Origin of the sequence: Bradyrhizobium sp. A11 (genome assembly GCF_042077125.1) — a bacterium.
Lineage (GTDB): Bacteria > Pseudomonadota > Alphaproteobacteria > Rhizobiales > Xanthobacteraceae > Bradyrhizobium > Bradyrhizobium japonicum_B.
Genome location: NZ_CP149509.1, coordinates 3,750,055 through 3,805,463, shown reverse-complemented (window position 1 = coordinate 3,805,463; position 55,409 = coordinate 3,750,055). Strand labels below are relative to the sequence as shown.

57 protein-coding genes (2 of these 57 only partly in view) are annotated in these 55,409 nt (G+C 65.7%); 21 read left to right on the top strand and 36 right to left on the bottom strand.

Annotation, left to right across the window (positions count from 1 at the left end):
- The 3 genes from WI560_RS17735 to WI560_RS17725 form a co-directional block, all read right to left on the bottom strand.
- Positions 1-53 carry the 5' portion of a hypothetical protein gene (locus tag WI560_RS17735; RefSeq protein WP_375304226.1) on the bottom strand. 442 nt of this gene lie to the left of the window's left edge, so 53 of the gene's 495 nt are visible here — the first part of the coding sequence; the start codon lies at positions 51-53; its stop codon lies off the left edge, out of view.
- A 27-nt stretch (positions 54-80) separates the two neighbouring features.
- Positions 81-1,421, bottom strand: coding sequence for a caspase family protein (locus WI560_RS17730; protein ID WP_375304225.1), 1,341 nt, complete (start codon positions 1,419-1,421; stop codon positions 81-83).
- Between the two features lie 1,077 nt (positions 1,422-2,498).
- Positions 2,499-3,380 (bottom strand): GyrI-like domain-containing protein, encoded by an 882-nt coding sequence (locus WI560_RS17725; RefSeq protein WP_375308864.1) that lies wholly within the window; start codon positions 3,378-3,380, stop codon positions 2,499-2,501.
- A 160-nt stretch (positions 3,381-3,540) separates the two neighbouring features.
- Here WI560_RS17725 and WI560_RS17720 point away from each other — a divergent pair, with 160 nt between their 5' ends.
- Entirely contained in the window at positions 3,541-4,167 is a 627-nt protein-coding gene (locus WI560_RS17720) for a cupin (protein ID WP_375304224.1), read from the top strand.
- A gap of 16 nt (positions 4,168-4,183) precedes the next feature.
- Here WI560_RS17720 and WI560_RS17715 read toward each other — a convergent pair whose 3' ends face one another.
- Positions 4,184-4,885 carry a Crp/Fnr family transcriptional regulator gene (locus tag WI560_RS17715; RefSeq protein ID WP_375304223.1) on the bottom strand — a complete coding sequence of 234 codons (702 nt, stop codon included), beginning with the start codon at positions 4,883-4,885 and terminating at the stop codon, positions 4,184-4,186.
- Positions 4,886-4,902: 17 nt separating this feature from the next.
- Positions 4,903-5,142, bottom strand: a complete 240-nt coding sequence (locus WI560_RS17710; protein WP_375304222.1) for a hypothetical protein — start codon at positions 5,140-5,142, stop codon at positions 4,903-4,905.
- A 157-nt stretch (positions 5,143-5,299) separates the two neighbouring features.
- Here WI560_RS17710 and WI560_RS17705 point away from each other — a divergent pair, with 157 nt between their 5' ends.
- A complete protein-coding gene (locus WI560_RS17705) occupies positions 5,300-6,037 on the top strand; it encodes a Crp/Fnr family transcriptional regulator (RefSeq protein ID WP_375304221.1) in 738 nt (245 codons plus the stop codon).
- Between the two features lie 8 nt (positions 6,038-6,045).
- Here the strand turns inward: WI560_RS17705 and WI560_RS17700 are convergent, their stop codons facing one another.
- From WI560_RS17700 to lptF, 9 genes are all read right to left on the bottom strand, one after another.
- On the bottom strand, positions 6,046-6,762 hold the full coding sequence (locus WI560_RS17700) for a Crp/Fnr family transcriptional regulator (protein ID WP_375304220.1): 717 nt from the start codon (positions 6,760-6,762) through the stop codon (positions 6,046-6,048).
- Between the two features lie 156 nt (positions 6,763-6,918).
- Positions 6,919-7,155: a hypothetical protein gene (locus tag WI560_RS17695; RefSeq protein WP_257180376.1), complete on the bottom strand. Its 237-nt coding sequence runs from the start codon at positions 7,153-7,155 to the stop codon at positions 6,919-6,921.
- Positions 7,156-7,232: 77 nt separating this feature from the next.
- Positions 7,233-8,291 carry an alcohol dehydrogenase gene (locus tag WI560_RS17690; protein ID WP_375304219.1) on the bottom strand — a complete coding sequence of 353 codons (1,059 nt, stop codon included), beginning with the start codon at positions 8,289-8,291 and terminating at the stop codon, positions 7,233-7,235.
- A gap of 23 nt (positions 8,292-8,314) precedes the next feature.
- Positions 8,315-9,172: a 16S rRNA (adenine(1518)-N(6)/adenine(1519)-N(6))-dimethyltransferase RsmA gene (rsmA, locus tag WI560_RS17685; protein ID WP_375304218.1), complete on the bottom strand. Its 858-nt coding sequence runs from the start codon at positions 9,170-9,172 to the stop codon at positions 8,315-8,317.
- Entirely contained in the window at positions 9,169-10,218 is a 1,050-nt protein-coding gene (pdxA, locus tag WI560_RS17680; RefSeq protein ID WP_375304217.1) for a 4-hydroxythreonine-4-phosphate dehydrogenase PdxA, read from the bottom strand. The genes rsmA and pdxA overlap by 4 nt, the downstream gene beginning before the upstream one ends.
- Positions 10,218-11,153 (bottom strand): SurA N-terminal domain-containing protein, encoded by a 936-nt coding sequence (locus tag WI560_RS17675; protein ID WP_375304216.1) that lies wholly within the window; start codon positions 11,151-11,153, stop codon positions 10,218-10,220. The genes pdxA and WI560_RS17675 overlap by 1 nt, the downstream gene beginning before the upstream one ends.
- A gap of 69 nt (positions 11,154-11,222) precedes the next feature.
- On the bottom strand, positions 11,223-13,703 hold the full coding sequence (locus WI560_RS17670) for an LPS-assembly protein LptD (RefSeq protein WP_375304215.1): 2,481 nt from the start codon (positions 13,701-13,703) through the stop codon (positions 11,223-11,225).
- A complete protein-coding gene (gene lptG / locus WI560_RS17665; protein ID WP_028136825.1) occupies positions 13,703-14,800 on the bottom strand; it encodes an LPS export ABC transporter permease LptG in 1,098 nt (365 codons plus the stop codon). Before lptG ends, WI560_RS17670 begins: the two co-directional genes overlap by 1 nt.
- Entirely contained in the window at positions 14,797-15,966 is a 1,170-nt protein-coding gene (lptF, locus tag WI560_RS17660; RefSeq protein WP_375304214.1) for an LPS export ABC transporter permease LptF, read from the bottom strand. The genes lptG and lptF overlap by 4 nt, the downstream gene beginning before the upstream one ends.
- A 339-nt stretch (positions 15,967-16,305) precedes the next feature.
- Between lptF and WI560_RS17655 the strand changes: the two genes are divergently transcribed.
- The 3 genes from WI560_RS17655 to WI560_RS17645 all read left to right on the top strand — a co-directional run bounded on the left by WI560_RS17655 (position 16,306) and on the right by WI560_RS17645 (position 18,913).
- Complete coding sequence (locus WI560_RS17655) at positions 16,306-17,805, top strand: leucyl aminopeptidase (RefSeq protein WP_375304213.1); 1,500 nt, start codon at positions 16,306-16,308, stop codon at positions 17,803-17,805.
- A gap of 6 nt (positions 17,806-17,811) precedes the next feature.
- Complete coding sequence (locus tag WI560_RS17650; protein ID WP_375304212.1) at positions 17,812-18,264, top strand: DNA polymerase III subunit chi; 453 nt, start codon at positions 17,812-17,814, stop codon at positions 18,262-18,264.
- A 166-nt stretch (positions 18,265-18,430) separates the two neighbouring features.
- Positions 18,431-18,913, top strand: coding sequence for a hypothetical protein (locus WI560_RS17645; RefSeq protein WP_375308863.1), 483 nt, complete (start codon positions 18,431-18,433; stop codon positions 18,911-18,913).
- A 91-nt stretch (positions 18,914-19,004) separates the two neighbouring features.
- Here the strand turns inward: WI560_RS17645 and WI560_RS17640 are convergent, their stop codons facing one another.
- Together WI560_RS17640 and WI560_RS17635 are read right to left on the bottom strand one after the other, a co-directional pair.
- Entirely contained in the window at positions 19,005-19,478 is a 474-nt protein-coding gene (locus tag WI560_RS17640; RefSeq protein WP_375304211.1) for a hypothetical protein, read from the bottom strand.
- A 24-nt stretch (positions 19,479-19,502) separates the two neighbouring features.
- Positions 19,503-19,871, bottom strand: coding sequence for an antibiotic biosynthesis monooxygenase family protein (locus WI560_RS17635; RefSeq protein ID WP_375304210.1), 369 nt, complete (start codon positions 19,869-19,871; stop codon positions 19,503-19,505).
- A 97-nt stretch (positions 19,872-19,968) separates the two neighbouring features.
- On the opposite strand from WI560_RS17635, the gene WI560_RS17630 reads away from it, so the two are divergent.
- Both WI560_RS17630 and WI560_RS17625 read left to right on the top strand, forming a co-directional pair.
- Positions 19,969-20,439 carry a MarR family winged helix-turn-helix transcriptional regulator gene (locus WI560_RS17630; RefSeq protein WP_375304209.1) on the top strand — a complete coding sequence of 157 codons (471 nt, stop codon included), beginning with the start codon at positions 19,969-19,971 and terminating at the stop codon, positions 20,437-20,439.
- A 163-nt stretch (positions 20,440-20,602) separates the two neighbouring features.
- Complete coding sequence (locus WI560_RS17625; RefSeq protein ID WP_375304208.1) at positions 20,603-21,568, top strand: tripartite tricarboxylate transporter substrate binding protein BugD; 966 nt, start codon at positions 20,603-20,605, stop codon at positions 21,566-21,568.
- A 97-nt stretch (positions 21,569-21,665) separates the two neighbouring features.
- Here the strand turns inward: WI560_RS17625 and WI560_RS17620 are convergent, their stop codons facing one another.
- The 3 genes from WI560_RS17620 to WI560_RS17610 form a co-directional block, all read right to left on the bottom strand.
- Positions 21,666-23,528, bottom strand: coding sequence for an ABC-F family ATP-binding cassette domain-containing protein (locus WI560_RS17620; protein ID WP_375304207.1), 1,863 nt, complete (start codon positions 23,526-23,528; stop codon positions 21,666-21,668).
- 63 nt (positions 23,529-23,591) lie between these two features.
- Entirely contained in the window at positions 23,592-23,765 is a 174-nt protein-coding gene (locus WI560_RS17615; RefSeq protein WP_257180361.1) for a hypothetical protein, read from the bottom strand.
- A gap of 224 nt (positions 23,766-23,989) precedes the next feature.
- Positions 23,990-24,244: a sulfur globule protein precursor gene (locus WI560_RS17610; protein ID WP_257180360.1), complete on the bottom strand. Its 255-nt coding sequence runs from the start codon at positions 24,242-24,244 to the stop codon at positions 23,990-23,992.
- 312 nt (positions 24,245-24,556) lie between these two features.
- On the opposite strand from WI560_RS17610, the gene ndk reads away from it, so the two are divergent.
- Both ndk and WI560_RS17600 read left to right on the top strand, forming a co-directional pair.
- A complete protein-coding gene (gene ndk / locus WI560_RS17605; RefSeq protein WP_028136818.1) occupies positions 24,557-24,979 on the top strand; it encodes a nucleoside-diphosphate kinase in 423 nt (140 codons plus the stop codon).
- A gap of 57 nt (positions 24,980-25,036) precedes the next feature.
- Complete coding sequence (locus WI560_RS17600; RefSeq protein ID WP_257180359.1) at positions 25,037-25,897, top strand: TerC family protein; 861 nt, start codon at positions 25,037-25,039, stop codon at positions 25,895-25,897.
- 9 nt (positions 25,898-25,906) lie between these two features.
- On the opposite strand, the gene WI560_RS17595 is transcribed toward WI560_RS17600, so the two are convergent.
- The 5 genes from WI560_RS17595 to WI560_RS17575 all read right to left on the bottom strand — a co-directional run bounded on the left by WI560_RS17595 (position 25,907) and on the right by WI560_RS17575 (position 31,999).
- Positions 25,907-26,218 (bottom strand): DUF3240 family protein, encoded by a 312-nt coding sequence (locus WI560_RS17595; protein ID WP_375304206.1) that lies wholly within the window; start codon positions 26,216-26,218, stop codon positions 25,907-25,909.
- Positions 26,215-29,289, bottom strand: a complete 3,075-nt coding sequence (locus WI560_RS17590) for an efflux RND transporter permease subunit (RefSeq protein ID WP_375304205.1) — start codon at positions 29,287-29,289, stop codon at positions 26,215-26,217. The genes WI560_RS17595 and WI560_RS17590 overlap by 4 nt, the downstream gene beginning before the upstream one ends.
- The gene (locus tag WI560_RS17585) at positions 29,290-30,324 is read right to left on the bottom strand and encodes an efflux RND transporter periplasmic adaptor subunit (RefSeq protein WP_375304204.1); all 1,035 of its coding nucleotides are present in this window, start codon (positions 30,322-30,324) and stop codon (positions 29,290-29,292) included.
- A gap of 824 nt (positions 30,325-31,148) precedes the next feature.
- Positions 31,149-31,712, bottom strand: a complete 564-nt coding sequence (locus WI560_RS17580) for a cytochrome b/b6 domain-containing protein (protein ID WP_375304203.1) — start codon at positions 31,710-31,712, stop codon at positions 31,149-31,151.
- Between the two features lie 11 nt (positions 31,713-31,723).
- Positions 31,724-31,999 carry a PepSY domain-containing protein gene (locus WI560_RS17575; protein ID WP_375304202.1) on the bottom strand — a complete coding sequence of 92 codons (276 nt, stop codon included), beginning with the start codon at positions 31,997-31,999 and terminating at the stop codon, positions 31,724-31,726.
- Positions 32,000-32,131: 132 nt separating this feature from the next.
- Between WI560_RS17575 and WI560_RS17570 the strand changes: the two genes are divergently transcribed.
- Genes WI560_RS17570 through WI560_RS17560 form a run of 3 tightly spaced genes read left to right on the top strand, consistent with a single transcriptional unit; the run spans position 32,132 to position 34,472 of the window.
- The gene (locus WI560_RS17570; protein ID WP_375304201.1) at positions 32,132-32,458 is read left to right on the top strand and encodes a PepSY domain-containing protein; all 327 of its coding nucleotides are present in this window, start codon (positions 32,132-32,134) and stop codon (positions 32,456-32,458) included.
- A complete protein-coding gene (locus tag WI560_RS17565) occupies positions 32,458-33,123 on the top strand; it encodes a response regulator transcription factor (RefSeq protein ID WP_028136810.1) in 666 nt (221 codons plus the stop codon). Before WI560_RS17570 ends, WI560_RS17565 begins: the two co-directional genes overlap by 1 nt.
- Positions 33,120-34,472 (top strand): sensor histidine kinase, encoded by a 1,353-nt coding sequence (locus WI560_RS17560; RefSeq protein ID WP_375304200.1) that lies wholly within the window; start codon positions 33,120-33,122, stop codon positions 34,470-34,472. The genes WI560_RS17565 and WI560_RS17560 overlap by 4 nt, the downstream gene beginning before the upstream one ends.
- A gap of 66 nt (positions 34,473-34,538) precedes the next feature.
- Here the strand turns inward: WI560_RS17560 and ppx are convergent, their stop codons facing one another.
- From ppx to WI560_RS17540, 4 genes are all read right to left on the bottom strand, one after another.
- Positions 34,539-36,041: an exopolyphosphatase gene (gene ppx / locus WI560_RS17555; protein WP_375304199.1), complete on the bottom strand. Its 1,503-nt coding sequence runs from the start codon at positions 36,039-36,041 to the stop codon at positions 34,539-34,541.
- A gap of 15 nt (positions 36,042-36,056) precedes the next feature.
- Entirely contained in the window at positions 36,057-38,249 is a 2,193-nt protein-coding gene (locus WI560_RS17550; protein ID WP_375308862.1) for an RNA degradosome polyphosphate kinase, read from the bottom strand.
- A 150-nt stretch (positions 38,250-38,399) separates the two neighbouring features.
- Positions 38,400-39,077 carry a chromosomal replication initiator DnaA gene (locus WI560_RS17545; protein WP_375304198.1) on the bottom strand — a complete coding sequence of 226 codons (678 nt, stop codon included), beginning with the start codon at positions 39,075-39,077 and terminating at the stop codon, positions 38,400-38,402.
- 124 nt (positions 39,078-39,201) lie between these two features.
- Entirely contained in the window at positions 39,202-39,744 is a 543-nt protein-coding gene (locus WI560_RS17540; protein ID WP_257180347.1) for a CDP-alcohol phosphatidyltransferase family protein, read from the bottom strand.
- Between the two features lie 157 nt (positions 39,745-39,901).
- Between WI560_RS17540 and purM the strand changes: the two genes are divergently transcribed.
- Together purM and purN are read left to right on the top strand one after the other, a co-directional pair.
- Positions 39,902-40,975: a phosphoribosylformylglycinamidine cyclo-ligase gene (gene purM, locus WI560_RS17535; RefSeq protein ID WP_375304197.1), complete on the top strand. Its 1,074-nt coding sequence runs from the start codon at positions 39,902-39,904 to the stop codon at positions 40,973-40,975.
- A complete protein-coding gene (gene purN / locus WI560_RS17530; protein WP_375304196.1) occupies positions 40,975-41,628 on the top strand; it encodes a phosphoribosylglycinamide formyltransferase in 654 nt (217 codons plus the stop codon). The genes purM and purN overlap by 1 nt, the downstream gene beginning before the upstream one ends.
- A gap of 92 nt (positions 41,629-41,720) precedes the next feature.
- Here the strand turns inward: purN and WI560_RS17525 are convergent, their stop codons facing one another.
- Entirely contained in the window at positions 41,721-41,927 is a 207-nt protein-coding gene (locus WI560_RS17525) for a cold-shock protein (RefSeq protein ID WP_008551638.1), read from the bottom strand.
- Between the two features lie 370 nt (positions 41,928-42,297).
- Here WI560_RS17525 and WI560_RS17520 point away from each other — a divergent pair, with 370 nt between their 5' ends.
- Positions 42,298-43,455: an autotransporter outer membrane beta-barrel domain-containing protein gene (locus WI560_RS17520; protein WP_375304195.1), complete on the top strand. Its 1,158-nt coding sequence runs from the start codon at positions 42,298-42,300 to the stop codon at positions 43,453-43,455.
- Positions 43,456-43,473: 18 nt separating this feature from the next.
- On the opposite strand, the gene WI560_RS17515 is transcribed toward WI560_RS17520, so the two are convergent.
- Positions 43,474-44,514: a LysR family transcriptional regulator gene (locus WI560_RS17515; RefSeq protein WP_375304194.1), complete on the bottom strand. Its 1,041-nt coding sequence runs from the start codon at positions 44,512-44,514 to the stop codon at positions 43,474-43,476.
- Between the two features lie 71 nt (positions 44,515-44,585).
- Here WI560_RS17515 and WI560_RS17510 point away from each other — a divergent pair, with 71 nt between their 5' ends.
- The 5 genes from WI560_RS17510 to WI560_RS17490 all read left to right on the top strand — a co-directional run bounded on the left by WI560_RS17510 (position 44,586) and on the right by WI560_RS17490 (position 48,211).
- Positions 44,586-45,203 (top strand): hypothetical protein, encoded by a 618-nt coding sequence (locus WI560_RS17510; RefSeq protein ID WP_375304193.1) that lies wholly within the window; start codon positions 44,586-44,588, stop codon positions 45,201-45,203.
- The gene (locus tag WI560_RS17505) at positions 45,190-45,810 is read left to right on the top strand and encodes a GNAT family N-acetyltransferase (protein ID WP_028136800.1); all 621 of its coding nucleotides are present in this window, start codon (positions 45,190-45,192) and stop codon (positions 45,808-45,810) included. Before WI560_RS17510 ends, WI560_RS17505 begins: the two co-directional genes overlap by 14 nt.
- A gap of 25 nt (positions 45,811-45,835) precedes the next feature.
- On the top strand, positions 45,836-46,399 hold the full coding sequence (locus tag WI560_RS17500; protein WP_375304192.1) for an isochorismatase family protein: 564 nt from the start codon (positions 45,836-45,838) through the stop codon (positions 46,397-46,399).
- A 30-nt stretch (positions 46,400-46,429) separates the two neighbouring features.
- Positions 46,430-46,600 (top strand): hypothetical protein, encoded by a 171-nt coding sequence (locus tag WI560_RS17495; RefSeq protein ID WP_375304191.1) that lies wholly within the window; start codon positions 46,430-46,432, stop codon positions 46,598-46,600.
- 228 nt (positions 46,601-46,828) lie between these two features.
- Positions 46,829-48,211, top strand: a complete 1,383-nt coding sequence (locus WI560_RS17490; protein ID WP_375304190.1) for an aspartate aminotransferase family protein — start codon at positions 46,829-46,831, stop codon at positions 48,209-48,211.
- A gap of 164 nt (positions 48,212-48,375) precedes the next feature.
- On the opposite strand, the gene rnd is transcribed toward WI560_RS17490, so the two are convergent.
- On the bottom strand, positions 48,376-49,524 hold the full coding sequence (gene rnd / locus WI560_RS17485; RefSeq protein WP_375304189.1) for a ribonuclease D: 1,149 nt from the start codon (positions 49,522-49,524) through the stop codon (positions 48,376-48,378).
- A gap of 351 nt (positions 49,525-49,875) precedes the next feature.
- Positions 49,876-50,772 carry a LysR family transcriptional regulator gene (locus tag WI560_RS17480; RefSeq protein WP_375304188.1) on the bottom strand — a complete coding sequence of 299 codons (897 nt, stop codon included), beginning with the start codon at positions 50,770-50,772 and terminating at the stop codon, positions 49,876-49,878.
- A gap of 100 nt (positions 50,773-50,872) precedes the next feature.
- Between WI560_RS17480 and WI560_RS17475 the strand changes: the two genes are divergently transcribed.
- Entirely contained in the window at positions 50,873-51,862 is a 990-nt protein-coding gene (locus tag WI560_RS17475; RefSeq protein ID WP_375304187.1) for a zinc-dependent alcohol dehydrogenase family protein, read from the top strand.
- A gap of 76 nt (positions 51,863-51,938) precedes the next feature.
- Here WI560_RS17475 and WI560_RS17470 read toward each other — a convergent pair whose 3' ends face one another.
- The 4 genes in view from WI560_RS17470 to WI560_RS17455 are tightly spaced (at most 11 nt apart) and all read right to left on the bottom strand, a layout consistent with a single transcriptional unit that may run on beyond the window.
- Positions 51,939-53,270 (bottom strand): ABC transporter substrate-binding protein, encoded by a 1,332-nt coding sequence (locus WI560_RS17470; protein WP_375304186.1) that lies wholly within the window; start codon positions 53,268-53,270, stop codon positions 51,939-51,941.
- 11 nt (positions 53,271-53,281) lie between these two features.
- Positions 53,282-54,151, bottom strand: a complete 870-nt coding sequence (locus tag WI560_RS17465) for a carbohydrate ABC transporter permease (protein ID WP_375304185.1) — start codon at positions 54,149-54,151, stop codon at positions 53,282-53,284.
- Positions 54,148-55,098 (bottom strand): carbohydrate ABC transporter permease, encoded by a 951-nt coding sequence (locus WI560_RS17460; protein WP_375304184.1) that lies wholly within the window; start codon positions 55,096-55,098, stop codon positions 54,148-54,150. The genes WI560_RS17465 and WI560_RS17460 overlap by 4 nt, the downstream gene beginning before the upstream one ends.
- Before the next feature lies 1 nt (position 55,099).
- Positions 55,100-55,409: the final stretch of a phosphodiesterase gene (locus WI560_RS17455; protein WP_375304183.1), read on the bottom strand. 539 nt of this gene lie beyond the right edge of the window; 310 of the gene's 849 nt are visible here — the last part of the coding sequence; its start codon lies off the right edge, out of view; the stop codon is at positions 55,100-55,102.

Here is a 55,409-nt window from a genome sequence, read left to right as displayed (position 1 = left end):
GCGGCGGTGAGGAGGACGAAGAGGGCTGTTGGACCTGAAATGGAATTGAGCATGAGCAAAAAATCCAAAATGAAAGAGTATCAGCGGCCGGAGCCGTCGGCACAGACGGATCCGATAATGCGGCAAGCTTTGCCAGCCTTGCCGCATTCGTCAAGCGCAGCGTCCCGGGCGCGCTGCACGCCCTCGCGCTGGACCAGTGACCAGGACTTGTCGGAGATCGCAAAGGCGCCGCAGCTTCTGCCGAAGAACGAAAGCTCGATCGGGCATTTGGCGCCGGCGCAATTGCCGCGGGCGTCCGCCACCGCTGCGCGCCGCGAGGCGTGATTCCACGAGATGCCCCATTTGCTGCTGTCGGGCCCGTAGACGATCGAGCCCCACGGCTTGAGATCCTCCATCTTGCGCAATCGCAGCAGCAGGCCCTCGGTGGCTTCGCCTGTCGGGGCCATGGCGATGCGCTGTTGCAGCTTCGTGATGGCGCGCGTCAGGCCGTCGGGCGTGTCAGGATCGAAATTGAGCTCGTAGAGTCGCTCGCTGAGCTCACTGAGCAGCGCCGCATCGCGCAATGGGACGCGGTCGGGATCGGCGCGCAAACGTTCGGCAGGCGAGGGGTCGGGTTGCATCGCCGCGACCGGTGGCGGTGCAGCTTGCGTGGGCGGCACGAAGTAGAACGTGCCGTCGATCGGCGAGGACGACACCCAGGGCTGCTGCGCCCCCGCGGTGGCGCGCTTCACGGCGAGACCGACCTGGTTGAAGGTCTGGAATACGTCGAGGCCCGCGACGCGGATCGTGGTCGCCAGCGCCTTCGTATAGGGGCTGTGACCGTCGCTCCCGTCCTGCGCGACGTTGCCGGGCTGGGTGGCATAGGAGATCAGCGTTCCCTCGGGCGCGCGCATCTGCGCCAGCCCGCCATCCGATGATCGCAGGCCGCGTGAGCCGAACGGGTTGTTGCGGCAGGCATCCAGGATCACGAGGTTGAGGCGGGTGCCGGAGCCCTGCATCTGGCGCAGCACGAGATTGACGTCGGTCATCTGGAAATCGACGTCGGCCTCGCGGGTCGGATTGGCGCCGACCGGCACGAGATAGTTGGAGCCGGCCACCTGCACGCCGTGGCCGGCATAGTAGAACAGCGCGACGTCGGCGCCCTGGACCTGCCGACCGAAATTCTGCACCGCGATGTCCATCGCGCCCTTGTCGAGATCGAGCTGGGCGCGTCCGCCGACCAGCGTGAAGCCGAGCGCACCGAGCGTCTCCGCCATCAGGCTCGCATCCTTGGACGGGTTGTCGAGCGGCGTGATGTTCCTGTAGGCGGAGTTGCCGACCACCAGCGCGATGCGCTTCTCGGCCGACGCGGGCCCCGCGACGACGACGAGCAGCGCCAGCGCGGCCAGCCCCGGGACGCGATTGAAAATCCTCGCGCGCATCAAAATTCCTCAAAACAATGGCGCCAGTCTAGCAGCAAGGCGTGCGCGCGGAAAGCGGGGTGAGGCGGAGACGCAACCTACCCTCGTGTCCCGGACAAGCCGCAACGCGCATGCGTTGCGGCGGAGAGCCAGGACCCAGCAGGCGCCGGGCTCCGCTGCGGCATGGGCCCCGGGTCTGCAGCGCACCGCTTAAGGAGCGCTGCGCTGCGTCCGGGGCACGAGAGCGGAGCGTGACGCTCGCTCGGAGCAAGGTGCACTGTCGGCATCCTCAAACTCTCAGTTCAACTTGCAGACATGTCTTCGCAGTCTCGCGACGCATTTCGCCCGAGGCTTGCTGTCGTTTCGCGCCCCATGAAAGACCAAAGGGCGCAGGGAAGGCCGGGCGCCGGCGGCACCCGCAGATCCGTGCACAACGAAGAATGCACACGGGGTGGATCACAGGTGTGCCGGTCGCCCGGCCTTCCCTGCGCGGATGGTTTTAACGGTGTCCTTCGTGCTCTCTCGGGGAGCGTTGCACTATTGCCCCGTCGCCTCGCCGCTGATCGATGCGCGTGCCGGTCGGCCGGCACATCACCGCGAGGTTTGACGCCAGAACCCCGGGCGTCGGGACACACGACTTCTCCGTCCGCGGACGTCCCTGCCTCAGCATCCGGGGCCCGATGTGCGCGCCCCCGACCATCAACAAGACCGCTGTGACCGCGCCGTGTCGTAGCGCGCCGCGCATGACTCAACGGTCACCCGTCCCTGTCTCCGCCTCTCGCGCCGGCGCTACCGCGTCCACCGCACCCCGACCCGCATCTCGTGACGATCGCGAAGCGCCCCTCTGGCAGGGCCGGGATGACCGCTCTATGCCACAAATCCGAAATTTCGGAAAGTAGAATATTTTCGGGCCGAGGGCTTGACCAAGGTGTTTTGCCCGACGCCTCGCGAGCGGTTGCCTCAGCCTCCGCTCGTCATCCGGGGCGCCCTGAAAGGGCGAGCCCGGAATCCATTGGACGGCAGAGCGTGCGGCCCGATGGATTCCGGGCCTGCGTGCTCGCGCACGCATCCCGGAATGACGGTGGATGCGGTGACGGTTTACTTCAGCGGCAGGAACAGGTCCGCGGCCGCCTCGTGCTCGGCGACTTCAGGGACGAAGCTCAGCCGCTGGCAATAGATCGGGAAATCGCGGACTTCCTCGCCGCTCGCCGGAAGCCAGTCGCGATACAGGAAGAGCGCGGCGGGCTCGAGATTGTCGGTGTTGCCGACGACGTGCAGCACGGCGCAGCGACCGCCCGGGATTTCGCCGGCCTTGATCGCCGCGCCGTTCGCCTCGATCGGCTTGTCGGTTCCGACGCAGAGGTCCAAGCTGTAGTCGGCAGGCGAGGCCGGCCGCCGCTCGGATCGCCAGACGTTGAAGGTCGGACTCGTGCGCGGGTGCAGGCCGGCGGCTTTGCGCCAGGCGATGAAGCGCTGGATGGTGGCAGGAAGCGTCGCCGGGTCGCCGCGGTGCTCCATGATCGCCACCGCCGTCGCCGGCACATTGCGGATCGTCACGTCGTCGCTGGTAAAGGTCTTCTGCATGAACTTGCTCCTCGCATTGTCGAGAGGCCCGAAGGCCGCAAGCCACGGCTCCCAGTCGGGAGACTTCCGGAACGACGACGGCGATTGCCCGAACCGTTGCCGAAAGGCGCGGGCGAAGGCGTCAGGTGCATCGTAGCCGGCATCCATCGCGATATCCGTGACGCTGTCGGCGTCGCTGTAGGCCAACCGGTATGAAGCGCGCTTCATGCGGGCAAGCTGGATGTAGCGATGCACGGACAGCCCGAAGGTCGCCGTGAACTGCCGGTGGAAATGATGCTTCGAGTAGGCCGCGACGCTGCTCAGCGCATCCAGGTCCAGATCGTCATCCAGATGCCGGTCGATATGATCCAGCACCCGCTGCATCCGGGCATGGTAGTTGCGAAGCGCCGCCGTCATCGTTCCGTTCTCCGTGGCAGCACCAGCTAAAGCGCACGCGGGCATGACGTGCTCGACCGATCTTGCGATTTTGCCACGAGGCCCAGAACGCCACCAAGCTGTTTTCACCATGGGAAACTTCTCGCCTCCGCCGCGGTTGAATCGGGGCTGAGGAGACGCCATGCCGATCAAGGATCAGGTCAAGAATTTCGCCAGGAAGCTGGTGGAGGATCGTCCCGATGCCGCGGCGCTGCGGGCGCTGGTGCGGGCGCGAAAGCCGGCCGCACTGCATTTTCGCGACGACGGCATCGTGCCGAACAATCCGAAATTTCCGGCGTTGCTCTATCGCGGGGCGGTGAAGCTGAACAGCCGACGCTTTCCCCCTGATGTCATCATCGACACGATGTTCGATGCGAATGGCTGGGGCCGGTCATGGCGCGATACGGTGTATGACTTCGTCCATTATCATTCGCAGATCCATGAGGTGATGGGCGTGGCACGCGGCACGGCCAGGATCGAGTGCGGCGGCATCAAGGGCCGGATCCTGCGCGTCAAGGCCGGAGACGTTCTGGTGCTTCCCGCGGGCACCGGACACCGGCTCATCGAATCCAGTCGGGACTTTCTGGTGGTCGGCGCCTATCCGCAGGACGGGACCTATGACGAGTGCACCGACACGCGTGAGCGTCCCGACGCCATCAAGCGCATCGCCAAGGTCCGCAAGCCGAAGACCGATCCGGTCCTCGGACCCGGCGGCCCGCTGTTGCGCTGGTGGCGGAAAGCGCGGTCGCGATCGCGACCCGGCGGGTAGCTGTCACGTCCGCCGCTTAGGTCAGATAGTCGGGCGTGAAATCCGCAAGCTTGCGCAGCTCCCCGGGTTGCAGCAGCTCGATCTCGCTGCCCTCCCAGGCGATCAACCTGCGCTGCCTCAGCTCCTGGATGGTGCGATTGACGTGGACGATCGAGAGGCCGCAGGCATCTGCAACGTGGCGCTGCGTCATCGGCATCTGGAAGCAGCCGTCCGTGACGAGGCCGACCATCTCCAGCCGTGCGGCGAGCTCGCAGATGAGGTGCGCGACCCTGGCCAGGGCCGCCTGCGCTCCGAGGCGGGCGATCCATTGCCGCGAGATCGCCGCATCGATCAGCGTCTCGCGCCAGAACGCGCGCGTCAAATGCATCGAGCCGTCGAGAAGCTGCTTGAGCTGGCTGTGCGCGACGGTGCCGACGATGGTCGGTCCGAGGCCGACGAGGTCGGCATCCATCGGCGCGACCAGCAGCGTGTGCAGGCAGGGCATGTCGCCGGGAACGTGAAAGGCGAGGATCTGGCTGCGGTCGCCGACGATGCGGGCCTGGTAGAGGAAGCCGTGCACGACGAAGACGCAGCGCGAGACGGGCTCGCCCTGGCGCAACACGATCTCCCCGTCGCCGACCTGGCGCAGCGTGGAGGGCAGGGCGGCGATCTGCCGGCGTTCGTCCTCGGACAGGACTTCGATGGCTTGCAGACGCGCGATGAACCTTGGATGCGGCATGAGCCTCGCGTGCCGGTTCAATCGTCGCGCGGTCGGGATGCCTCGACGAAGCGCCGCGAGAGCTTTGCGAGGGTCCAGTCGGAGACGGGCGCAGAGCGGAACTCGCGAATGGCGCGGGCAAGCTCCTGATCGGACATCGGCCGGACCGGCTGCTTCAGCGCGCCCTGGACGAAGGCATTCTTGATGCTGTCGAGGTGCTCGCTGGTATCCGCCGTGAACAGGCTGCGGATATGGTCCAGGATCGGCGTAGGGCTCATGAAGGGACGGCTCGGCTCGTCGTCGAGGTGACGGGGTGGATGCGACCTGTACGGCCGCAGATCAATTAGCAACCTCTGCTTCCGAAACGCGTTCTAGTCCGCTGAACCCGAGCCGGACGTATCATTTGATAGAACCGGTGTGATTTTTGGCGGCGCCATGGAAAAAGCCCACGACGTGATGATCCGGAACCTGTCCAAGCACACCGCGCTCGCAGAGGAGGATCTAAAGGAGATTCGCGCTCTCACCTTCACGCTGCGCGATCTCGAGTCGAACGAGGATTTCATCCGCCAGGGCGACCAACCCGAACATTCGGTGCTGGTCGTCTCGGGCATGGTCGCGCGCTACCATCTGCTCGGCAGCGGCGGGCGACAATATCTCGCCTTCCACCTCACCGGCGACCTGCCGGACGCGCAAGGCCTGTTCATCGACCAGATGGACCACGGATTGAGCGCGCTCGGGCCCGCCTCCGTCGCCTTCATCCCGCATCGCGAGTTGTTCACCGCGTTCCGGCGGCGGCCGACCTTTGCGCTGGCCGTCTGGCGCGAGACGCTGCTCGATGCCGCGATCTTTCGCGAAGCCATCACCAACAACAGCGCCCGGCCGATGCAGGCGCGCATGGCTCACCTGTTCTGCGAGCTATTCTACCGCGCCCGTGCCGCGCAGCTCGTCCGCGGCAATCGCTGCCTCTTTCCGATCAGCCTGGCGCAGCTCGGCGAGACGCTGGGCATGGCGATCGCGACCGTGAACCGGACGCTGGCCGAGCTCCGGCGCAGCGGCGCCATGGATCTGCGTGAGGGCGAGCTGATCGTGCTGAAATGGCGCGACTTGCAGCGGTTCGGCGATTTCAGCCCGATCTATCTGCACCAGAAGCGGCAGACCCCGCGGCATGGCTGAGACCGCCGCTAGCCATCGGCGGATGCCGCGCCGAGCACCTCATCACAATGCTTCTTCACCCAATCGTTGCAGCAGCAGGCCCTGGCGTCGAGCGCCGCCGCGTCGAGGATCAGGATGGCGCCGCGCCGGGTGGCGAGGATGCGCCGGGCCTTGAACATCTGGATGACGCGGCTGGCATAGCTGCGGGAGACGCCGAGCATGCCGGCGAGCTGCTCGTGGGTGAGGGGGATCTCGGCCCGGCCGATCCGCTCTTGCGTGGAGATGATCCACTTGGCGGCGCGCTGCTCGATCGGATGCGCGGCGTTGCAGGCGGCGTTCTGCAGCAATTGCGCGAACTGGCAATCGGCATAGCGCGAGAACGCCTCTTGCAGCGCGGCCGACCTCTGCTGCGCCTGCTCGAGCGCGCGCAGCGGCAGCCGAACGAGCGTGCCGCCGAGCTTCACGACGATGCGGGAATAGGCGAGCGATGAATTGCGGCCCGCGGCAACGCCCACCGCACCCTCGCGTCCCACCAGCAGGCTTTCGACCTCGCGGTCATCCTCGACCGGAACGGCGAACGACACCAGCGTGGGACCGCAGGGGAAATGAACCGCCGCCACGGCGTCGCCGGCATGATGCAGGATGTGGCCCGCCTCGAGGTCGACCGGCTGGAGATGAGGTGCAAGAAGCTCGAAATCTCGGGGGGCGAGCTGCCGGAGCAGATCGTTCGGGGGCCGACCGGTCACAGTTTCTTCTCTTGGCTGGCCGGGAATCGGCGCCGGTCGCAACCCTACGTTTCCGTAGCGGAACCAACGGTTCCAAAGTGCACACAAGGGGTGGCTCAGGGGCCGAAAAGTTGGCGCGCCGGCCTTAGCCGCGGGGACCGCGGGCGGCGATGAAGATCACCCCACCCGTGCTTCGCGGTCTGCCGTGGATCGGCGCTCGGCCGCGTGCGCGCGATAGGCGTCGATCGCCCTGTTGGCAAGCATCAGCTGCCGGCGTTCGCCGGTCCTGAGCTGGGCTTCGATGGCGTCGAGAAGGAAGTTCGCGCTCTCGTCCGGCGGGCCGAGCTCGCCGCTCTGCTCGAGGCAGCTCCAGGCAATGAAGAATGCGCTTTCGACGGTGCAGCGAATGGACATGTGCTGCCAACGCGGCGAGACCGAAGGCGTTCCGTGCTGCGGGCCCGACTGGCGCCGGGCCCGCAGCCAGCGATCGGTCAGTTCTTCAGCACGATGCGGCCGACGACCTTGCCGGCACGAAGCTCGTCGATCCATTTCTGGACGTCGCCCATCGGCTCCTCGCGCATCGGCGTGGGCTTGATCTTGCCGGCGCGCGCCAGCGCCATCAGCTCATGGGCCTCGGCGAGCGTGCCGACCATGAAGCCCTCGATGGTCATGCGCTTGTAGACCCACTGCACCATCGGCAGCGTGAACTGGCCGCCCATCAGGCCGGAGACCACGATCTTGCCGCCGCGCGCGGCGACCGCGACCGCAAAGGCCATCGACTTCTCGTTGCCGGCGAAATCGACGATCTCGTCGAAGCCGCCTTCGGTCTCCTTCAGGATGCGCTTGATCACGTCGGGCTCGGACGGGTCGTAGGCGACCGCGGCGCCGTTCTTCAGCGCGGTGTCGCGCGCGGCCGGCGAGAGGTCGGCGACCGTGATGGGCTGCTTGAACATCGCTTGCGCGAACGACGATCCCATCATGCCGACGCCGCCGAGGCCGATCAGCAGCAGGTTGCGCTGGCGCGGACGGTCGACCAGGCGCTTGAGCGCGCCGTAGGCGGTGACGCCGGAGCACATCAAGGTCGCGGCCTGGTTGACGGGCAGGGGATCGTAGTCGAGCAGATATTTCGCGTCGGGCACCAGCACGTGAGTGGCAAAGCCGCCGTCGATGGAGACGCCGAGGAAGCGCTGCTTCACGCAGAGATTCTCGTCGCCATTGGCGCAATCGCGGCACTGGCCGCAGCCGATCCAGGGGAAGACGGCCTTCTTCGCGCCGACGAGACTGGCCGGCACGTCCGGGCCGACCTCGTCGACAACGCCCGCGATCTCGTGGCCGAGGGTGAACGGCAGCGTCATGCCGCGCGTGGTGTCGAGCTTCTTGCCGCCGCCGAGATCGGCATAGCCGTCCTGGATGTGCAGGTCGGAATGGCAGAGGCCGCAGCGCTCGATGCGCACCAGAACCTCGCGGCCCTGCGGCTTCGGCGTGTCGACGATGGTCTCGCACAAGGGCGCGTCGAACTTGACCAGGGACTGCCTGCGCATCAGCGCCATTTTCTTTCCTCCGGAATTCTTGGTTACTCGGTTTCGCTGCGTATATCCGCCAATTCGCGCGCCATGGCAACAAAGCCGGAGATGGGAATGGTCTCCGCGCGCCGGGTCGCATCGACGCCGGCGGCCTGCGCGAGCCGCGCCGGATCCGCTTGAAGCGACTTCAGGCTCTGCCGCAGCATCTTGCGGCGCTGGCCGAAGGCGGCGGCGGCGACCTGTTCGAGCAGCCTGCGATCGCAGGCAAGCGGCTCCGCGCGCGGCTTGAGGCGCACCACGGAGGAGGTGACCTTGGGCGGCGGCACGAAGGCGGACGGCGCGATGTCGAACAGGATCTTGGTCTCGCAGCGCCAGTTGGCGAGCACGCCGAGCCGGCCATAGGCCTCCTCGTCCTCGTGCGCCACGATGCGCTCGGCGACCTCGCGCTGGAACATCAGCACCATCATGTCGTACCAGGGCGGCCAGGGCTCGCTGGTGAGCCAGTTGATCAGGAGCTGCGTCGCGATGTTGTAGGGCAGGTTGGCGACGATCCTGGCTCGCTCGCCACTGAGCAACGGGCGGGGATCGAATGTCATGGCGTCGCCATGCACGATCTCGAGCCTGCCGGGATAGCGCGCGGAAATATCCTGCAAGGCCGGGATCGCGCGCTCGTCGTGCTCGATGGCGATGACCCGCCGCGCGCCGAGCGCCAGCAGTGCGCGCGTCAGCCCGCCCGGGCCTGGGCCGATCTCGACGATGGTGGACTCCTCGAGCGGCGCCGCGGCGCGCGCGATGCGCGCCGTGAGATTGAGATCGAGCAGAAAGTTCTGGCCGAGCGATTTGCGCGCCGACAGCGCGTGCCGGCGAATGACCTCGCGCAGCGGCGGGAGGTCGTCGATCGCGCTCATCTGCCTGGTGAGCTTGGTGAGGCCGCCATGCGGCTGGCGAGCCTCAAGGCTGCGATCAGGCTCGCCGGGTTGGCCTTGGCCGTGCCGGCGATGTCGAAGGCGGTGCCGTGATCGGGCGAGGTGCGGACGAAGGGCAGGCCGAGCGTGACATTGACCGCGTTGTCGAACGCGACCGTCTTGATCGGGATCAGCGCCTGGTCGTGATACATGCAGATGGCGCAGTCATAGGTGCTGCGCGCGGCCTCGTGGAACATGGTGTCGGCGGGCAGCGGACCCCTGGTCTCGATGCCGTCATTGCGCAAAACCTTCAGCGCCGGCGCGATGATGGTCTGCTCCTCGTGGCCGAGCGAGCCGTCCTCGCCGGCATGCGGATTGAGGCCGGAGACCGCGATGCGCGGCCGCGCGATGCCAAAGCGGGATTTCAGCTCGGTTGCGACGATGCGCACGGTCGCGACGATCAGCTCGCTGGTGAGCTGGGCCAGGGCATCGCGGATCGAGAGGTGAATGGTCACGGGCACCACCGCGAGTTGCGGCGACCATAGCATCATCACCGGCTGCGGCACGCGCCCGTTCTCTGCGGCGAGCTCGGCGAGGAATTCGGTGTGGCCGGGATGACGGAAGCCGGCGCGGTAGAGCACGCTCTTGGCGATCGGATTGGTGACGACGGCGCTGGCGCGGCCCTCGCGCACATCCGCTACCGCCTGCCGGATCGAGGCGAGCGCGGCCGGCGCGCTCGATGCGTCGGGCTTGCCGGGCTCGGCGGTCGCGCGCTCGCCGGTGGCGACCACGGGCAGCGCATCGGCGAAGGCGGAAGCCGCCTCGCCGGGGCTCACCGCCGCGGTCCTGACGCCGGCCCCCAGCGACGGGGCGAGCGCCTTGGCGCGGCGCGCGATCAGCGCCTCGTCGCCGAGCAGATAGAAGGCGGGCAGGTTCAGCTCGCGGCGCCGCAGCCAGGCTGCGATCGTGATGTCGGGGCCGATGCCGGCCGGCTCTCCCAGGGTCAGGGCAAGAGGAAGGGCAGGCGGCTTTGCTGCGCGATCGGCCATCAGCGGTTGCGATATTCGATCATCGCCGCCTTGCGAAGCTCGTCGAGATAGGCCTTCTGGGTCTTCTCGTATTTCTCCTGGTACATCTTCTCGCGGACCTCGCGCTTCTTCGGCGTGTCGATCATGGTCGGCTTGCGCGAGCACAGCACCACCATCTCGATGCCGTTCTTGGTCAGCTCGGGCGCGGTCAGATGGCCGACCGGGGTATCGTCGAGCACCTTGCGCAGCGCCTCCGGCAGTTCGGCGGTGGTCTTGGTGACGGTGTCGCGAATGGTGGCGTTCGGCGTCGAGCGGAACAGCGAATTGGCTTCCTCGCAGCTTCCGACGCGCGCACGATAGCTCTCGGCTTCCTTCTTCCGGGTCTCCATGAACGCCGGGGACGAGCCGCGCGGCACGATCAGCACGATCGGCTGCATCTTGTACTCAGTGCCTTCGACCTGCAGCTTGTCGCCGGTCTGGGCCTGCACGGCCTGCGCGACGTCGCGCTCGCCGACGAGCAGCTTCTCCTTGAAGCGGCCGCGCACGAGGCTGCCCCAGACCATCTCGGCCCTCATGCGGCTCTTCAGCGTTTCGGGGCGGAGGCCTTTGGATTCGAGCGACTTGGCGAGCTGGTCCGACGTGATGCGCATGCGTTGCGCCATGCCCTCGAACGACTGGTTGATGTCGGAGGCGCTGGGATCGACCCCGTACTTCTTGCCCTCCTTGATCTTCACCTTGTCGTCGATCAGCTGGTTGATGACGTCCTGCCGGCTCGGGGTCTTCTGCGTCGTCAGCTGGTCGAGCTTGGAGCGCTGCTCGATGTCGAAATCGGTGATCGGATCGCCGTTGACCATGACGACGATGTTCTGCGCGCGCGACGGCGAGGGCAGTCCGGTCAGGATCAGCCCGGCACCGATGGCAAGCAGGAGGCGGAAGACGGGCAATGGGGTCGTCATGATTGTCGCTCGCATGTCAGCCGCGTCGAGCCTGTGAGGGGGGCAAGCGCGGCCGGCACTTCAAACCGTTCACTGGAGGCCGGCGGAACTGCTGCTCGCCGACGAGGTCGCCAGCGTGCGCAGACCGATCTGGAACATGAACGCGTGGCTCAGCGTGGGCGGCGCGGTGCCCGCGGAATAACTATACGAAGTTACGTAGTTCGCCGCCAGCACGAAGCAATCGTCGACATAGCCGGCACCGAGTACATATTGGTTGATCTTGTTGGCCTCGAGATCCCAGCGCGCCGAGCCCGACACCACCCAGTTGGTCGCCACCTTCAGCGAGCCCGTGGTCAGGATGCCCTCGCGGCGCGCGAGATAGCCGAGCTCCGGCTGGGCTGCGTAATTGCCGTACACCACGCTGACCGCCCAGCGATTGAAGTTGGCGCGGCCTTCCGCCTCGAAGCGCTGCACGTTCCACGTCTGCTCGTCCATGCGGGAGCGGACGCTGAACGTGTAGGTGCTGTTGGGCGAGTAGCTCGTGCTCGCGACGTAATCGGAACGCGGCTTGTCCAGGCCGGAATCGAGGCCGGTGTTCATGGCGTCGTTGACCGCGAAGGAGTTCAAGCCGAACAGCTGGTAGGACTGGCCGAACAGCACCTTGACCGCGCCGCCCCGGTCGAACTGCGTGGTGGACTGCACGCCGACATTGGCGCGGCCGCCGCCCTCGACGCGGTCGTAGCCGGAGAACTTGTCGACGCTGAACAGGTTCGAGGCGTCGAACACCAGGCTCTGGGCGTCCTCGTTCGGGAGCTTGCCGGCATAGGTCTCGTTCGGCCGGATGATGATCTGCGCGATCGGCTCGACCGTGGTCGATCCCCAGGGCTGAATGTTGATGAAGGGGTAGCGGTATTCGAGGCCCACGGTCGGCATCAGGCGGAACGCCTGGGTGTCGCCGACGGGAAGATAGTTCGACACGCCCGGCTGGTTGGAGACCGAGGAGTTGATCGCGTCGGCGCGCAGGCTCGCGAACGGCGTCCAGATCTGGCCGAATGGGTCGGTGAAGGACTTGCGCCACTGCGCTTCCGCCGTGAGGCGGGTGTAGGTGCCGGCGAAGCCGCGCAGCAGGCACTGCGAGGGCATGCGGGCGAGCGGATCGGCCGACGCCGTCGTGCACAGGCTGCTGGTATTGGCGGTCGTCGTGATCGGATCGAACACCGCCTGGTCACGCGACAGGTTGACGAAATTGGTCTTGTAGCTGACCTCGCCGCCGAAGACCGGATAGTTGAGCACGTTGGAATAGTCGATCACCGGGTAGACGATCGGCACCTGGCTCTGGTTGCCCGAATAGCTCAGCCAGTACATCGTGCGCGCGTCGAAGAAGCTGCGGTTGCCGACGCCGGTCAGATAGAGCTGCGACAGCGCCTCCGTCGGCAACAGCAGGAACGAGCCGAGCGGATCGCGGTACTGATAGAGGCGGTAGTCCGAGAAGAAATAATAGTCGGACATCAGGACGCCGTCCCAGCCCCAGACCCATTTGTCGTTCAGCGCGAACTGACCCTTGGTGTCGACGGCGCCGCGGAAGTCGCGGTCGCCGGGCTGGCCGGAGAACGCGCCGGGATCGAGCTGGTTGATGCCGTAAGCGCGGATCTGGTAGGCGCCGTCGATCAGGCGCTGACGGAATTCGCCCTGCAGCATCACGCCCTGCCGGGTCATGAAGCGGGGGGTGAAAGTCGCGTCCATGTCGGGCGCGATCGCCCAGTAATACGGAACCTCCGCGCCGAATCCCGTGTTCGTCGTGCCCGGGAAATAGCCCGGCATCAGGAAGCCGCTCTTGCGCTTCACGGTCGGGTCGGGCGTCGAGAAATAGGGCATGTAGGCGAGCGGCACGCCGAAGAATTCGATCTGTGCCGTCTCGAAATACAGCATCTTCTCCTGCTGGTCGTGGATGATGCGCGCACCCTTGACCTGCCAAAGCGGCGGCTTCTTGGGATCGTCCCGACACGGCGCGCAGGCCGTGTAGACGCCGTTCTCGAACACCGTGTAATTGCCGCTGGAGCGGTCGGCGCGGCTGGCGGCCATGCGGGTCTGGTCGGCGGTGTCCGCGCGCAGCGAATCGACGAAACCGTCGCGGTAATCGTCGGAGAGATCCATGATCTCGGCATAGGTGATCTTGCCGTCGGCATCCGTCATGCGGATGTTGCCTTCGGCATGCAGCCGCTTGGTCTTCTGGTCGTAGATGACCCTGTCGGCCTCGACGCTGGTGCCGTTGTAGAACAGCTGGACGTTGCCGACCGCGGAGACGCGCGAGTTATTGTAGTCGTAGTCGACCTCGGTCGCCTGAACCAGCATCTGGTTGTCGTTGGGGGCCTTGGGCGGCTTCGGACGCGGCGGCAGCGGATTGTAGGTATATTGGGCGGAGGCCGGCGTCACGGCGGCAACGTCGATCAGCCCGCCGAGCGAGGCAGCGGTCACGACGGCGAGCAGCAGCCTGGACAAGCCGCGCCCGTCCGCGCGCACCAAGATGCGCCGCGTCAACCGAGACACGAGCCCTCGTCGGACGGCACTCACTAACCGTCCTCCTGGTAGAGCAAGGCCAAAAAGCCGGTGAGGCCGCCCACTACAACGGGCAACCACGCCGCAGCGATCGGATGCATCAACTCAGCCTTGCTCAGATCCTCAGTTACTTTCGACAGAACGTAGAGCAGAAAGCCTGCGCCCACGCCACTCAAAACCATCTTTTGCACGCCGCCCATCCGGAAGAAGCGCAACGACACGGAGGCCGCGAGCATCACCATGGCGGCAAGCAAAAACGGCTGTGCCAGAAGCTTCTGATACTGGAGTCGGTATCCGGCTGTCGCGAAGCCCGAGCTTTCGGACGAGCGGATGTAGCTCGGTAGTTGCCAAAAGGACACAGTCTCGGGGGTGGAAAAGCTGTTGCGGACCTGCGCCTCGGTCAGCGTGGTCGGAATCTCCAGGCTGGCCTGGTCGATCGGCGGGGCGTCCAGCGAGAAGCGGCGGACCCCCTTGAACAGCCAGCGGCCGGCCTCGAGCGTCGCCTCGCGCGCCTCGACCCGTTCCTTGAAGTGCTGGTCCGGGTCGAACCGGAACAGCGTCAGCCCCGTGAGCCGGACGCCCTGCTGCTCGCTGCGCGCCGCATTGATGATGGTCTGGCCGTCGCTGGTCACCTGATTGAGCCAGAAGCCGGAAGCGTCCTGGATCCCGCCGCCCGGCGCCGAGCCGAACAGTTCGGCCTCCATGCGCTTGGAGGCCTCGCGCAAGTTCGCCGACATCGGATTGTAGGCGACGGTGGCGATCACGCCGATCAGGAGCGCGCTGCCGAGCGCCGGCGCGATGAACTGCCATGCGGAGATGCCGGCGGCGCGGGCGACCACGAGCTCGAGCCGGCGGGAGAGGGCGAGATAGCAGGTCATGGCGCCGATCAGCATGCAGAACGGCGTCAGCTTCTCCAGGAGCTGCGGCACCCGGAACAGCGAGGTCTCGGCCACCATGAGCGCCGAGGCGGAGGCAAGGCCAGAGGTCTTGCGCACCATCTCGATGTAGTCGACCAGCACCAGCAGCAGGAAGATGCTTGCGAACACGCCGAGCGCCGCGACCACGAAACGGCCGGCGAAATAGCGCCCGAGTGTGTTGGTCAGCATGCTCATGCGGTGGCCGGACGTCCGAACAGCCGCGCGATGCGCGCATTCGACCTGTTGATGGCCTCCATCAGGCCGGGGGGCGGCTCGACCACGACGCCGCTGATGATCATCCACAACCCGACGCCGATGGCGCTGAACACCATCGCGTATTGCACCAGCACCGGGCCCGACGACTTCACCGCCATCACCGAGCAGGCAAAGCCCGCCATGCGCAGCCCGAACACCGCGATGATCGACGAGCCGATCGAGAAGTTGCGGCTCTGGCGGGTGGTGCGCGGCGCGCCGAGGAAGGCAAAGGTCAGCACGGCAAAGGCGAAGGGATAGATCGGCGCGAGCAGGCTGTCATGCAGGGCCGAGCGGAATTGCCCGGGAATCTGCTTGTAGACGGGATCGTCCTCGGACGGCGAGAACAGCTCCCAGAGATAGCGCTCGCGGATGCCGAGGGTGACGTCGCGGCCCTGGTTGGAGAATTTCGACATGTCGAAGCCGTAGCGGCCGAAAGCCACCAGCGCCGGATCGCGCTTGCCCGCCTCGAAGCGCTGCAGATTGCCCGTCTCCAGCACCAGGAACGAGCCGGTGTCGTTCTTCACGATCTCGCCGCGTTCGGCGACGATCGAGACGCGCTCGTTCGGATCGCGGCGGTCGTCGATGAAGATGCCGGCAAGAACGCCGCCGGGCTGGCGTTCGCGAATCCGGATCGTGAGGTTCTTGTCGAGCTGGGCGAAGCGGCCGGGCTGCAGGATGTTGGTGAGCACGTCGGCGGTGATCTCGGCGTCCCACTGCTTGATTCGCCGCATGCCGTCGGGGGCGAGATAGGCCGCGATGAAGGCGACCAGCAGCGCCACCACGCAGGTGGCGTAGAAGAACGGATAGAACAGCCGGAACGGCGAGAAGCCGGCGGCATTCATCACGATGATCTCGGAATCGGTCGCGAGCTTGTTCAACGTGTGCGAGATCGCGATCATCAGCGCGATCGGCGAGATGATCAGTACCAGGGCCGGGACGACGAGGCTGGTGATGCCGAGGAAGGTGAGGATGGTCTGACCCTGGCTCGTCATCAGGTCGATGCCGCGCAACGCCTGCGTAATCCAGATCACGCCGGTGAGGCTGACCAGGACCAGCGCAAACGACGCCAGCGTCGTGCGGAAAATATACCTGTCGATCGACCCCATGCGCTACCGCACGAACCCCACCACGTCCCCAATGTCGGCCGAAATTCCGCTTGCCCAACCAATCCCCGATCAGGGGATCCCCAAGGTTGGCCACAGCGCTCTTCCGCCAGCTCACTCTCTCACTACCATCCCTTTGATCCGTCAACAAAATGGCTGGCCCGTGGCACCCTCAATATATGGTTAATATTTCGCTCGTTGTGGCCTTGAGGCCACGGGGGTGCTTGGCATCGGCCCGGCCGCTGGCCCATAGTACGCAAGGCTCAGTGAATCGTCGTTCAGGGCTCGCCCCGGCGGATCGCCGCGAATGACAAAAGATCAAGTCTTTTAAAGGAGTTACCCATGTCCGATGCCATCAAGGTCGGCTTCGTCCCATTGTCATCAGCCGCCCGTGGCATCCTGGTCGTGTTCTGCGACGACAGTCTCAAGGTCGGTCCCGCGACGGCCAAGGCGCTGGGCGGTGCTGTCGATCTCGTGAAGCGCGCGGCGGCGGCCGCCGCCTTCAAAGGGAAAAGCGGGGCCGCGCTGGATATTCTGGCGCCGGAAGGGGTGAAGGCCACCCGCCTGCTCGTGATCGGCGCCGGCAAGGCGACCGGCCTGAAGACGAACGATTTCCTCAAATTCGGCGGTGTGGCGGCGAGCAAGCTTCCCAGCGGGACTGCCGCCATGACCGTCATGGCGGAACTGCCGGCGGGCGCGATGACGAGCGAGCAGGCGGTTGCGGTCGCCTCCGGCCTGCGCCTACGCGCCTACAAGTTCGACCGTTACAAGACCAAGAAGAAGGACGGCGAGGAGGGCGACTCGCGCGCCGACATCTCGCTGGCGGTCGGCGATGCCGCTGCCGCGAAGAAGGCGTTCGTCGCGGCCGGCCATGTCATCGACGGCGTGATGATCGCGCGCGACCTCGTCAACGAGCCGCCGAACGTGCTCTTCCCCGAGGAGTTCGCGCGCCGCGCCAGTCAGCTCCGCAAGCTCGGCGTCAAGGTCGAGGTGCTCGACGTCAAGGCGATGCAGAAGCTCGGCATGGGCGCGCTGCTCGGTGTCGGCCAGGGCTCGGCGCGGCCGAGCCGGACCGTGATCATGCGCTGGGACGGCGGCAGGAAGGGCGAGGCGCCGGTCGCCTTCGTCGGCAAGGGCGTCTGCTTCGACACCGGCGGCATCTCGATCAAGCCGGCCGGCAGCATGGAGGACATGAAGGGCGACATGGGCGGCGCGGCCTGCGTGGTCGGCCTGATGCACGCGCTGGCGGCGCGCAAGGCCAAGGCCAACGTGGTCGGCGCCATCGGCCTCGTCGAGAACATGCCCGACGGCAATGCGCAGCGGCCGGGCGACATCGTCACCTCGATGTCGGGCCAGACCATCGAGATCATCAACACCGACGCCGAGGGCCGTCTCGTGCTGGCCGACGTGCTCTGGTACGTCGCCAAGAAGGTGAAGCCGAAATTCATGGTCGATCTGGCGACCCTGACCGGCGCGATCGTGGTCGCGCTCGGCACCCACCATGCCGGCATGTTCTCCAACGACGACGAGCTGGCCGAACGCCTGCTGACGGCCGGCATCGAAACCGGGGACAAGGTCTGGCGCATGCCGCTCGGTCCGGAATACGACAAGCTGATCGACTCCCAGTTCGCCGACATGAAGAACACCGGCGGCCGTCACGGCGGCTCGATCACGGCGGCGCAGTTCCTGCAGCGCTTCGTCGACGGCACGCCCTGGGCCCATCTCGACATCGCCGGCACCGCCATGGGCGCGCCCAAGACCGACATCAACCAGAGCTGGGGCAGCGGCTATGGCGTCCGCCTGCTCGACCGCCTGGTCGCCGACCACTACGAACGCAAATGACCCGAGATGACTGAAGTCCTGTTCTATCATCTGCAAAACATGACGGTGGAGAACGTGTTGCCGCCGCTTCTCGAGAAATCGCTCGAGCGCGGCTGGCGCGTCGTGGTGCAGTCGACCTCGGAGGAACGCGCCGACGCGCTCGATGCGCATTTGTGGACCTACCGCGACGATTCCTTCCTGCCGCACGCGACATGGCGCGTGAGCGACGCCGCCGATCAGCCGATCGTGCTGGCGATCGAGGAGGGCAATCCGAACGGCGCCCATGTCCGTTTCCTGGTCGACAATGCCGCTCTCCCGGACGACGCGCAGGGCTATGCGCGCATGGTGCTGCTGTTCAACGGCGACGACCCGGATGCGCTGGCGCTCGCCCGCAGCGCCTGGACGGATTGCAAGGCGCGCGGATTTGATGTCACCTATTGGCAGGCCGACGAGCGGGGCCGGTGGCAGAAGCGGAATTAGGGGCCCTTCGCAATTAATGATAATTTGCACTTTTCGGGCGATGCTGGCTTTGGTCACCTTCGTGCCGCAAAGTGATGTTGGGACAATCGCTTAGGGCTGGTCCTTCACGCGGGGAATTTGGTTTATCGTGCGACATCAAAAGCTTCCCAAGTCGCTCCTGTTTGCGTTGGCTGCAATAGCACCGCTGGTCGCGGGCTGTTCGGGCGGGAGCGATCTGTTGTCGAAGGATGCGGAATGGTTCCGGAAACCGGGCCGTCTCTTCATCAAGAACATCTCGATCGAATCGCCGCCGCTGACCCCCGACAAGCCGGTCGGAGCTGAGGATCTCGTCAGCGCCGACGGTGGCTGTCCCGGCATGGCGCCGCCGCCCGGGCCGGCCGATGCCAACGCATCGACGACGCCGGCGCCGATGGGCGGCACGGTCGCGCTCGGTCACACCGAATGCGACGTGGTGCGCGGCATCGGCGCGCCCTCGAGCGTCAACCTCTCCAACGATGCCGCCGGCCGCCGCGTTGCGGTGGTGACGTGGGCCACCGGCCCGCGCGCCGGCATCTACACCTTTACGGCCGGACGGCTGTCCTCGATCGAGGGCAATCCGGACCCGCAGCCGGTGCCGCGGGCCGCGAAGCCGAAGAAGAAGCACGCGTAGGCGGGATCGGCTCCGCTGCAATGAAACGAAGAGTCTTCGCTCCAGGACATCAGCAGGGCAGACCCGATTGATAGCCGCGTCAGCGGCGCCTTCAGAGGATCGGCTTGGTGTTGAAGCGATCAGGCTGGCGAACGCGGAACCGGCCCTTCATCTTGAAGCCGTCACGCATGTTGAGACCGAGCAAAACGATGTTCGTTGCTCCGGCGACCAGTTCGAGAGCCTGCACGGCGTAGAACGTGGTGTCGAATTCCGCGGCCTTCGCCTTGGAGGCGAGGAACAACGCGGCGGGAATCAGAACCAGGATGCCGTTGCCGGCAATGAACGGCATGCGCTTGATCTTCGCACCGATCAGGCCGGCGCGCCGCTCCTTTGCCAGGACGAATCCCGAGCCTCCCGTCGCCGCAAGCATCGGAATGAGCAGCAGGAAGCCCCACGGTATGGCGGTCTTCACCATGGCGATGGTCTCGTGTGACGCAAATAGCTCGGTGAGAGCCGTGGAAAGCCAGAAGATCGCAATCGTCGTCAGTGCCACTGCTCCAGCGAGTGGATGGATGATCCTGGTCATCGGGTCTGCCGTTGTCGAAGCGAGCTACACGACGCAAATGCCGGGCACCGCGACTTTCTGGAACAGGTGCGGAGAGGCGACCGCGGATGCAGGGTAAGCCGAGATCTTCGACCTGAACTCCGGGTGCGTGAACGCAGCCCGGAAGTCGGCAGTCGACTGCCAAACCGCATAGTTCAAATAAGTGGGACTTTCGCCGATCGCGCGGTGAAGCTGGGCGGAGATGAAGCCCGGCTGCCGTTTCATGAAGGCGGCATCGTTCTGCCAGACCTGGAGAAAGCTTTGTTCGTCGGCTTTGTCGAGCGTGAACAGATTCACCAGCATCACCGGGCCGGTGTCGATGCCGAGCTGACGCTCGATGGGAAAGTCCGGGTCCAGCGGGCGTAAGCGTGCCATGACAAACTTCGTCGAGATGGTTTTATGACGCCAATATGGTACTATGTGAAGCTTAATAATTTGACATCATGGTGTCAACATAAATGTATGGTGACGGATGCGAAAATCCCAACGGACGCCGGCCGGCGATGCTCTGACGAACCTCCTGCTTGACTTGTTTCGGCTGAACAGCCTGCTCCTGACCGCAGGGGACCGTTTGGTGGCCCCGCTCGGGCTCACCAGCGCCCGCTGGCAGATTCTCGGCGCCATCGTGCAGGCGGAGCGGCCCCAGCCGGTGGCCTGGCTCGCCCGCGATCTGGGCGGCAATCGTCAGAACGTGCAGCGGATCGTCAACGACCTGCACGCGGAAGGCCTAGTTGCCTTCGAGGCCAACCCGCATCACCGCCGAGCCCAGCTCGTGGTCCTGACTGACAAGGGGCGGCGCGCTTTCGATGCCGCCATGGCTTTGCAGATACCATGGGTCAACAGCCTATCCGAAAGGCTTGCGGTCAAGGATCTGCAAACGATTCACCGCGTCGTCGCGGCACTGCGAACCAAGCTCGAGAGCGAGGCCGAGGCGCAGACGTAGCGGTGGGCGAGCGGCAAGGTCGCGCGCAGGTCACACCGAATGCGATGTGGTGCGGGATCGGTGCGCCCTCGAGCGCCGAGATGTTCCTGATTATGTCGCATTCGTGATGGTCTCGCGCCCCGGAATGCGCTTTGATGGCGCAAACAACAATCCGGAGGAAACGATGCGGTTCATTGCCCTCGTGTCGGCGCTGCTTCTGCCGCTCAGTGCGGCTGTCGCGCAGGACTACCCGACCCGGCCGATCACCATGCTGGTGCCGTTCGCCGCCGGCGGGCCGACCGACACCATCGCGCGGCTGACCGCGGCAGGCATGGCCAAATCGCTGGGCCAGCAGGTCATCGTCGAGAACGCGACCGGAGCCGGCGGCACCATCGGCTCGACCCGCGCCGCGCGCGCCCAGCCGGACGGCTACACGCTGCTGATCCATCACGTCGGCATCTCGACCGCGGCGACGCTGTATCGCAACCTCAGCTACGACACCAAGACGGCCTTTGCGCCGATCGGGCTCGTGACCAACGCGCCGATGACCATCATCGCGCGTGCGGATTTTCCGGCCAACACGCTCAAGGAATTGGTCGCCTACGCCCAGCAGCAGGGCGACAAGCTGACCTACGCCAACGCCGGCCTTGGTGCGGCATCGCATCTCTGCGGCATGCTGTTCATGACGGCGATCCAGAAGCAGCTCACCACGGTGCCGTACAAGGGCAACGGTCCGATCATGAACGATCTGCTCGGCAAGCAGATCGATCTCACCTGCGACCAGGCGACCAACACCACCGGTCCGATCACGGCCAAGCAGGTCAAGGCTTACGCGATCACCACCAAGGAGCGGCTGAAGAGCCTTCCCGACCTGCCGACGGCGGACGAGGCCGGCCTCAAGGGGTTCGAGCTCGGCGTCTGGCACGGCATCTATGCGCCCAAGGGCACACCGCCGGCGGTGATTCAGAAGCTGACGGCCGCGCTTCAGGCCGCGCTGAAAGATCCCGCCTTGGTCGCGCGCTTCAACGACATCAACACCGAGCCGGTGCCGCAGGACAAGGCGACCCCGGAGGCGCTGGGGGCGATGCTGACGAGTGAGATCGACCGCTGGGCGCCGATCATCAAGGCCGCCGGGCAGTACGCGGACTGAGCCGGGTTCCAGGAGCCGCGTGCCGCGCTGACGCATGGGTCCCGGCTCTGCGTCGCGTCATTTCATGCCGCGCCGCGTCCGGGACACGAGAGCTCGCTTACCCCGCCGCCTCGTCAAACTGCGTGCTCGCCTCCAGCCATTGCTCCTCCGCCCGCGCCAGCGCGTCGGCCGCGTTGGCGCGCGCCTTCGACAACTGCGCGGCCTGTTTGGGATCGCGCGTGAAGATGTCGGGCAGGGCCAGCGCGGTGTCAATCTTGGTGATGATCTCGGTGACGCGGGCGATCTCGGCTTCAGCCTCCGCGATGCGCTTCTTCAAGCCTCCGCGATTGTCCGACCTTGCGCGCTGCGGCTTTTCGCTTGGCGCGCTGCGCTCGCGCGAGGCGGGCTCGCCGTTGCGAGTGGAGAGCACCAGGCGGCGATATTCGTCGAGGTCGCCGTCGTAATTGGTGACGGTGCGATCGGCGACGATCCAGAGCCGGTCGGCGCAGGCCTCGATCAGATAGCGGTCGTGCGAGACCATGATCACCGCGCCGGGAAATTCATTGATCGCCTCCGCAAGCGCGCCGCGGCTGTCGATGTCGAGATGGTTGGTCGGCTCGTCCAGGATGATCATGTTGGGGCCGAAGAAGGTCGCAAGGCCGAGCAGCAGGCGCGCCTTCTCGCCGCCCGACAATTTGCCGGCCTTGGTGTCGGCCGCCTTGCCGGAGAAGCCGATCGCGCCGGCGCGCGCCCGCACTTTCGCTTCGGGCGCATCGCCCATCAGCTTGCGGACGTGGTCGTAGGCCGAGGCGTCCTCGTTGAGCTCGTCGAGCTGGTGCTGCGCGAAATAGGCGATCGACAGCTTGTCGGCGCGCGTCACCTTGCCGGAGAACGGGGCGAGGCGTCCGGCCAGCAGCTTGACCAGCGTCGACTTGCCGTTGCCGTTGGCACCGAGCAGCGCGATGCGGTCGTCGTTGTCGATGCGCAAGGTGACGCGATTGAGCACCGGGCTTGCCGGATCGTAGCCGACCGAGGCGTTGTCGACCGCGATGATCGGCGGCGAGAGGATCTTCTCCGGCGTGGGAAAGCTGATCTCGCGCACGTCCTCGGTGACCAGCGCGGTGATCGGCTTCAGCCGCTCCAGCATCTTGACGCGCGACTGCGCCTGCCGGGCTTTCGAGGCCTTGGCCTTGAAGCGGTCGACGAAGGCCTGCAGGCGCGCGCGTTCGGCCTCCTGGCGCTTGACGGCCTTGGCATCGAGCAGCTCGCGCGCGGCGCGCTGCTCCTCGAACGAGGAATAGCTGCCCTTGTAGAGCGTGAGCTTGCCGCGCTCCAGATGCAGGATCTGGTCGACCGAGCTTTCGAGCAGGTCGCGGTCGTGGCTGATCACGATCACCGTGCGCGGATAATGCGCAAGGTGATCCTCCAGCCACAGCGTGCCTTCGAGATCGAGATAGTTGGTGGGCTCGTCGAGCAGCAACAGATCGGGCGCCGCGAACAGCGTGGCGGCAAGCGCGACGCGCATGCGCCAGCCGCCGGAGAATTCGGCGCAGGGACGGAGCTGATCGGCGGCGGAGAAGCCGAGGCCGGAGAGAATCGCGGCGCCGCGGCTCGGCGCCGAATGCGCGTCGATGTCGACGAGTCGGGTCTGGATCTCCGCGATCCGATGCGGATCGGTCGCGCTCTCGGCCTCAGTGAGCAACGCGTCGCGTTCGAGATCGGCCTTGAGCACGACGGAGATCAGGCTTTCCGGTCCGTTCGGGGCTTCCTGGGCCAGGCTGCCGATCCGCCAGCGCGGCGGCAAGGTCACCGAGCCATGCTCGGCGGCCAGCTCGCCGCGGATCACCTTGAACAGCGTCGACTTGCCGGTGCCGTTGCGTCCGACCAGGCCGACGCGCGAGCCCGGCGTGATCTGCACGGAGCTCTGGTCAATCAGAAGGCGTCCGGCGAGGCGGATGGAGAGGTCGGTAATGGATAGCATGCGGCCTTGTCACCGCAGCCGCCGTCAAACGCAACCCGTTTCTGCAACGGTTTTGACCGCAGCTCAATGCGCGTCGCGGTCGCGCCGCTCCAGCTCGTCGAGGAGCTGCTCCAGATGCGTCGGGAGCCGGGGCTCGGGACGCAGGCTCTGCTGGAGCCGTTCGCCCACGGCATCGCAGATCGATCGGCTGGTGCGCCGGTCGATCTGCTCGCTGTCATTGGGAAAGGGCCCAACCATCACCAGGTTCCGTGTTCTCAAAGTAAAGACACGGTACCAAGTCATTGACCCCCAAAATGGTTTCGCCACTCCTTGGGGATCATTGCCATTCTCGTCAAAATTGCATGAACCCCGTCACATCCGCTCAAAATGCGAAGCCCCGGCGGGGGGATCGCCGGGGCTCCTCTTGGAAGGTACCTGTGGGGGCGCAGATACCTCAGGGGTTTAGGAAGGTGCTGTCGGGCTCAGTAGCAGCGGTTGATCAGCCGCCAGCGGGGTCCCCAGGGGGTCGGGACCAGCCGGCGCACATAGCAACCGCCATAACCGTAGGAGACGGGGGCATAGAAGCGCGGGCCGCCCCAGCGATGGCCGCCGTGCCAGCCGCCACCGCCATGCCAGCCCGGACCGCCGCCATGCCAGTGAGCGGAGGCCGAGGTCGGCGCCAGCGCGGCACCGAGCGCAACCGCAGCGACAGCGGCAAGCGAAAGTTTCCTCAACATGGTGATCTCCTCAAAACTGCCGGCGCGGGGGCATCCGCGTCGATGAAAAGGCCGCCGAAACGGTCCGCCTGATGGTCAGGCATTGGGTTTCGATGGAAGGAGCATAAGCCGGCAGGCCGAACCAAAGCCTGAATGGAGGCTTCAGATTTGGTTCATCTGGGTGAAATCTCGGTAATCCATGTCCGGATCCGGCCGGCCCGCCGGTGGCGAGGCGCCGGCGAGGTCGTCCGGACGCTCGCTTGCCGTCCGGCGAAGGCGCCGATATAAGCCCCCCAACCTAGCAACCACCGCTTTTCTTCCCAAGGACAGATCATGGCCCTCGAACGCACTTTCTCGATCATCAAGCCCGACGCGACCGCGCGTAACCTGACCGGCGCCGTCAATGCCGTGATCGAAAAGGCGGGTCTGCGGATCGTCGCGCAGAAGCGCATCCGCATGACCAAGGAGCAGGCCGAGACCTTCTATTCCGTCCACAAGGCGCGCCCGTTCTTCGGCGAGCTCGTCGAGTTCATGACCTCCGGTCCGGTCGTGGTGCAGGTGCTGGAAGGCGAGGGCGCCATTGCCAAGTACCGCGAGGTGATGGGCGCGACCGATCCGGCCAAGGCCGCCGAGGGCACCGTCCGCAAGCTCTACGCCAAGTCGATCGGCGAGAATTCGGTGCACGGCTCGGATGCGCCGGAGACGGCCGCGATCGAGATCGCGCAGTTCTTCTCGGGCAACGAGATCGTCGGCTGATCGATCGGCCGTAAGTCAAATCGGCCGTAAGTTAACGACTGGGCGAAAGGACTCATTGTGGACTGGCTCTGGCAGATCTTCGATCCCGCTACGATCGGGGCATTCTTCACCCAGTTTCGCAACGAGATGGCTGCGCCGACCTTCTGGCTTGCGGTCGGCAAGATCATCTGGATCAACATCCTGCTCTCCGGCGACAACGCGCTGGTGATTGCGCTGGCGTGCCGCGGCCTCTCGCCGCGACACCGGCTGTGGGGCATGATCTTCGGTGCCGGCGCGGCGGTGATGCTGCGGATCATCTTCACCGGCATCGTCGCCACGCTGATGGGCCTGCCGTACCTCAAGCTGATCGGCGGTCTTGCGCTGATCGTGATCGCGGCCAAGCTGTTGGTGCCGGAGCACGAGGACGATGACGACGTCGATGCCGCCGCGCATCTGTGGCACGCCATCCAGATCGTCGTGGTCGCCGACATCGTCATGAGTCTCGACAACGTCATCGCGGTGGCCGCCGCTGCCAATGGCAGCGTGCCGCTCCTGATCCTCGGCCTTGCCATCAGCGTGCCGCTGATCGTCGCCGGTGCGGCGCTGATCATGGCGCTGCTCGAAAAGCTGCCGGTGCTGGTCTGGGCCGGCGCGGCGCTGCTCGGCTGGATCGCAGGCGAGGTGATCGCGACCGATCCCGGCGTCGCGCCCGGGCTGCACGCGCTGTTCGATGGTCCGCTCGGTGCCTCGCTCGACGCCATGCTCGGTGCCTTGCGCATCCCGCCGCAATTCGGCCATGGCGGGGCCGGCGGCGAATATTTCTGCGCCGCGCTCGGCGTCCTCGTCGTGCTGGTGGTCGGCACCATCTGGCGCCGGCGCAAGCTGATGGCCGCCGCGCTGGAATCGTCCGAGCGCCACGCGAGGGCGTCGGCCGAGTAGGCCGGCCGCTCAGTCGATGGTGCCGAGCTCCGTCACCGGCGTCGTCCAGTAGACCATCTTGGTTCCGGCGAACGAAGCCCGCAGACGCTCGACCAGCCGGCCGGCATCTTTCCCGGCCAGCACCACCTGCACGACGGTCTGGTCGGCATGGCCCTTCACGCGTTCGGCCGCCGTGTGCAATCGGACCTCAATGCCGTGACCGGCGGCCTCAAGGGCCGTGAATCCCGAAACCAGATCGCCCTGTTCGGCGAGATAGTCGAACACCTCGTCGCGGAGCCGATGCGGCACGATCAGCGTGAGGCAGACGGGCTGGTCGATCATTTCGCCACCTTCGACGTCCCGCCGTAGCGGCGATACAGGATCGGCAGGAGAATCAGCGTGAGCAGGGTGGAGGACAGCAATCCTCCAATCACGACGACGGCGAGCGGCCGCTGCACCTCGGATCCCGGGCCGGTCGCGAACAGCAGCGGGATTAGGCCCAGCGCCGTGATGCTCGCGGTCATCAGCACGGGCCGGAGCCTGCGCATGGCGCCTTCGACCACGATGCGGTCCTCGGGCAGACCGTGGGCGCGCAGCTGATTGAAGTAGGACACCAGGACGACGCCGTTGAGCACGGCGATGCCGAGCAGCGCGATGAATCCGACCGAGGCCGGCACCGACAGGTATTCACCCGTCACCACCAGGGCGAAGACGCCGCCGATCAGGGCAAAGGGAATGTTGACGAGCACCAGCAAGGCCTGGCGGATGGCGCCGAACGTGGTGAACAGCAGCACGAAGATCAGGCCGATCGCGACGGGGACCACGATCGACAGGCGCGCGGCGGCGCGTTGCTGGTTCTCGAACTGTCCGCCCCAGGTCAGCCGGTAGCCGCTCGGAAGCGGCAGCTCGGTTGCTACCTTCTGGCGCGCCGCTTCGACGAATCCGACCATGTCGCGGCCGCGCACGTTGGCGCGCACCACGCTCATGCGGGCACCGTCCTCGCGGTCGATCTTCACCGGGCCGTCGACGCGCTGGATGCGGGCGACCTGCGACAACGCCACATGCTGTCCCGAGGCCAGCGTCAGCGGCATGCTCGCCAGCAAGGTCGGTGCTTCCCGCGTCGTCTCGCTGCCCCGGATCAGGATCGGCGTGCGGCGTCCCTCCTCGAGCGCGGTCCCGATGGTCCGGCCCTCGATCTGGGTCCGCAGCGAGTTGACGATCGAATCCACGGTCAGGCCGAGGCGTCCGGCCTCCATGCGATTGACCGCAACCGTGTAATATTGGGCGCCTTCGTTCAGCGTGGTGTAGACGTCCTCGGCTCCGTCGATGCTGGAGAGGATCGCCGACAATCTTGCCGCGGTCTCGTTCAGCCTGGCGATGTCGGGGCCGAAGATCTTGACGGCGACGTCGCCGCGCACGCCGCTGATCATCTCCTGCACGCGCATGTCGATGGGCTGGGTGAAGCTGAGCGAGATGCCGGGAAAGCCGCTCAACACCTCGCGAAGCTTCTGCAGCAGGTCCTCGCGGTTGTCGCTGGCGCGCTCGGCGGCGGGCTTGAGCACCAGGAACGTGTCGGTCTGGTTCGGTCCCATCGGATCGAGGCCGAGCTCGTCCGAGCCGGTGCGGGCGACGATGCCGGCAATATCAGGCACGGCCAGCAGCGCGGTCTGGAGCCTCGCGTTCATCGCAAGCGACTCGTCGAGGTTGACGGAGGGAAGCGTCTCCACGCTGACGATGACGTCGCCTTCGTCCATCGTCGGCATGAAGGTCTTGCCGAGCTTGGTGTAGGCGAAGCCCGCCGCGACCAGGCCGATCAGCGCCGCCGCCATCACCTTGCGCTCGTTGTTCAAGGCCCAGTCCAATGCCGGCGCGTAGACCCGTTGGGCCGCACGCACCAGCAGGGGATCGCGATGCGAGGCAGACTTGAGCACGAAGGAGGTCGCGACCGGGATCAATGTGAGCGCCAGCAGCAGCGAGCCGGCCAGCGCGAAAATGATGGCCAGCGCGACCGGGATGAACAGCTTGCCCTCCAGCCCCTGCAGCGTCAGCAGGGGGACGAACACGATGATGATGATCAGCACGCCCGAGGCGACCGGCTCCAGGACTTCGCAAACCGAACGGTAGATCAGGTGGATCAAGGGGAGAGCCTTGCCCGGTTCGTGCTTGCCGAGGTTGCCGACGATGTTCTCGACCACGACCACCAGGGCGTCGATCAGCATGCCGATCGCGATCGCAAGTCCGCCGAGACTCATCAGGTTGGCCGACATTCCCACCACGCGCATGATGATCAACGCGATCACGATGGCGAGCGGCAGGCTGAGCGCGATCACGAGCGAAGCCCGCCAATTGCCGAGGAACAGCAGCAGCAGAACGATGACGAGGGCGGTGGCCTCGCCGAGGGCCCGCACCACGGTGCCGACGGCGCGGTTGACGAGGCGGCTGCGGTCGTAGAACACGTTGATCGAGACGCTCTTGGGCAGCGTGCCTTGCAGCTCCGCGAGCCGGGCGCGCACGTCGCGGATGAGCTGGCCCGCGTTGGCGCCGCGCAAGCCGAGGACGAGCCCCTCGACGGTTTCGCCGCGGCCGTCCGCCGTGACGGCGCCATAGCGCGTCAGCGTCCCGACTTTGACGGTCGCGACGTCGTTGACCAGGATCGGCACGCCCTCGCGGGTGTCGACCACGATGGCCTTGATGTCCTCGATCGAACGGATGCTGCCTTCGATCCGGACCAGGGCGCTGTCCTCGCCCTGGTTCACCCGTCCGGCGCCGTCGTTGCGGCTGTTGGCTTCGATGGCCCGGCGAAACAGGTCGTACGTGATGCCGCGCGCGGCAAGCGCATCGTTGCGCGGCACGATCTCGAAGGCGCGGACATAGCCGCCGAGCGCATTGACGTCGGCAACGCCGGGCACCGTCCGCAGCGCGGGGCGGATCACCCAGTCGAGCAGGGTCCGGCGCTCGGCAAGCGAAAGCTCGGGACTGTCGATGGTGAACATGAACATCTCGCCGAGCGGGCTCGTGATCGGCGCCAGACCGCCGGTCACGCCTTCTGGGAAGTCGCGCGAGATGTTCGACAGGCGCTCCGAGACCTGGTTGCGCGCCCAGTAGATGTCGGTGCCGTCCTCGAAATCGACGGTGATGTCGGCCAGCGCGTATTTCGTGGTCGACCGAAGCACCTTCTTGTTCGGCAATCCGAGCAGCTCGAGCTCGACGGGGACGGTGATGCGCTGCTCGACCTCTTCGGGGGTGAGCCCAGGCGCCTTCATGATGATCTTCACCTGAACCGGCGAGACGTCGGGGAAGGCGTCGATCGGCAGGCCGGGCAGGAGGACCGCGCCGGCGCCGATCACCAGCAGCACGCTCAGCATCACGAACAGCCGCTGCGACAACGCGAACGCAACCAGGCGGCGCAGCATCTATTGCCCCAGTCCCGACAGAATGCCGCGAAGCGCCGAGATGCCCCCGATCGCGATGGCATCCCGGTCCGTAATCGGGCCCGACACGACGACGTGATCCTGATCCTCCGCGAGCAGCTTGACCGGGACCAGGCGGAAGCCGCCATCGAAGGCAACGAAGACCGAAGTCTGCTCGCCCCGCCGGATCAGCCCGCTATAGGGAATCTCAAAGGCGCTTTCGCCGGCGGAGAGAAAACCGATGCGGGCAGTGGTGGTCTGACCGGGATGCAGCTCGCCGTCGTTGGGAACTTCGGCACGAACCAGAATGGTCTGGGTGGCGTGGTCGATGGTCTCGGAGACCAGCACGACCTTGCCGGGCGTGGAATAGCCCTCGATCTCGACTTTGGCGCCGGTGCGGATCGCTCGAATATTGGCGGCGGGGACTGCGATCTCGGCCCACAGCGGTGACAGCCGCGCCAGCTTGACCAGCGGCGCGGATTGTTCGAGCCGCTGCCCCGGCGACACCGCGACCTCGACCACGGACGCGGTCTGTGGCGCGTTGACCGTGAGCGTGCCGCTGATCGCCGCTTCCTGGGCCAGCCGGGAAATGGCATCGTCCGACATCCCGCTCAGGCGCAGCATCTGGCGCCGTTCGGCGACGACGAGAGCGGCCTGGCGCGCTTCGGCCTGGCTCGCCTCCAGCACGCGTTGCGGCACGGCCTTGCCTTCGAACAGATCGACGTTCCGCTTGAGCTGCTGGCTGGCGAGATGCTCCTGCGCGATCGCGTGCAAATAGTCGCGTTGCTGGGAGACGAAGCTCGGACTCTCCAGGGTGACCAGCGGCTGGCCGGCCGTGGCGCGATCGCCGCGCCCGACCAGGAGATTGGCAACCATGCCCGCCACCGGTGCGCTGACGACCCACATTTGCGGCGTGGGGATCATGATCTGGACGGGGTAGGGCAGCGTCAGATCGGTCCGGCTGGCAACCGGATGGGTCACGCGGACGCCGAGATTGCGCGCCTGCGCATCGCTCAGCTTCACCTCGTCCTGCGCCATTGATACGGAGCTCAGCAGGCAGAATGCAATGGCGAAGAGCGCACGAACGAGCACGCCCCCGGAAGAGGCGAGAGGGGACGTTTTGCGACGGACTCGCATCAAGAATAATCCACGCCCGGAGGCGAACGAAGCGCTGATCGATGGCAGGTTTCGCTTAGCCCACCGGCGAATGGGAGAGTTGATCTGTCTCAAGCGCGCCAGCCGCCTTGGAAGGCTGCCTGCCGCCCGGAGAAGGTTGCGGTTGACCTTGCTCAATCCCGTCCGAGCCCGAGAAGCTAGGCTGTGCTTGGATCCTTCGGAGGCGCGGCCGTGAGACCAACAAGATTCGCTTCGATTCTGGCCGCCGGCTTTGTCACGCTCGTCGGGCTCTCGCAGCCGGCACTCTCCCATAGCGGAACGGCTCAAGACCCCTGGAGCTCTGCGCACATCGAGATGCTGCCGCCCGAAATCCGTGCCGACGTACGGAAATGGAGTGCCGCGTGCGGAGGTCCAATCGCTGCCGCCCAACGCTTTGCTCTCTATCTGACTGTGCCCGGCGCTCAATTGCTGGCTCTCCATTTTGACGATTTTCACTGCCGCAACAGGGCGGTCTATTGCGGGTCCGCAGGATGCCTGCACGAGGTCTATGTCTCGACCAGCGGACGTTACAGGCGTGTGCTTTCCTTGCATGCTCACGATGTCCGACTGCCTTCTTCCCACGATCAGGCCCTCCTTGAAGTTGTCGACGGGAGGGGCACGAGTCGAACGCTGCGGTGGAACGGAAGCCGCTTCGTCGGCAGATGAGCGCTTGCACCGTGCGAGCTCTCGTGCCCGGCGCACGTCGCTCAGGATGCACGCTTCCTTCCCGTGATCATCGCCGTCACCAGGCTCTCGCGGTGCTCGAAGCTTGCCAGCAGCACGCCAAGCACATGGACGACCACGAGGCCGATCGTGAGGTTGGCGAACGTCTCGTGGACCTCCTCCACCCATTTCGCTCCCCAGAAGCTGTCGGTCGTCATCATGTAACCGGTGGTGCAGGTGCCGATTAGCATGACGATCAGCGCCACGACCATCATGCCGCCGGCAGGATTGTGGCCGAGATAGCGTGGCGCCCTGAGCAGCGCCACGTCGCGCATATAGGCGAGCACCGCGCGCGGCGAGCGCACGAAGTCGCTGAAGCGCGCATGGCGCGGTCCCGCGAAGCCCCACACGATCCGGAGCGCGAGCAACCCGGCAATGGTGTAGCCGGCGGCGATATGGATTTTTTCGATCTCGTCTCCGGTCGCATATGCGAGCAGAAACAGCCCGGCCAGGGACCAATGGAACACGCGAACGAAGAGGTCCCAGACCTTGACGGTAGCCGGCGGCTTGGCGCCGCCGGCTACGACCGTGTCGTGAATGGTGCTCATGGCGCGGACTCTTACAGCCGACCGACGATCTGGCCGCTGGTCGGATCGACGAACAATTCGACCCGGCCGCCGGACTTGTCGATCGTGTAGAGCTCGCCGCAGGCGTTCTTGAGCTTGGCCTTCTGGACCTTGTAGCCCTGGCCTTCGATCTTGGCCTGCAATTGCTCGAGCGACAGCCAGCTGGCCTGCGGCGCCGCAGTGCAGGGACGCCCGAGGCTGCCGGCGTGAGCGGTCGTGGCGGCTGCGAGGATGGCGGCGGTGGCGCCGATGATGGTGATCTTGCGCATGGTTCTCTCCGGTTGTAGCGCCCGGCCGCGTCATGCGGCGAGGCGATGAGCGGACATTGCCCGAACAGCCCTGACGGCCGCCTGTTGATCCACGTCAGCAATTTGTCAGGTGGATTGGGGCATTCTCTGCCAATGCAATCCTCGCGCTTTCTGGAATCTCTCGCGGTGCCGCTGCTGGCAGGATTCCTGCTCGCGCCGTTGCCTGCGGCCGCAGGCGACCGCGATAAAGGCGCGCCCGAGGCGGTTCGCCGCGCAGTCGAGGCGGGCGAGATCAAGTCACTCGCCGACATTCTCGCCGCGCTCCGTGGCAAGCTGCCGGGCGAGGTAGCCGGGGTCGAGATAGAGCGTCAGCGCGGCCGCTGGATCTACGAGTTTCGCCTCGTCGACGACAAGGGCCGGCTCTACGAAGCGTACGTCGACGCGCGCAGCGGCGAGATTGAACGCATCAAGGAGAAGTGATGCGCCTGCTGCTCGTGGAGGACGACCGACGGATCGCGGCCGATGTGGGAAGGGCGCTCCGCGCGGCCGGTTACGTGGTCGAGACCGTCGGCAACGGCGAGGAAGCCTGGTTTCGCGGTGACACCGAGGATTACGGCGCGATCGTCCTCGATCTCGGCCTGCCCGGCATGGACGGTCTGGCGGTCCTCAAGCGCTGGCGCGCGAATGGGCGGTCGATGCCGGTGCTGATCCTGACGGCGCGCGGCAGCTGGGCCGAGCGCGTCGATGGCATCGACGCGGGCGCGGATGACTACCTGCCCAAGCCGTTCCGAATGGAGGAATTGCTGGCGCGGCTGCGCTCGATCGTGCGCCGCTCGGCAGGGCATGCCTCCCCACGGATTACCGCCGGCGAGGTCGAGCTCGACGAGCGTCAGATGAAGGTGACGCTGCGCGGGGTACCCGTCGCGTTGTCGCCGTTGGAATACCGTCTGATCGCCTTTCTGCTGCACCATCGCGGCCGTGTGGTGTCGCAGCAGGAGCTCGAGGAAAACGTCTATGGCCACGGCGAGGATCACGAGTCGAATGCGCTCGAAGTGCTGATCGGCCGCGTGCGCAAGAAGCTCGGAGCCGACCTGATCGAGACCCGGCGCGGCTTCGGCTATCTGGTACCGGAGACGACGCCATGAGCTGGGGTTCGCTGCGGCTGCGGCTGGTCGCTGGCGGACTCGGTGCCATCCTGATCGCGCTGACGATTGCCGGCGCCGGGCTGACGTTGCTGTTCGAACGCCATGTCGCGCGCACCATCGGCGACGACCTCGACGTCTATCTGAAGCAACTCGTCGCCGGTATCGACGCCGACGCGCAGGGCAGGCTGGTGGTGGGCCGGCCGCCCGCCGATCCTCGTTTTGACGACCCTCTTTCGGGCTTGTACTGGCAGGTATCAGACGATGGCGGACAGGTGCTGCGTTCACGTTCGCTGTGGGACACGGCGTTGGACCTGCCGCGGGATAAGCCGTCGCCTGGCGAATTGCACCGTCACGTCATCCCCGGACCTGCAAACGCACAGCTCCTGGTCAGTGAACGCCGCGTGCTGCTCACCTTGGGCGACCGCCGCGCGCCGGTGCGCGTCGCGGTGGCGGCCGATCTCGCCCGCGTCTCCGCCGCCGCCTCGCATTTCGCCAGGGACCTGACGCTGGCGCTTGGCGTGCTGGGGCTGGTGCTGACCGCGGCCACCTCGATCCAGGTCGGCCTCGGCCTTCGCCCGCTCGACGCACTTCGCCGCGGCGTCGCGGACGTCCGCTCCGGACAGCGCAAGCATCTCCCGGTCGAGGTCCCAACGGAGGTGAAGCCGCTGGTGGAGGAGGTCAACAGCCTGATCGACGCCCAGGAACGCGAAATCGAACGGTCGCGCCGCCGCGCCGCCGACCTGGCGCATGGGCTGAAGACGCCGCTTGCCGCACTCGCGGCCGATGTCGCGCTCTTGCGTCAGCGCGGTGAGCAGGAGGTCGCGCAGGCGATCGAAGCCGTCGGCGACACAATGAGCCGTCACGTCGACCGCGAGCTGGCGCGTGCGCGGGCGAGGGGGACGGCCCGCCTGCGCGGCGGTATTTCCACGCCGCTCAGACCGCTCGTGCAGTCCCTGATCCTGACCTTGATGCGAACGCCTGCGGCACAGCGGCTCGACTTCAAGATCTGCATGACGGGCGAGCCGAGCGTGCCGCTCGATCGCACTGATCTGGCGGAAGTGCTGGGCAATCTCCTGGAGAACGCCGCCCGTCACGCCAAGAGCGAGGTGCGCATCGGCGCGGATGCGGCGAAACCGGCGGTCACGGTCGAGGATGATGGCCCGGGCATCGCGCCCGCCGAGCGTTCACGCGTGCTCGAACGCGGGGTCAGGCTCGACGAGCGTGGCGAAGGGGCCGGCCTCGGCCTCGCGATCGTTCAGGACGTGCTCAGTGCCTACGGATGGCAGCTTATTCTCGCCGAGTCCGAACTCGGTGGATTGAAAGCCGTCGTCGCGCCGGAGGGTAGCTAGCGGCGACCGGATGGCTGTTGCTGATCGAAGAACCCAGCCGCTCGCTTGACGCATTGTTGCGGTTCGTCAGCGCCGCACGATCGAGCCGGTGCGGCCAATGAGGCGGGCGAGCTGGCGGAAGCGGCTGCCGACGCGGTCGGCGACGAGGTCGCCGAGGCGGTGCTCGAACACCAGCATCAATTTACGTCCCTGGCTGCGGAAATGCGTGGCGGGCAAGACACCCGGACGCGCCGCCGAGATCAGATGCGCGACACGGAACGCAGCGCCCAACAGACGCGCGCGTTCGAGCTGCGCCGGCGTCAGCAGCTCCTGCGTGGTGAGCGGCGGCTGATTTTCTTCGCTGAGCCCCGCATAGCGATAGAACACCGACAGGCCGACGAAGGCGCGCTCGGTGTGGGTGATCGCGCCGAAATTGCCGTTGACGACGAGGCTCAGCGTCTGCTCGCCGCGGTGATCCGGATGCACGCGCCAGCCGATGTCGGACAAGAGGCAGGCGGTGTGGCGCAGTCGTCGGTCCTCCTCGGTTTCACGCAGCTTGACCACGCGCACGAGGCGATCGGTCCAGGCGATCAGCTCGTGGGCGTGCCTGGCCGAGCGCGACAGCAGCTGGTTCAGCTCCTCCGCGGCGCAGATCAGGCCGTCCTTGTTGCGTTCCGCCTCCGCCAGCTTCTCGTGCAGCAGGCCCTCGCGCACGCCGAAGGTCGAGAACACGATAGTCTTGGGCTTCGCGACCCGGATGATGTGCTCGAGCACCAGTGCCGCATAGGTGAGGAGGGGGCGGCGGGCATCGGCGACGCTCTCGATGTCGGCGAGCATGTTTGCGGCCGCGAGGCGACGCAGCCTGCGGGAGAAGTCGAGTGCTTCCGCCGCCGACAGCGAATAGCCGTGCATCACCTGGAGCGGATAGCCGCTCTGGATGATGTGAATGCGCGCGAGCGCGCGCCAGGTGCCGCCGACCGCGTAGAAGGTGCGGCCGCGGCCCGCCGTGAGCTGCGGCACCTCGTCGAGCTCCTCGCGCACGATGCGGTCGGCGCGCTTGAGTGATTTGTGCGCGAGATCCTGCAGCGCGAGTCCGCCGAGCGGCAGCGTCACGCCGCTGCGCACGCTGTTCTTGCGCACGTCGATCAATTCGAGCGAGCCGCCGCCGAGGTCGCCGACGATGCCGTCGGGATGATGGATGCCGGAGATCACGCCGAGCGCCGACAGCCGCGCCTCGCGCGGGCCCGACAGGATCTCGATGTCCACGGCGCAGATGCGTTCGGCCTTGGCGATGAAATCGGCGCCGTTGGAGGCGTCGCGGCAGGCTGCGGTCGCGATCGCGAACACGCGCCCGACCTGCATCACGCGGCACAGGGCGCGAAAGCGCTTGAGCGAGGTCAGCGCCTTGTCGACGGCGTCGGGGGCGAGCAGGCCGGTGCTCTGCACCTCGCGCCCGAGACCGCACAGCGTCTTCTCGTTGAAGATCGGAATGAGGCTCCGCGCCAGCGCCTCGTAGACGACGAGACGGACCGAGTTGGAGCCGATGTCGATGACCGCGACGCTCGAGCCGCGCTTGCGCGGCCGCTTCACGTCGGAAATCCCGGATCAGGATTGATGGCGTTCGTTCCGGCGCGTGAGACGACGCGGCGAGGATTCCTTGAGCGACTTTCCACGGCCAGACAGACTCGGATTTGTCATGAAGTAGTTGTGGACGTTGAAAGGCTCCTCGCCTTTCGCGGTCTTCATACGCGTTGAGGACCCATCCGGCAACAACTGCCAGCTCTGCTCGTTGTCTTTCAGGTTGGCGACCATGATCTGTTCGAGAACCTGCTGATGCACCGTCGGATTTTGCAGCGGGCACAGCACCTCGACGCGGCGGTCGAGGTTGCGCGGCATCATGTCGGCAGAGGAGATATACACAGCCGCCTTGGCGCTCGGCAGGCCTTGGCCCATGCCGAAGCAGTAGATTCGGCCGTGTTCCAGGAAGCGGCCGATGATCGACTTGACGCGGATGTTCTCGGACAGGCCGGGAATGCCGGGGCGCAGGCAACAGATGCCGCGCACCACGAGCTCGACCTGCACGCCCGCCTGCGAGGCCTCGTAGAGCGCGTCGATGATGTCGGGGTCGACCAGCGCATTCATCTTCATCCAGACCGCGCCGTGCCGGCCGTGCCGCGCATGCGCGGTCTCGCCCTGGATGTGCTCGATGATGCGCTTGCGCAGGGTGAGCGGCGACACCGCCATCTTTTCCAGATCGCTCGGCGCGGCGTAGCCGGTGATGAAGTTGAACACGCGCGCGGCATCGCGGCCGATGGTCGGATCCGAGGTGAAATAGGAGAGGTCGGTGTAGATGCGTGCGGTGACCGGGTGATAATTGCCGGTGCCGGTATGAACATAGGTGGTGAGGCTGCCGCCCTCGCGGCGCACCACCATCGAGAGCTTCGCGTGCGTCTTCAGCTCGAGGAAGCCGTAGACGACCTGCACGCCGGCGCGTTCGAGGTCGCGGGCCCAGCGGATGTTGGCTTCCTCGTCGAAGCGCGCCTTCAGCTCGATCAGCGCCGTGACGGACTTGCCGGCCTCGGCGGCTTCAGCGAGCGTGCGCACGATCGGCGAGTTGTTGGAGGTGCGGTAGAGCGTCTGCTTGATCGCAACGACGTCGGGGTCGCGTGCGGCCTGCTGCAGGAACTGCACCACAACGTCGAAGGATTCGTAGGGGTGATGGACGACGAGGTCCTTCTGCCGAATCGCGGCAAAGATGTCGCCGCCGTGCTCGCGCACGCGCTCGGGGTGGCGCGGCACGTAAGGGGTGAATTCGAGATCGGGACGGTCGAGGCGGGTGAGCTGCGAGAGCTCGTTCATCGCCTGCACGCCGTCGACCAGGAAGACCTCGTCATCGGCGGCAGAAAGTGCGTGCTGAACGAAGCTGCGCAGCTGCTCCGGCATCTTGGCGTCGATCTCGAGCCGGATCACCGACCCGCGGCGGCGGCGCTTCAGTGCCGTCTCGAACAGGCGGACGAGGTCTTCCGCCTCTTCCTCGATCTCGAGCTCGGAGTCGCGGATGATCCGGAAGGCGCCCTGGCCGTGCAGGTTATAGCCGGGGAACAAGCGGTTGATGAACAGGGCGGTTGCCTGTTCCAGCGAGATCAGCCGAACGATCTTGCCGTCGGCCGGCAGGCGGATGAAGCGGTCGATCTTGCCGGGCATGCGGATCAGCGCGTTCATCTGCTTGCCGTCGGCAGCGCGCGTGAGCTGGAGCGCGATGGTGAAGCCGAGGCTCGGGATGAACGGGAAGGGGTGGGCCGGGTCGATTGCCAGCGGCGTCAGCAGCGGGAACACGTTGTTGAGGAAGTAGTCCTCGATCCAGGTCCGTTCCGCCTTGCTGACATCCTTGCCGTCGACCAGCACGATGCCGACATCGGCCAGCGTGCCGCGCAGGTCGCGCCAGATCGCCTGCTGGTCGGAGGCAAGCTCGGACACGGTGCGGTTGATCAGCGCGAGTTGCTCGGACGGCGTCAGGCCGTCGGGGCTGCGTTCGGCAATGCCCTCGCGCACCTGGGCCTTGATACCGGCGACGCGGACCATGAAGAATTCGTCGAGGTTATTCGCCGAAATCGACAGGAATCGCACCCGCTCCAGCACGGGGTGGCTGGAATTGACGGATTCCTCCAGGACGCGGCGGTTGAAATGCAGCCAGGAGAGCTCGCGATTGATGAATCGTTCGGGGCTGGCCGCGATCGCCGGCAGGCCTTCGGCCTCCGGAATTTTCTCTTTTATTTCAATGGCTTGCGCAGAGTCCATCAGAAGTCGGTCCATCCTGTCTCGCCTCACTTTGCGATCTATGCGCAAAACCCGCGGGAGCATGTGTTACAGCGATGACGTTTCGATGACATTGATGTTCCGCCGCTTGGCGGCGTCAAGCGGGCTCCGCGACTCCCGGGCGGGCGAGCGTCAGGCGTCCCGCAGCAGCTCGGCGGCCAGCGCCCTGGTGACGGGACGGCCGAGCCGCAGGGCCTCGCTGTCGAGCAGTTCCACGGCCTGGCGGGCGGCGGCCGAGGACCGCTCCAGGCGGGTGGCGAGATAGCCGACCACGCTCTCGTCCACATTGAGCTGGCGGTCGGCACAGAATTTCAAGATCAGACCGCGGAAGAGCTGGTCGTCCGGGGGCAGCAGCGTGACCACAGGCACGGCGCGCAGGCGCGAGCGCAGGTCGCGAAGCTCGATTTCGAGCGCGGCCGGCACCTCGCGCCCGGTGAAGAGCACGTAGGCGCCGTCCTCGCGGGCAAGGTTCATCAGGTGGAAGAGGGCGCGCTCGTCGAAATCGCCCGCCCGGAGATCCTCGACCACCAGGGCGCCGGTGGCGAGCGCGCCCGGAACGCCGGCGGCCGTCAGGACGTTGGCCGCAGCCGAGCGGGCGCCTGAGATGTCGGCCCAGATCGCGGCGAGGTGGCTCTTGCCACTGCCTTCGGGGCCGGCGAGCCACATGATCCGGTTCGGCCATTCCGGCCAGCTGTCGATCAGGGCCACGCCGGCCGCGTTGGCGGGGCCCTCGAGGAAATTGTCCCGGCTGAGGCTCTCCGCATGCGGAAGCGTAAACGCCAATTGTCGGGGATGGACGCGGCCTGCCACGCTTGCTTTGCTCCTGCCGGCGCGCCGGCCCGTTTGAAGAGAAATGCGACTTGATCGAGCGGAATTGGCCTCTTGCGGGGCCGCTTCCGCTCCCACCCCGTCCGCTCTCACTTGTCGTCCGCTCTCACTTGGCCTCGATCGTGCTCATGTGCCGCAGCCACCCGACGAGATAGAGCGACACCGACGTGAGCGTGAAGACCGTGACGAGGCCCATCAGGATGATATCATAAGGAGCCGGCTTGAAGCCGAAGGCAAGTGCCGCCAGCACCAGCGCCGCGAACGCCACCTGTGCCACCGTGTTGAGCTTGGACACTTTCGACGGCTTCATCTCGACCGGCCGGTCGAACAGCCAGGATATGATCACGGCGGCGACGATCATGATGTCGCGCGAGACCACCAGGATCACGATCCAGCGCGGGATCGCGCCCCAGATGCCCAGCGCCATGTAGATCGAGACCAGCAGGGCCTTGTCCGCGAGCGGGTCGAGCAGGGCCCCAAGCTCGCTCGTCATGTTGAAACGCTTGGCCAGGAAGCCGTCCACGGCGTCGCTGATACCGGCGATCAGGAAGACGGCGAACGCGACCTCCATTTGGCTCGACACGATGGCCCAGACGATGATCGGGACCAGCATGATGCGGCCCAGCGTAATGATGTTCGGAATACTCACGAAAGCGCTTCCCGGCACCCGGTCTACCTCGAAATCCGGCCCCTCGGGAGGCTGAACCGGTTGATATCTCTACATAGTATATGGCGGTGCGCCACGCGAGCCATTGCGTGTCCCCGGAATTCGACGTAACCAGCCGCAACCCCACTGGAAATCGGGCATGACCGACCGCAAAAACGGCCTCACTTACGCCGATTCAGGCGTCGATATCGATGCGGGCAACCGCCTGGTCGATCTGATCAAGCCGATGGTGCGCGCCACGGCGCGGCCGGGGGCCGATGCCGAGATCGGCGGCTTCGGCGGCCTGTTCGACCTCAAGGCGGCCGGCTTTAAGGATCCCGTCCTCGTGGCCGCGACCGACGGCGTCGGCACTAAGGTCAAGATCGCGATCGAGACCGGGCTGCACGGCGGGATCGGCATCGACCTCGTCGCCATGAGCGTCAACGATCTCGTGGTGCAGGGTGCCGAACCGCTGTTCTTCCTGGACTATTTCGCCTGCGGCAAGCTCGACCCCGAGGCCACGGCTTCGATCGTCGCGGGCGTCGCGGAAGGCTGCCGCGAATCCGGCTGCGCCTTGATCGGCGGTGAGACCGCCGAGATGCCCGGCCTCTACAAGGACGGCGATTACGACCTCGGCGGCTTTGCCGTCGGAGCGGCGGAGCGGGGCACGCTGCTGCCCCGCAAGGACATCGCGGCGGGCGATGCCGTGATTGGCCTTGCCTCGTCGGGCGTGCATTCCAACGGCTTTTCGCTGGTGCGCAAGATCGTGGAACAATCCGGCCTCGGCTTCGCGGCGCAGGCACCGTTCGCACCCGTGATGACGCTCGGCGGCGCGCTGCTGACGCCCACACGGCTCTACGTCAAGTCCTGCCTGCGCGCGATCCGCGAGACCGGCGCGGTGAAGGGCCTTGCCCATATCACCGGCGGCGGCTTCACCGACAACATTCCGCGCGTGCTGCCGAAGGACCTCGGCGTCGGCATCGACCTCGCGCGCCTGCCGGTGCTGCCGGTGTTCAAATGGCTGGCGGCGCAGGCCGGCATTGCCGAGCTGGAGATGCTGCGCACCTTCAATTGCGGCATCGGCATGATCGCGATCGTCGAGCCTGACAAGGTCGATCAGGTGATCGAGGTCTTCACCGATGCCGGCGAGACCGTGGCGCAGCTTGGCACCGTGATCCCGGCCGAGGGCGAGCACCGCGTCGTCTATAACGGCCATCTCGATCTGGCGCTGTGATGAAGCGCCGCGTCGCCATCCTGATCTCCGGCCGCGGCTCCAACATGGCCGCGCTGATCAGGGCCGCAAGCTCGGCGGATTTCCCGGCCGAAATCTCGCTCGTCATCTCGAACAAGGCCGATGCGCCCGGGCTCGAACGGGCCAAGGCGGCGGGCGTGAGCACGCTGGTGATCGAGAGCAAGCCGTTCGGCAAGGACCGCGCCGGCTTCGAGAAGGTGCTGCAGGCCGCGCTCGATGAGCACGGCATCGAGCTGATCTGTCTCGGCGGTTTCATGCGCCTGTTCACGGCCGAATTCACCAAGGCCTGGTACGGACGGATGCTCAACATCCATCCCTCGCTGCTGCCGTCGTTCCCCGGCCTCGATCCGCACGGCCAGGCCTTGCGCGCCGGCGTCAAGCTGTCGGGTGCCACGGTGCACTTCGTGATCCCCGAGACCGATGCCGGCCCGATCGTGATGCAGGGCGCGGTTCCCGTCAGCGATCACGACACGGGAGATACGCTGTCGGAGCGCATCCTCGAGGTCGAGCACCGCATCTACCCCGAAGCGCTGCGGCTGCTCGCGACTGGCAAGGTCCGGATCGAGGGCGATGTCTGCAAGACCGATGGAAGCGGGCCGTCGGAGAATTTTTTGGTTTCGCCGGTGGTGAGCTGAAGCCCCGCCCCCGCAGCGGTCTCCCCAAACAAAATCCCCCGGCAGAGCCGGGGGGCCACGTCATGGTCTCTCGCGCTTCACGCCGAGAGACATCAGGAGACCTTGAGGTTCTCCGCGGAGGATTTGCCGCGGTTCTCCACGAGGTCGTATTCAACCACCTGGTTTTCGTTGAGGGTCGAGAGTCCAGCGCGCTCGACGGCGGAGATGTGAACGAACACATCCTTGTCGCCACCGTTCGGCTTGATGAACCCATAGCCCTTGGTCGGGTTGAACCATTTGACGGTGCCCTTTTGCGGCATCGCTAGTCTCCTCCACTAGATACAAAAAAGACGCGGCCGCTTTTCGCGTGCCACGCCACAAACGGGCTTCCGAAGTCTGTTCGAGTCTTGAGGCGCAATGTCGCGAAACGCACAGTCGAGCGGCCAATTCCGATTGTGTCCGATATTGCAACATGAAAATCGCGCGTTAGCAAGCAGAGCGCGAATTTCAAGGGCAGGCAGGCCGGACCGATCTGCAATTTCCGACCTGTGGCTGCGGAACCACAATCGAGGCAATAGCCTGCGTGCCGGCATGCTAAGCGGTTGACCCTCCGGAGCAGTTCGGCCCAAATCGCGGCTTGCGTGCGCGTTGCATCTTGCGCGTCGCCATTGGCTTTCGGGATTTGTCGTCATGTGCTGCACATCGCAGCCCTCCGGGACACGGCAGACGATCGGGCGTGGCCGCGTCGGCAGGGTCGCGGCCGCGATCGCGATGGCGCTTGCGATCGTCGTGATGATGTCGGCCATGTCGCCAGTCCTGGCGCAAAGCCCGACGCCCACGCCGACCCCGACACCCACGCCGTCACCGACCCCGATCCCGACGCCGACATCGACCAATTACGACCAGTCGGTCCGCAACGGCGCACTCAATCTCGGCTCCAGCTTCCTCGAGCGGCTCGGCAACCAGGCCTCGGGTGGTTTCAACCGGGCGTTCCGGACCAATCCCGGCGGCGGCGGCGCATCGGCGAGCACGGAAGATCCGCGCTATCGCACCTGGGTCGAGGGCTACGGCATCTCGGTGCGCACCGACGCGCAAGGCGACTTCGTCGGCGACAAGCGCAAGACGGTTGGCGGCGTCGCCGGCTTTGGCGCGCGCGTTGCGCCGGGTGTCAATCTCGGCTTCTCGGTCGACCAGAGCCACACCGATGTCGACGTGCCGCTGGCGCTGCAATCGGCGACGCTCGACCTGACGCAAATCGGTTTCAGCGGCTCGGTCGACAAGGGCCCGTGGACCTGGGCCTTCGCCGTGGTGCACGGCTTCGGCAAGGTCCGCTCCAGCCGCGACACCGGTCTCGGCCTTGCGACCGCGGGTTATCGCGCGGCGATCGACGGCGCGCTGACCGAGATCAGCTATTACTGGACCCAAGACCAGATGCGGGTCGTTCCCAAGGGGGCGTTGGAATATGTGCGCGCCACCAGCGCGGCGTTCCAGGAGACCGGCGGGCTCGATCCGCTCAACGTCGGCTCGACGGCGCTCGCGCGCGCACGCGTCATGATCGGGGCCGAGATCGGCCGCTACTTCGTCATCGACCAGAAAATCCTCGACCTGTCCGCCTACGGCAAGTTCGTCGACAATTTTCACCAGGATCTCGGCTCGATCCAGGTCAGCCTGGGAACCCAGAACATCGTCGTTCCCGGCATCGGGGAGAGCCGCTATGGCGCGGATGCCGGCGCCTCGGCTTCGCTCAGCCTGACCAGCGTGGCGCGGCTCTACGTCAATTACGACGGCAAGTTTCGCAACGAGCTGACCTCGCACCAGGGCACGGTCGGCTTCGAGTACAAATGGTGAGCTTAGGCTCGTCGGCGCTCAAGCCGGCGTCGTGGCGACATATCCCGTCAGCCCAAATCCCTCGCGCGCGGCCGCCATCATCGGCACCAGCGCGTTCGGATGGATGAACTCGTCGCGGAAGCAGGGATAGGTTTTGGGATCGAAGATCTTCTTCAGCCAGTCGACCACGATCTTGTGGCGCTCGGAGGCGCGGAACTCCTTGTGATAGGTGAGCCAGAGATCGGCGTGGTGGCTGACGCCGAGATCGACGGCGATCAGCGGCGCGCCGAGTGCGATCGAGACCGTCGGCAGGAAGCCGATGCCGGCGCCGCGTTCGACGGCATAGAGCACCCCGACCGAGGAATTGGTCTTGATCCCGACGATGCCCTCCAGCGACTTCAGTCCGAGCACGCGGGCGTAGGCGCCGTCGTCGACCTGCGGTGCGCTCTGCTTGATGATGCGGTGGTCCTTCAGCTCCGCAAGGGTTGCCGGTACTCCGTAGAGGCTTTCGTACTCCTTGGAGACGAAGGGATAGATGTGCAGGCGGCCGAGCTTGGTGACGATCAGGTCGGGATTGGTCGGCGGCTCGAGCTGGATCGCGATGTCCGATTCAAGCCGTGCGACGTCGGCCTGCTCCATCGCGCAGCGCAGATCGACGGTGATCCTGCGGTAGGTCTTCTGGAAGTCGATCAGTCGCGGCAGGATCCAGAAATTGCCGGGCCCTTCCGTCACCGCGACGCGCACGGTGCCCGAGGTGTCGTTCGACGATCGCGATGCGCGCCGGAAGACGTTGAAGGCATGACGCTCCATATGCGCAACGTCGGCGATCATTGCTGTGCCTTCATCGCTGAGCGTGAGCCCGCTCTGGTCGCGCAGGAACAGCTTGCAGCCGATGCTCTCTTCGAGCCGGTCGACCCGGCGCATCAGCGTGGTCGAGGTGAGCCCGAGTTCCTCGGCGGCGTTGCGGAAACTTTTATATTTTGCGCATGCTAAAAACAGTTTCAAATCGTCCCAGGACGCATCCAGGGCCTCTTCACCGTGCTGCGTCATCGCAGCACCCCGGTGCAATAACTGGGGCATACTCCTGATCTCCAGCCGCTAAGCTCCTCGGCGTAGCGGGGCACGAAAGCCTCGAACGATAGAGGCGTGATATGGGTATGGAAAGGGGCTCGTTTGCCGCAAGGCATGATTTCGATGCCTTGCCGCTGAGCCCGGATGTGGACGTCCGGTGCGCGCAATCTTCCGAAATAGCCGCGCTGGCGCAGATGGCGCACCGGCTGGTGCCGGGCGTGCGGATCGGAGCGGAAGAGCTTGCGCGATACGCCACGTTCGATCCCCAGAGCATTCTGACGTTCAGCCGAAAAGGCCATCTCGTCGGCGGCATGGCCTTCCTGTTTCTCAATGACCGCGGGCATGATGCGCTGCTGCTCGACGAGATCTGCCTTACCGCGCCCGAGACGCGCTATCTCGCTTCCGCGAAGGAAGACGTCGCCGCCATCTACATCTGGGCGATCGCGGCGACGGGGCGGGGCATTGCCGGTCTCGGCAAGGCGGCGGCACATCTGCGACAGCTAAGGTTTCGCGGCGCGGATTGCTATGCGCAGCCGTCAACGGTGGCCGGACGCAACATCATGAGGGCGACCGGCTTTGCACCGGTCCCAAGCTTCCAGCCCGACCTCTGGTGCTACGAGCGGCCCTGGCATCGGCAGCCGATGAGCATGCCGGGCGCAATCATTCAAGCAAGGAGTTTTGCAGATGCACGGTACTAGGATTCCCGTCGCCAAGCCCAGTTCCCGCGCCATCACCATCCGCCTTGCGCGAGATCCAAACGATCTCATGCTGGTCACCGCCATTCGCTCCGCGGTCTATCTCGCCGAGCAGGATTGTCCGTTCGAGGAGGAGTTCGACGGCAACGACATGGTCGCGGCGCACTTCATCGGCTTCGTCGGCAACGAGCCTGCGGGCTGCCTGCGGGTGCGCTTCTTCGGCGATTTCGCCAAGGTGGAGCGGCTCGCGGTGCGGCACCAATACCGGCGCTCGCGCGTCTCGTTCAAGCTGGTGCAGGCCAGCGTGGACTACGTGAAGCGCAAGGGATTTCGCAAGATCTACGGTCAGGCGCAGGACAGGCTGGTCGATTTCTGGGCGCATTTCGGCGCCAAGCCGCTCGGCCATAATCGCAAGATCACCTTCTCGGATTTTTCCTACACGGAGATGCTGCTGGAGATCGAGCCGGGCCCGGACGCGATCACGCTGGACAGCGATCCCTATGTGATCATCCGTCCCGAGGGCGATTGGGACCGGCCGGGCGTGCTCGACGCCTCGGCGGGGCGGGCGGTGACCTCACCGCTGCGGGACCTCGCGCTCGCCGACCGCTGAAACTGGTGCAGCTCGGCGCAACATAATGCTGGCTTCCATCCACGACGATCCGCCGATCCTGGTCTGCGCGGATCTGCAGATCGAATATCTGACCCCAGGGCGCCGCCACGTCATCCTCGACGGCGACGGCGCCATGGCGCGCTGCCTGGAACTCCTGACGCTGTGGCGCGGCAATCTGTGGCCGGTGATGCACCTGAAGCGCATCGCGCAGGCCGCCTGGTTCAATCCGGCATCCAGGCTGACTGATTGGATCGCGGAGATGAAGCCGCGGCCGGGGGAACTGACGTTCGAGCACCCGCTGCCGTCCGCCTACAGCTCGTCGCGGTTTGTGGACTACATGTCCAATATCCGCAATGTGCGCTGCATTCTGGTCGGGTTTTCCCTGGACGAGACGATCCTGGCCACCGCCGCCGACGGGTTTCACCGCAGCCATCGCTACCAGGTCGTCGCCGACGCCGTGGCTTGCCGCCAGCCGGGCACGGGCGATGCCGCCGCCTATAAGCATGCGGTAGTGAATGTGGTCGGGAATTTTGCTACAATCCAGTCTAGCGCCGAACTGATCAGAACCAGCGGCGTCGTTGCGGTGTAGGCGGCCGCAACCGGCGGATGGGGTGCGGGATTGTCACGGGGAGACGAGCTCAAGGAGCTGGCCAGCGACCTGTCGCATGCCGCCGAGAAGGCGCGCAGGCTTGGTCTGCCGACGACGGTCTATCTGCTGTCGATGGCGCTGGTGGAGGTGAGGGAAGCCGCAGCCGGCGCCGACGACGGGCATGACGACGGCGCGGCGTGAGAGCGGCCCCCCAGACGTTATGACATGCGGTCTGCGATGTGGCGTTCCGTGATGTGCCGCTCCGTGATGCGCGGCTTTGTCGTCTGCGGCTTTGTGCAACGCTGCTGAGCGCTTGCTGCCGGCGAATTGGCGTTGCAAGTTCTGCGCTGTCGCAATAGCCAAGGGACTGATCATCGAGTGATGACGCCGGCTATGCCTGCGACGTGACGCTTTCAAGGATCCTCGCAAATGTCCATGCTGCCCAATTCGCAAGAGGCCCGGGATGTGGCCTATCAGCTCCATCCCTACACCAACGCGCGCACGCATCAGCAGGCCGGTCCCCTGGTGATCGAACGCGGTGATGGTCCTTACGTCTTCGATGCGTCGGGCAAGCGCTATTTCGAGGCGATGGCCGGGCTGTGGAGCGTCGGGCTCGGCTTCAACGAGAAGCGGCTCGTCGAGGCGGCGCACAAGCAGATGCAGGCGCTGCCGTTCTATCACACCTTCTCCGCCAAATCGCACGGGCCCTCGATCGATCTCGCCGAGAAGCTGGTCGCGCTCGCGCCGGTTGCGATGAGCAAGGTGTTCTTCACCAATTCCGGCTCGGAAGCCAACGACACCGTGTTGAAGCTGATCGCCTATCGCTCCAACGCGCTCGGCCAGCCGCAGCGCAAGAAGGTGATCAGCCGGATGCGCGCCTATCATGGCGTCACCATCGCCTCCGCCAGCCTCACGGGCCTGCCGAACAATCACCGCTCCTTCGACCTGCCGCTGCCGAACATTCTGCACACGGGCTCGCCGCACTTCTACAAGGACGGCGCCGCCGGCGAGAGCGAGGAGACGTTTGCGACGCGCCGCGCGGAGGAGCTCGACGCGCTGATCCAGAAGGAAGGGCCCGATACGATCGCGGCGTTCTTCGGCGAGCCGGTGATGGGGGCGGGCGGCGTCGTCGTGCCGCCGGCGACCTATTGGGACAAGATCCAGGCGGTCCTGAAGAAGTATGACATCCTCCTGGTCGCCGACGAGGTGATCTGCGGCTTCGGCCGCACCGGCAAGATGTTCGGTTGCGAGACCTATGGCATCAAGCCGGATGCGATCGTGGTCTCCAAGCAGATCACGTCGAGCTATTTCCCTCTCTCGGCGATCATCATGAACGACCGCATGTTCGAGCCGATCGCGGACGAGAGCAACAAGATCGGCGTGCTCGGCCACGGTTTTACCGCCGGCGGCCATCCGGTCGGCTCGGCGATCGCGCTGGAGAACCTCAAGATCATCGAGGAACGCGGCTTGGTCGCGCATGCGGCCGAGCTCGGCGCTTACATGCAGGGCCGTTTGCGCGAGCTCACCAGCCATCCGCTGGTCGGAGAGGTCCGCGGCGTCGGCATGATCGCGGCGATCGAGCTCGTGCTCGACAAGGGGCGCAAGACGGCAGCGGCAACGCCTGGCGCGGTCGGCGGCATTGCCAGCCGCATGCTCCAGGAGCGTGGCGTGATCTCGCGCAACATGCTGGACGCCATTGCCATCTGCCCGCCGCTGATCGTCAACAAATCCCACATCGACGATCTGGTCGCCGCGATCTCGGGCGTGCTGGACGACATGAAGGCGGAAGTCGCCAAGCTGACGCCGGCGTAGAGCAGCATTGGAGATGGTGGACCCTCACCCTGAGGAGCGCGCACGTTGCGCGCGTCTCGAAGGGCGAGGCCACCAGCCGGGCCTTCATCCTTCGAGACGCGCGTTCCGCGCTCCTCAGGATGAGGATCCGGCTCTGCCGCCGCTGTGACGATCGTGCTGGCCGACTACGCCCGCTGCACCCCGATCACGCGCCCCTTTTCGATCGCCAGCGCCAGCTCGCCGCGCTTCAGCTTGAGCGCGGCATCGCCGAACAATTCGCGGCGCCAGCCGCGCAAGGCGGGCACGTCGGCCTCGTCGTCGGCCGCGATCTCCTCGAGGTCGTCGACCGTCGCGATCACCTTGCTGGCGACCGCGTGGCGCTCGGCGGTCATGCGCAGCAGCACCTTCAACAGCTCGACGATGGCGGCGCCGTTGGAATTGTTGCGCGGCTTTTCCAGCTTCGGCAGCGTCGCAAAATCCCGCTTGAGCCCGCGCTCGACCGCGGCGACGATGTCCGCGCCCCATTTGGATTTCTCGAACCCTTTCGGCACCGAGCGCAGATGGGCGAGCTTCTCCAGCGTGGTCGGCGCGTGGGTGGCGATGTCGGTGATCGCCTCGTCGCGCAGCACGCGGCCGCGCGGCACGTCGCGGCTCTGCGCCTCCTGCTCGCGCCAGGCCGCGACCTCCATCAGCACCGCGAGATCCTTCGGCTTGCGCACGCGGGTCTTCAGCCGCTCCCAGGCCCGCTCGGGATGGAAGTCGTAGGTTCGGGGGGAGGTGAGGACCTCCATCTCGATGGAGACCCATTCGCTGCGGCGGCGCTTTTTGAGGTCGGCGTCGAGCGCGGCGAACACGTCACGCAGGTGGGTGACGTCGGATACCGCGTAATGCATCTGCTCCTTGGTCAGCGGCCGGCGCGACCAGTCGGTGAAGCGGTGGGTCTTGTCCGGACGGTGGCCGGTAACCTTCTCGACCAGGGCGTCGTAGGCGATGCTGTCGCCGTAACCGAGCACCATCGCGGCGACCTGGGTATCGAACACCGGGTGCGGGATGATGCCGGCCTGATGCCAGATGATCTCGATGTCCTGACGGGCGGCGTGGAAGACCTTCAGCACGCTCTCGTTGGCCATCAGCTCGAAGAACGGCTTGAGGTCGATGCCGGCAGCCAGGGTGTCAATGACGATGGCTTCCTCGGCGCTGGCCATCTGAACCACGCACAGCAGCGGGTAGTAGGTGGTCTCGCGCAGGAACTCGGTATCGACGGTTATGACGGGGTGCTTGGCCAGCCGGCTGCAGGCAGCCGCGAGGTCAGCGGTGGTGGTAATCAAATCCATGAACGGCCCATGACACTTGGTATCAGCCGTTCTGCCGAAAGTGCTGTGATGTCAAGGGGCTCGATGCGAATTCGAGCCTTGCATCGGGGCCGGAATCGCTTTTTCCGACGAAATTCCTATTCGTAACGGACCCGGTGCGAGGATTTGCGGGCGCAGGGCAGCGCCACCACGATCACGCACATGACGACCAGCGCCAGCCCCAGGAACTCGAAAACCAACAGATCCACGGCGAAATCTCCAGAAACATTGATAGATTTGTCGGGGGTATGTTGAGGGTCTGTTAATTCCAATGGTTACCGGCGGTAGGCGCATCCGGATGGTGGACGGGGGGTTAACGGCGGAAACCGTCCTTTATGTCATCAGCTTCGGCAGGGCTGCGGCCAAGGTATCCACGGCCACTCGGACCTTTGGCGGCAAGTGGGGTGAGCGCGGCCACAGCGCGTGGCATTCGTAGAGGAATTCTGGATGGCCGCTGAGGAGATGGATCAGCGCGCCGGTGGCGAGGCGCTCGCGGACCAGCCAGTACGGCAGCCAGGCGAGCCCCATGCCCTGCGTGGCGGCATCGGCAATCGCCTCGAGATCGTCGAGCCGTAGCCTGCCGGACGGCATGATCTCGCGCACGGACCCGCCTTGTGGAAACAGCCAAGGACGGACGTGCCCCGAGCGGCGATAGATGATCGCCTGATGTGCGGTGAGATCGTCGATCGATTTCGGCTTGCCGCTCGCCCGTAAGTACGAGCGCGCGCCGCACACCACCATGCGCTGGCTTGCGATGCGGCGTGCGATCACGCCGGACTGGTCGTCGAGATCGCCGGTCCGGATCGCAAGGTCGTAGCCGGCCTCGATGATGTCGGCGATCGGATCGCCGAAGGAGAGGTCGAGTTCGAGCCGCGGATGTTTTCGCGCGAGCTTCATCAGCAAGGGAGCGATGCAGTGCCGGCCTAGCAGGGCCGGCATGGTCACGCGCAGCCTGCCGCGCGGCTCGGACAATTCGTCGGCAACGACGGCATCGGCGGCGTCCGCTTCGAGCAGCACCACGCGACAACGCTCGTAATAGGCCTGCCCGGCCTCGGTCAGGCTCTGGCGGCGCGTGGTGCGGTTGAGGAGGCGGACGCCAAGCCGCTCTTCGAGGAAGCGCACATGCTTGCCGACCATCGGGCTCGACATTTCCAGGGCATCGGCCGCGGCCGCGAAGGAGCCGAGATCGACCGCCCGAACGAACACGGCCATGCTGGTGAGGCGGTCCACGATTGCAAACTCCTGGTTTCGACTGTTCGCCCGTTTCAGCGATTTATCCGCTTCTCCGGGGGCGGCATAGCTCCATTCAGTTCAACTGTTGGAGTGTCTCATGGCACGCGTCGTTCGCTTTCATCAACATGGCGGCCCCGCGGTGCTGCACCTCGAGACTGTCGAGGTTCCAGCGCCGGCAAAGGGCGAGGTTCAGATCCGGGTCAAGGCCCTCGGCCTCAACCGTGCGGAAGCGTTGTTGCGGCGAGGCACCTATATCGAGACCGCGAAACTCCCGTCGGGTCTCGGTCTGGAGGCGGCCGGGCTTGTCGAGGCCATCGGTGAAGGCGTGTCCGGATTTGCGCCGGGCGACGCCGTGAGCATCGTGCCGCCGATGTCGATGGTGCGATGGCCGGCCTATGCCGAGATCGCGACATTTCCCGCCGAACTCGTCGTGAAGCATCCGCCGGAGCTTTGCTTCGAGGCGGCGGCTGCGGTGTGGATGCAATTTCTGACAGCCTACGGCGCTCTGGTCGACATCGCCGGACTTCGGCGCGGAGACGTAGTCGCCATCACGGCGGCATCGAGCAGTGTCGGGCTTGCCGCCATCCAGATCGCGAACCGGGTTGGCGCTATCCCGGTTGCCCTGACGCGCACCTCGGCCAAGCGTTGCGCTTTGCACGATGCCGGCGCCGCCCATGTCATCGCCTCGGACGAAGAGGACATCCGATTGCTACTTGAGCGGATCGCAGGCTCAACTGGCGTCCGCGTGGTATTCGACGCGGTCGGCGGTCCCGCGTTCGAGCCGCTGACCGCGGCAATGTCGTCGGGTGGTATCCTAATCGAATATGGCGGGCTCAGCCCCGCGCCGACGCCGTTTCCGCTGTTCAGCGTCCTGACGAAGAGCCTAACGCTGCGCGGCTATCTGGTACACGAGATCATCAGCGATCCCCCGCGCCTTGCGCGGGCCAAGGCGTTCGTTCTCGACGGCTTGGCGGACGGCACGCTGAAGCCTGTTATCGCGAGGACGTTCAGGTTTGACGAGATCGTCGAGGCGCATCGCTTCCTGGAGTCGAACGAACAATTCGGCAAGATCGTGGTGACGATCTGAGCTCGCGCCATCCCAAAGCGCATTCGGCGCCCCGCATGACGGAGCGCCGAATGATCGTTTGCTGATGTCGGTCGCTTTACGGCAGCTTCAGCGAAGTCTCCGCATTGTACGGCTTCAGCGTCTCGTCGGCGGCCTTCTGGGCGGCGGCGAGGGCTTCCTTCGGCTGCTTCTTGCCGTTGAGGACCAGCATCACCTCGTCCTCGAGGTTCTTGCGCACGGGCACGGTCTTGTAGGTCGCAAACCATGGCTTGGCGACGTCGAGCTGCTCGACGGCGGTCTTGGCGTCGGGGTTCTTGTTCAGGAAGTCGACCATCTCGGGCGTCTTGTATGCCGCCATGTTGGGCGCGAAATAGCCGGTGGCGCGGCTCCACCAGCCGCTCTTCTCGGGCGAGGTCATCCACTTGATCAGCGTCCAGGCGGCCTTCTGCTTGTCGGCTTCGAGACCGGCCGGAACGATCAGCGAGGCGCCGCCGATCGGCACGGCGTTGCGGACGTTGCGTGGGATGAAGGCGACCTTGTAATTGAACTTGGCGTTGTCGCGCACGTAAGTGAGCGAGCCCGTCGACAGCATCATCATCGCGGCATTGCCCGAGATGAAGGAGGTGCTGACGGCCGGGCCGGGCGTTGCGCCGGGCGGGTGGACCTTGTGCTTGGCGACGAGGTCGTTCCACCAGGAGAGCGCCCCCAGCATCGAGGGCGTGTCGTAATAGACCTCGCCGCCGAACTCCTCGTTGTAATAGCGCCCGCCATTGCTCATGGTGAGCGTTTCCATCATCCAGCCGCAATAATCATAGGCGCAGGGGATCGCGATGCCCCATTGGGTCACCTTGTCGCCCTCGCGCTTGGTCAGCTTCTTGGCCCAGTCGGTGAGCTCGGCCCAGGTCTGCGGCGGCTTGCTCGGATCGAGGCCCGCTTCCTTGGCCTTGTCGGCATTGATGTAGAGCAGCGGCGTCGAATTGTGGAACGGCACGCCGTAGACCGAGCGGTTGATCACCGCATTGCCGTGCAGCGCGGGGAAGAACTGGCCGAGGAACTGCTCCTTGGTGGTGCCGTCGGCCTTGATCAGCGCGTCGAGATTGGTGAGCTCGTTCTCGATCTGCATGTCGAGCAGGAAGTTGGCCGACATGATCACGGCGGACGGCGGCTTGCCGGCCTTGATCGCGGCGCGCGTCTTGATCAGCGTGTCGTCGTAGGAGCCGGTGTAGACCGCGGTCGCCTTGATGTCGCGATGGGTCTCGTTGAACTCCTTGATCAGGGTGCCCATGTCGCGGGCGAGCTTGCCGTCGACCGGGACCGGGAAGAACAGATCGATCTCGGTCGGGCCTTCGGCCATCGCCGGGAAGGCGAGGGCGCCGGCCATGGTGCCTATCATGGCGAGGCCGAGTGCAAGCCTGCGGGAAAACAGCATCGAAGAATCTCCTATTTGATGCCTGAGGTGACGAAAGAGCTGATGAAGCGCTTCTGGAAGATCAGGAAGGTGACGAGCAGCGGGGTGATCACCATCAGCGTGCCGGCGGCGATGGTGCCCCAGGCCTGCGTGCCTTCGGCGGTCTTGGTGAAGACGGAGAGGCCGACCGTGAGCGGACGCTTGTCGGGCGAATTGATCACCATCAGCGGCCACAGGAAGTCGTTCCAATGGCTGGTCACCGAGATGATGGCGAAGGCCGAGAAGCTCGGCATCGACAGCGGCACGTAGATGTGGCGGATGCGCTGAATGAGGCTGGCGCCGTCGATCAGGGCGGCGTCTTCCAGCTCGGTCGGAATCGCCTCGAAGGCCTGGCGCATCAGGAAGGTGCCGAAGGCGGAGGCAAAGAACGGCATCATCACGCCGGTGAGCGTGTCGTAGAGACCGAGCTGCGCTACCAGCGAGAGGTTCGGCACGATCAGCAGCACCGGCACCAGCATCAGCTGCATCAGGAACAGGTAGAAGATCAGCGTCTTGCCGACGAATTTCAGGCGCGCGAAGGCAAAGCCGGCGAGCGTGATGGTGACGAACTGCACCAGCAGGATGCCAGCGCAGATGATCGTGGTGTTGAGCGTGTAGCGCGGGAAATCGCCGATCTCCCAGGCATCCCTGACCTTGTCGAGCGTCGGCTTCAGGCTCGGCATCAGCTCGGCCATGGCGTTGATGCCGTCGGAGGCCGGGCGCAGCGTCGCCACGACCATCCACAGGAAGGGAATGAGCCAGACGATCGCGAGCAGCACGGTCAGCAGAAAGCCGAGCTTCGGCGTGATCTCATTGCGGGTGGCGAGCGGGGCGTCCTTGGCGAGCCAGTCGATCAGCTTCATGACCCGCCCTCGCGGCTGGCCATGGTACGGAACGAGAGCGCGGTGAGGCCCATCAGCGCGGCGAGCGTCAGGAGGGTCGCGGCCGAGGCCTTGCCGATATCGTAATGCTCCACCGCCTGCTGGTAGATGTAGAACAGCACGAGATTGGTGGAGTTCGACGGCCCGCCCTGGGTCATGACGAAGACGTGGTCGACCTGCGTCACCGCGTTGAGGATCGCGATGACGGTGACGAACAGGAAGGTGGGCTTGAGCTCCGGCAGGATGATGTGACGCAGGCGCTGATAGGGACCCGCGCCGTCGAGATGGGCTGCCTCCATCACGTCCTCGGGCACCGCCTGGAGGCCGGCGAGGAAGAACAGCATGTAATAGCCGGCGTTCTTCCAGATCGTGATGACCATGATCGCGTAGAGCGCGACGTCGGGATCGCCGAGCCAGTTCGGCAGCACCGGAAGCAGCCGGCCGATGTAATAGTCGAGCAGGCCGACATTGGGCAGGAAGATGAACATGAACAGCGCGGAGGCCGCGACCATCGGGATCAGCACCGGCAGGAACAGCGCGGCGCGCAGCGCGCTGCTGACGGCGTGGGTGCGCGACAGCGCCAGCGCGAACAGTAGCGCCAGCGCGATGCTCGGGACCGCCGTGCCGACGGCGTAGACGAGATTGTTGACGACGGCGCCGGTGAAGGCGGGGTCGGCCGTCACCGCGCTGATATTGTCGAGACCGACGAAACGGACCGGCGCCTTCGGCGTCGTGCGCTGATACAGCGCATCGACGAACACGCGTCCCAAAGCGCCATAGGTGAACAACGCGAGGAAGACCAGCGAGGGCAGCAGCAGAAGATAGGCCGGCAGCGAGGCTTGGAAGCGGGTGGTGAGGCGCCGCAGGATGTCGAGGCGCGGCGCCGCCGAGGTCGCGACCGGGAGAGCCGCGGGTTCAGCGAGGCTCATCTCACCGTGTCGCGAAGTTGAGCGCATAGTCGCGGCCGTCCATTCCCGCGGGCGGCTCGAACGGGAAGCGCAGGCTTTCGTCGAGGAAGTCGTGGCTGTGCACGACGATGTTGTCGTCGTCGATCAGCACGACGCCATAGGCCGGCGGCTCGTGGCTGGCGAGGTGCGGCGCGCTCTGGTCGAGCTCGAACCAGACCTGGTGGTTGGTGCCGCGCAGTGTCGAGAACGGGATCTTGCCAAAACTGCCGAAGATCGGCCGGTGCACATGGCCGAAGAACAGGTGCCGGATGCGAGCGCGGTAGGGCGCGATC

Coding starts and splice junctions, on each gene's coding strand:
- WI560_RS17730 (WP_375304225.1), bottom strand. CDS start 1,421: ATGCGCGCGAGGATTTTCAATCGCGTCCCGGGGCTGGCCGCGCTGGCG.
- WI560_RS17725 (WP_375308864.1), bottom strand. CDS start 3,380: ATGACGGCGGCGCTTCGCAACTACCATGCCCGGATGCAGCGGGTGCTG.
- WI560_RS17720 (WP_375304224.1), top strand. CDS start 3,541: ATGCCGATCAAGGATCAGGTCAAGAATTTCGCCAGGAAGCTGGTGGAG.
- WI560_RS17715 (WP_375304223.1), bottom strand. CDS start 4,885: ATGCCGCATCCAAGGTTCATCGCGCGTCTGCAAGCCATCGAAGTCCTG.
- WI560_RS17710 (WP_375304222.1), bottom strand. CDS start 5,142: ATGAGCCCTACGCCGATCCTGGACCATATCCGCAGCCTGTTCACGGCG.
- WI560_RS17705 (WP_375304221.1), top strand. CDS start 5,300: ATGGAAAAAGCCCACGACGTGATGATCCGGAACCTGTCCAAGCACACC.
- WI560_RS17695 (WP_257180376.1), bottom strand. CDS start 7,155: ATGTCCATTCGCTGCACCGTCGAAAGCGCATTCTTCATTGCCTGGAGC.
- WI560_RS17690 (WP_375304219.1), bottom strand. CDS start 8,291: ATGGCGCTGATGCGCAGGCAGTCCCTGGTCAAGTTCGACGCGCCCTTG.
- rsmA (WP_375304218.1), bottom strand. CDS start 9,172: ATGAGCGCGATCGACGACCTCCCGCCGCTGCGCGAGGTCATTCGCCGG.
- pdxA (WP_375304217.1), bottom strand. CDS start 10,218: ATGGCCGATCGCGCAGCAAAGCCGCCTGCCCTTCCTCTTGCCCTGACC.
- WI560_RS17675 (WP_375304216.1), bottom strand. CDS start 11,153: ATGACGACCCCATTGCCCGTCTTCCGCCTCCTGCTTGCCATCGGTGCC.
- lptG (WP_028136825.1), bottom strand. CDS start 14,800: ATGAGCATGCTGACCAACACACTCGGGCGCTATTTCGCCGGCCGTTTC.
- lptF (WP_375304214.1), bottom strand. CDS start 15,966: ATGGGGTCGATCGACAGGTATATTTTCCGCACGACGCTGGCGTCGTTT.
- WI560_RS17655 (WP_375304213.1), top strand. CDS start 16,306: ATGTCCGATGCCATCAAGGTCGGCTTCGTCCCATTGTCATCAGCCGCC.
- WI560_RS17650 (WP_375304212.1), top strand. CDS start 17,812: ATGACTGAAGTCCTGTTCTATCATCTGCAAAACATGACGGTGGAGAAC.
- WI560_RS17640 (WP_375304211.1), bottom strand. CDS start 19,478: ATGACCAGGATCATCCATCCACTCGCTGGAGCAGTGGCACTGACGACG.
- WI560_RS17635 (WP_375304210.1), bottom strand. CDS start 19,871: ATGGCACGCTTACGCCCGCTGGACCCGGACTTTCCCATCGAGCGTCAG.
- WI560_RS17630 (WP_375304209.1), top strand. CDS start 19,969: ATGCGAAAATCCCAACGGACGCCGGCCGGCGATGCTCTGACGAACCTC.
- WI560_RS17625 (WP_375304208.1), top strand. CDS start 20,603: ATGCGGTTCATTGCCCTCGTGTCGGCGCTGCTTCTGCCGCTCAGTGCG.
- WI560_RS17620 (WP_375304207.1), bottom strand. CDS start 23,528: ATGCTATCCATTACCGACCTCTCCATCCGCCTCGCCGGACGCCTTCTG.
- WI560_RS17615 (WP_257180361.1), bottom strand. CDS start 23,765: ATGGTTGGGCCCTTTCCCAATGACAGCGAGCAGATCGACCGGCGCACC.
- WI560_RS17610 (WP_257180360.1), bottom strand. CDS start 24,244: ATGTTGAGGAAACTTTCGCTTGCCGCTGTCGCTGCGGTTGCGCTCGGT.
- ndk (WP_028136818.1), top strand. CDS start 24,557: ATGGCCCTCGAACGCACTTTCTCGATCATCAAGCCCGACGCGACCGCG.
- WI560_RS17595 (WP_375304206.1), bottom strand. CDS start 26,218: ATGATCGACCAGCCCGTCTGCCTCACGCTGATCGTGCCGCATCGGCTC.
- WI560_RS17590 (WP_375304205.1), bottom strand. CDS start 29,289: ATGCTGCGCCGCCTGGTTGCGTTCGCGTTGTCGCAGCGGCTGTTCGTG.
- WI560_RS17585 (WP_375304204.1), bottom strand. CDS start 30,324: ATGGCGCAGGACGAGGTGAAGCTGAGCGATGCGCAGGCGCGCAATCTC.
- WI560_RS17580 (WP_375304203.1), bottom strand. CDS start 31,712: ATGAGCACCATTCACGACACGGTCGTAGCCGGCGGCGCCAAGCCGCCG.
- WI560_RS17575 (WP_375304202.1), bottom strand. CDS start 31,999: ATGCGCAAGATCACCATCATCGGCGCCACCGCCGCCATCCTCGCAGCC.
- WI560_RS17570 (WP_375304201.1), top strand. CDS start 32,132: ATGCAATCCTCGCGCTTTCTGGAATCTCTCGCGGTGCCGCTGCTGGCA.
- WI560_RS17565 (WP_028136810.1), top strand. CDS start 32,458: ATGCGCCTGCTGCTCGTGGAGGACGACCGACGGATCGCGGCCGATGTG.
- WI560_RS17560 (WP_375304200.1), top strand. CDS start 33,120: ATGAGCTGGGGTTCGCTGCGGCTGCGGCTGGTCGCTGGCGGACTCGGT.
- WI560_RS17550 (WP_375308862.1), bottom strand. CDS start 38,249: ATGGACTCTGCGCAAGCCATTGAAATAAAAGAGAAAATTCCGGAGGCC.
- purM (WP_375304197.1), top strand. CDS start 39,902: ATGACCGACCGCAAAAACGGCCTCACTTACGCCGATTCAGGCGTCGAT.
- purN (WP_375304196.1), top strand. CDS start 40,975: ATGAAGCGCCGCGTCGCCATCCTGATCTCCGGCCGCGGCTCCAACATG.
- WI560_RS17525 (WP_008551638.1), bottom strand. CDS start 41,927: ATGCCGCAAAAGGGCACCGTCAAATGGTTCAACCCGACCAAGGGCTAT.
- WI560_RS17520 (WP_375304195.1), top strand. CDS start 42,298: ATGTGCTGCACATCGCAGCCCTCCGGGACACGGCAGACGATCGGGCGT.
- WI560_RS17515 (WP_375304194.1), bottom strand. CDS start 44,514: ATGCCCCAGTTATTGCACCGGGGTGCTGCGATGACGCAGCACGGTGAA.
- WI560_RS17510 (WP_375304193.1), top strand. CDS start 44,586: ATGGGTATGGAAAGGGGCTCGTTTGCCGCAAGGCATGATTTCGATGCC.
- WI560_RS17505 (WP_028136800.1), top strand. CDS start 45,190: ATGCACGGTACTAGGATTCCCGTCGCCAAGCCCAGTTCCCGCGCCATC.
- WI560_RS17500 (WP_375304192.1), top strand. CDS start 45,836: ATGCTGGCTTCCATCCACGACGATCCGCCGATCCTGGTCTGCGCGGAT.
- WI560_RS17490 (WP_375304190.1), top strand. CDS start 46,829: ATGTCCATGCTGCCCAATTCGCAAGAGGCCCGGGATGTGGCCTATCAG.
- rnd (WP_375304189.1), bottom strand. CDS start 49,524: ATGGATTTGATTACCACCACCGCTGACCTCGCGGCTGCCTGCAGCCGG.
- WI560_RS17475 (WP_375304187.1), top strand. CDS start 50,873: ATGGCACGCGTCGTTCGCTTTCATCAACATGGCGGCCCCGCGGTGCTG.
- WI560_RS17470 (WP_375304186.1), bottom strand. CDS start 53,270: ATGCTGTTTTCCCGCAGGCTTGCACTCGGCCTCGCCATGATAGGCACC.
- WI560_RS17465 (WP_375304185.1), bottom strand. CDS start 54,151: ATGAAGCTGATCGACTGGCTCGCCAAGGACGCCCCGCTCGCCACCCGC.
- WI560_RS17460 (WP_375304184.1), bottom strand. CDS start 55,098: ATGAGCCTCGCTGAACCCGCGGCTCTCCCGGTCGCGACCTCGGCGGCG.